45 protein-coding genes and 1 pseudogene (1 of these 46 running past the window's edge) are annotated in these 45,442 nt (G+C 59.9%); 25 read left to right on the forward strand and 21 right to left on the reverse strand.

The window, feature by feature from the left end; translation table 11 throughout:
* The 3 genes from BMZ42_RS13185 to BMZ42_RS13195 all read right to left on the reverse strand — a co-directional run.
* Positions 1-184 carry the beginning of a methyltetrahydrofolate cobalamin methyltransferase gene (locus BMZ42_RS13185; RefSeq protein WP_091523202.1) on the reverse strand. The gene continues 767 nt to the left of window position 1, outside the view, so the window shows 184 of its 951 coding nt (coding positions 1-184); the start codon lies at positions 182-184; the stop codon falls past the left edge of the window.
* A 28-nt stretch (positions 185-212) separates the two neighbouring features.
* Positions 213-518, reverse strand: a complete 306-nt coding sequence (locus BMZ42_RS13190) for a virulence factor (RefSeq protein WP_091523204.1) — start codon at positions 516-518, stop codon at positions 213-215.
* Between the two features lie 98 nt (positions 519-616).
* Positions 617-1,174 (reverse strand): DUF1638 domain-containing protein, encoded by a 558-nt coding sequence (locus BMZ42_RS13195; RefSeq protein WP_091523207.1) that lies wholly within the window; start codon positions 1,172-1,174, stop codon positions 617-619.
* A 97-nt stretch (positions 1,175-1,271) separates the two neighbouring features.
* On the opposite strand from BMZ42_RS13195, the gene BMZ42_RS13200 reads away from it, so the two are divergent.
* Positions 1,272-1,430: an entericidin domain-containing protein gene (locus BMZ42_RS13200; RefSeq protein ID WP_091523324.1), complete on the forward strand. Its 159-nt coding sequence runs from the start codon at positions 1,272-1,274 to the stop codon at positions 1,428-1,430.
* Between the two features lie 48 nt (positions 1,431-1,478).
* Here BMZ42_RS13200 and BMZ42_RS13205 read toward each other — a convergent pair whose 3' ends face one another.
* A complete protein-coding gene (locus tag BMZ42_RS13205; RefSeq protein ID WP_091523209.1) occupies positions 1,479-2,177 on the reverse strand; it encodes a corrinoid protein in 699 nt (232 codons plus the stop codon).
* 229 nt (positions 2,178-2,406) lie between these two features.
* On the opposite strand from BMZ42_RS13205, the gene BMZ42_RS13210 reads away from it, so the two are divergent.
* Together BMZ42_RS13210 and BMZ42_RS13215 are read left to right on the forward strand one after the other, a co-directional pair.
* Positions 2,407-3,966: a trimethylamine methyltransferase family protein gene (locus BMZ42_RS13210; protein ID WP_091523212.1), complete on the forward strand. Its 1,560-nt coding sequence runs from the start codon at positions 2,407-2,409 to the stop codon at positions 3,964-3,966.
* Between the two features lie 168 nt (positions 3,967-4,134).
* On the forward strand, positions 4,135-4,809 hold the full coding sequence (locus BMZ42_RS13215; protein ID WP_244523257.1) for a hypothetical protein: 675 nt from the start codon (positions 4,135-4,137) through the stop codon (positions 4,807-4,809).
* A gap of 39 nt (positions 4,810-4,848) precedes the next feature.
* Here BMZ42_RS13215 and BMZ42_RS13220 read toward each other — a convergent pair whose 3' ends face one another.
* The 6 genes from BMZ42_RS13220 to BMZ42_RS13245 form a co-directional block, all read right to left on the reverse strand.
* A complete protein-coding gene (locus tag BMZ42_RS13220) occupies positions 4,849-5,793 on the reverse strand; it encodes a lipid A biosynthesis lauroyl acyltransferase (RefSeq protein ID WP_091523217.1) in 945 nt (314 codons plus the stop codon).
* On the reverse strand, positions 5,793-6,821 hold the full coding sequence (locus BMZ42_RS13225) for a zinc-binding dehydrogenase (RefSeq protein WP_091523219.1): 1,029 nt from the start codon (positions 6,819-6,821) through the stop codon (positions 5,793-5,795). The genes BMZ42_RS13220 and BMZ42_RS13225 overlap by 1 nt, the downstream gene beginning before the upstream one ends.
* Before the next feature lie 126 nt (positions 6,822-6,947).
* The gene (locus BMZ42_RS13230; protein WP_091523222.1) at positions 6,948-8,222 is read right to left on the reverse strand and encodes a beta-ketoacyl-ACP synthase; all 1,275 of its coding nucleotides are present in this window, start codon (positions 8,220-8,222) and stop codon (positions 6,948-6,950) included.
* 16 nt (positions 8,223-8,238) lie between these two features.
* A complete protein-coding gene (locus BMZ42_RS13235) occupies positions 8,239-9,429 on the reverse strand; it encodes a beta-ketoacyl-ACP synthase (RefSeq protein ID WP_091523327.1) in 1,191 nt (396 codons plus the stop codon).
* Between the two features lie 33 nt (positions 9,430-9,462).
* Positions 9,463-9,744, reverse strand: a complete 282-nt coding sequence (locus BMZ42_RS13240) for an acyl carrier protein (RefSeq protein WP_091523225.1) — start codon at positions 9,742-9,744, stop codon at positions 9,463-9,465.
* A gap of 124 nt (positions 9,745-9,868) precedes the next feature.
* Positions 9,869-10,429, reverse strand: a complete 561-nt coding sequence (locus tag BMZ42_RS13245) for a histidine phosphatase family protein (RefSeq protein ID WP_091523229.1) — start codon at positions 10,427-10,429, stop codon at positions 9,869-9,871.
* Between the two features lie 189 nt (positions 10,430-10,618).
* Here BMZ42_RS13245 and BMZ42_RS13250 point away from each other — a divergent pair, with 189 nt between their 5' ends.
* Entirely contained in the window at positions 10,619-12,076 is a 1,458-nt protein-coding gene (locus BMZ42_RS13250) for an NAD-dependent succinate-semialdehyde dehydrogenase (protein WP_091523234.1), read from the forward strand.
* Positions 12,077-12,110: 34 nt separating this feature from the next.
* Positions 12,111-13,139, forward strand: coding sequence for an aldose epimerase family protein (locus tag BMZ42_RS13255; protein WP_342028953.1), 1,029 nt, complete (start codon positions 12,111-12,113; stop codon positions 13,137-13,139).
* A gap of 4 nt (positions 13,140-13,143) precedes the next feature.
* On the opposite strand, the gene BMZ42_RS13260 is transcribed toward BMZ42_RS13255, so the two are convergent.
* Positions 13,144-13,596 (reverse strand): Lrp/AsnC family transcriptional regulator, encoded by a 453-nt coding sequence (locus BMZ42_RS13260; protein ID WP_091523238.1) that lies wholly within the window; start codon positions 13,594-13,596, stop codon positions 13,144-13,146.
* 139 nt (positions 13,597-13,735) lie between these two features.
* Here BMZ42_RS13260 and putA point away from each other — a divergent pair, with 139 nt between their 5' ends.
* The 3 genes from putA to uvrB all read left to right on the forward strand — a co-directional run bounded on the left by putA (position 13,736) and on the right by uvrB (position 20,812).
* Complete coding sequence (gene putA, locus BMZ42_RS13265; protein WP_091523243.1) at positions 13,736-17,341, forward strand: bifunctional proline dehydrogenase/L-glutamate gamma-semialdehyde dehydrogenase PutA; 3,606 nt, start codon at positions 13,736-13,738, stop codon at positions 17,339-17,341.
* A gap of 197 nt (positions 17,342-17,538) precedes the next feature.
* Positions 17,539-17,955, forward strand: a complete 417-nt coding sequence (locus tag BMZ42_RS18500; protein WP_091523247.1) for an HNH endonuclease signature motif containing protein — start codon at positions 17,539-17,541, stop codon at positions 17,953-17,955.
* On the forward strand, positions 17,939-20,812 hold the full coding sequence (gene uvrB / locus BMZ42_RS13275) for an excinuclease ABC subunit UvrB (protein ID WP_091523250.1): 2,874 nt from the start codon (positions 17,939-17,941) through the stop codon (positions 20,810-20,812). The genes BMZ42_RS18500 and uvrB overlap by 17 nt, the downstream gene beginning before the upstream one ends.
* A 67-nt stretch (positions 20,813-20,879) precedes the next feature.
* Here uvrB and BMZ42_RS13280 read toward each other — a convergent pair whose 3' ends face one another.
* Positions 20,880-21,107 carry a hypothetical protein gene (locus tag BMZ42_RS13280; RefSeq protein WP_091523254.1) on the reverse strand — a complete coding sequence of 76 codons (228 nt, stop codon included), beginning with the start codon at positions 21,105-21,107 and terminating at the stop codon, positions 20,880-20,882.
* A 324-nt stretch (positions 21,108-21,431) separates the two neighbouring features.
* Between BMZ42_RS13280 and BMZ42_RS13285 the strand changes: the two genes are divergently transcribed.
* The 3 genes from BMZ42_RS13285 (at position 21,432) to BMZ42_RS13295 (ending at position 23,591) form a co-directional block, all read left to right on the forward strand.
* Positions 21,432-22,277 (forward strand): EamA family transporter, encoded by an 846-nt coding sequence (locus BMZ42_RS13285; protein ID WP_091523258.1) that lies wholly within the window; start codon positions 21,432-21,434, stop codon positions 22,275-22,277.
* A gap of 168 nt (positions 22,278-22,445) precedes the next feature.
* Complete coding sequence (locus BMZ42_RS13290; protein ID WP_091523261.1) at positions 22,446-22,838, forward strand: acyl-CoA thioesterase; 393 nt, start codon at positions 22,446-22,448, stop codon at positions 22,836-22,838.
* 177 nt (positions 22,839-23,015) lie between these two features.
* Entirely contained in the window at positions 23,016-23,591 is a 576-nt protein-coding gene (locus BMZ42_RS13295; protein ID WP_091523264.1) for an NADPH-dependent FMN reductase, read from the forward strand.
* 60 nt (positions 23,592-23,651) lie between these two features.
* Here the strand turns inward: BMZ42_RS13295 and BMZ42_RS13300 are convergent, their stop codons facing one another.
* From BMZ42_RS13300 to BMZ42_RS13315, 4 genes are all read right to left on the reverse strand, one after another.
* Complete coding sequence (locus BMZ42_RS13300) at positions 23,652-24,953, reverse strand: hemolysin family protein (RefSeq protein ID WP_091523267.1); 1,302 nt, start codon at positions 24,951-24,953, stop codon at positions 23,652-23,654.
* 66 nt (positions 24,954-25,019) lie between these two features.
* Positions 25,020-25,835 carry an extensin-like domain-containing protein gene (locus BMZ42_RS13305; protein ID WP_091523270.1) on the reverse strand — a complete coding sequence of 272 codons (816 nt, stop codon included), beginning with the start codon at positions 25,833-25,835 and terminating at the stop codon, positions 25,020-25,022.
* A gap of 86 nt (positions 25,836-25,921) precedes the next feature.
* Positions 25,922-26,626 carry an extensin-like domain-containing protein gene (locus BMZ42_RS13310; RefSeq protein ID WP_091523273.1) on the reverse strand — a complete coding sequence of 235 codons (705 nt, stop codon included), beginning with the start codon at positions 26,624-26,626 and terminating at the stop codon, positions 25,922-25,924.
* 42 nt (positions 26,627-26,668) lie between these two features.
* Positions 26,669-27,097 (reverse strand): DUF3775 domain-containing protein, encoded by a 429-nt coding sequence (locus BMZ42_RS13315; protein ID WP_091523332.1) that lies wholly within the window; start codon positions 27,095-27,097, stop codon positions 26,669-26,671.
* A gap of 101 nt (positions 27,098-27,198) precedes the next feature.
* Here BMZ42_RS13315 and BMZ42_RS13320 point away from each other — a divergent pair, with 101 nt between their 5' ends.
* The 4 genes from BMZ42_RS13320 to BMZ42_RS13335 all read left to right on the forward strand — a co-directional run bounded on the left by BMZ42_RS13320 (position 27,199) and on the right by BMZ42_RS13335 (position 30,116).
* Positions 27,199-27,546, forward strand: coding sequence for a DMT family protein (locus BMZ42_RS13320; protein ID WP_091523275.1), 348 nt, complete (start codon positions 27,199-27,201; stop codon positions 27,544-27,546).
* Positions 27,547-27,734: 188 nt separating this feature from the next.
* Complete coding sequence (gene greA / locus BMZ42_RS13325) at positions 27,735-28,208, forward strand: transcription elongation factor GreA (protein WP_091523335.1); 474 nt, start codon at positions 27,735-27,737, stop codon at positions 28,206-28,208.
* Between the two features lie 16 nt (positions 28,209-28,224).
* Positions 28,225-29,292 carry a glycosyltransferase family 4 protein gene (locus BMZ42_RS13330; RefSeq protein WP_091523277.1) on the forward strand — a complete coding sequence of 356 codons (1,068 nt, stop codon included), beginning with the start codon at positions 28,225-28,227 and terminating at the stop codon, positions 29,290-29,292.
* A 20-nt stretch (positions 29,293-29,312) separates the two neighbouring features.
* On the forward strand, positions 29,313-30,116 hold the full coding sequence (locus BMZ42_RS13335; protein WP_091523280.1) for a hypothetical protein: 804 nt from the start codon (positions 29,313-29,315) through the stop codon (positions 30,114-30,116).
* A gap of 6 nt (positions 30,117-30,122) precedes the next feature.
* Here BMZ42_RS13335 and BMZ42_RS13340 read toward each other — a convergent pair whose 3' ends face one another.
* Positions 30,123-30,599, reverse strand: a complete 477-nt coding sequence (locus BMZ42_RS13340; RefSeq protein ID WP_091523283.1) for an Lrp/AsnC family transcriptional regulator — start codon at positions 30,597-30,599, stop codon at positions 30,123-30,125.
* Positions 30,600-30,854: 255 nt separating this feature from the next.
* Here BMZ42_RS13340 and trxB point away from each other — a divergent pair, with 255 nt between their 5' ends.
* On the forward strand, positions 30,855-31,832 hold the full coding sequence (trxB, locus tag BMZ42_RS13345) for a thioredoxin-disulfide reductase (protein ID WP_091523285.1): 978 nt from the start codon (positions 30,855-30,857) through the stop codon (positions 31,830-31,832).
* A gap of 74 nt (positions 31,833-31,906) precedes the next feature.
* Positions 31,907-32,803 carry a LysR family transcriptional regulator gene (locus BMZ42_RS13350; RefSeq protein WP_091523287.1) on the forward strand — a complete coding sequence of 299 codons (897 nt, stop codon included), beginning with the start codon at positions 31,907-31,909 and terminating at the stop codon, positions 32,801-32,803.
* Positions 32,804-33,375: 572 nt separating this feature from the next.
* Here BMZ42_RS13350 and BMZ42_RS13355 read toward each other — a convergent pair.
* Positions 33,376-35,424 carry an elongation factor G gene (locus BMZ42_RS13355; RefSeq protein ID WP_091523290.1) on the reverse strand — a complete coding sequence of 683 codons (2,049 nt, stop codon included), beginning with the start codon at positions 35,422-35,424 and terminating at the stop codon, positions 33,376-33,378.
* A gap of 227 nt (positions 35,425-35,651) precedes the next feature.
* A complete protein-coding gene (locus tag BMZ42_RS13360) occupies positions 35,652-36,854 on the reverse strand; it encodes a pyridoxal phosphate-dependent aminotransferase (RefSeq protein ID WP_091523293.1) in 1,203 nt (400 codons plus the stop codon).
* A 183-nt stretch (positions 36,855-37,037) separates the two neighbouring features.
* On the opposite strand from BMZ42_RS13360, the gene BMZ42_RS13365 reads away from it, so the two are divergent.
* From BMZ42_RS13365 to BMZ42_RS13390, 6 genes are all read left to right on the forward strand, one after another.
* Positions 37,038-37,949 (forward strand): EAL domain-containing protein, encoded by a 912-nt coding sequence (locus BMZ42_RS13365; protein ID WP_091523294.1) that lies wholly within the window; start codon positions 37,038-37,040, stop codon positions 37,947-37,949.
* Positions 37,950-37,951: 2 nt separating this feature from the next.
* Entirely contained in the window at positions 37,952-38,797 is an 846-nt protein-coding gene (locus tag BMZ42_RS13370) for an EAL domain-containing protein (protein WP_175556718.1), read from the forward strand.
* 227 nt (positions 38,798-39,024) lie between these two features.
* A complete protein-coding gene (ugpB, locus tag BMZ42_RS13375; protein ID WP_091523299.1) occupies positions 39,025-40,335 on the forward strand; it encodes a sn-glycerol-3-phosphate ABC transporter substrate-binding protein UgpB in 1,311 nt (436 codons plus the stop codon).
* 114 nt (positions 40,336-40,449) lie between these two features.
* Complete coding sequence (ugpA, locus tag BMZ42_RS13380; RefSeq protein WP_091523302.1) at positions 40,450-41,334, forward strand: sn-glycerol-3-phosphate ABC transporter permease UgpA; 885 nt, start codon at positions 40,450-40,452, stop codon at positions 41,332-41,334.
* Between the two features lie 55 nt (positions 41,335-41,389).
* A complete protein-coding gene (gene ugpE, locus BMZ42_RS13385; protein WP_091523338.1) occupies positions 41,390-42,238 on the forward strand; it encodes a sn-glycerol-3-phosphate ABC transporter permease UgpE in 849 nt (282 codons plus the stop codon).
* 12 nt (positions 42,239-42,250) lie between these two features.
* Positions 42,251-43,339, forward strand: coding sequence for a sn-glycerol-3-phosphate import ATP-binding protein UgpC (locus tag BMZ42_RS13390; protein WP_091523304.1), 1,089 nt, complete (start codon positions 42,251-42,253; stop codon positions 43,337-43,339).
* 4 nt (positions 43,340-43,343) lie between these two features.
* On the opposite strand, the gene BMZ42_RS13395 is transcribed toward BMZ42_RS13390, so the two are convergent.
* Entirely contained in the window at positions 43,344-43,544 is a 201-nt protein-coding gene (locus BMZ42_RS13395) for a hypothetical protein (RefSeq protein WP_091523307.1), read from the reverse strand.
* Between the two features lie 319 nt (positions 43,545-43,863).
* Between BMZ42_RS13395 and BMZ42_RS13400 the strand changes: the two genes are divergently transcribed.
* Both BMZ42_RS13400 and BMZ42_RS13405 read left to right on the forward strand, forming a co-directional pair.
* A complete protein-coding gene (locus tag BMZ42_RS13400) occupies positions 43,864-44,604 on the forward strand; it encodes a lytic transglycosylase domain-containing protein (protein WP_244523258.1) in 741 nt (246 codons plus the stop codon).
* A gap of 152 nt (positions 44,605-44,756) precedes the next feature.
* Positions 44,757-45,170: pseudogene (locus tag BMZ42_RS13405) on the forward strand (F0F1 ATP synthase subunit A); the annotation flags it as partial.
* 7 nt (positions 45,171-45,177) lie between these two features.
* Here BMZ42_RS13405 and BMZ42_RS13410 read toward each other — a convergent pair.
* A partial coding sequence (locus BMZ42_RS13410) for an integrase core domain-containing protein (RefSeq protein ID WP_139207925.1) occupies positions 45,178-45,442 on the reverse strand: 265 nt, incomplete at its 5' end.

Here is a 45,442-nt window from a genome sequence, read left to right on the forward strand (position 1 = left end):
TCGTCGCGCCCGCCAGCACCTGTTCGAGCGCGTCCTTGCGCACAGTGTCGAAATTGCCGGCGATCATCTCGGCGGCGAGTTTCTTGCGCCCGGTCGGGTTGATGCGCTCGCCGATGACGCAAAATGGCTGGTCGAAGCCGATGACGATTTCCCGGGTCGCGGAGGCGACAATGGTGCGGGTCATGGAGATGTCCTCGTTGAAACGGTCGGGGTCAGGAATGGACGTGGTGGCCGCCGGCCTTGACCAGCGCCACAAGCGTGTCGCGGTCGAATTGCGCGTCGAGCGCGGCGGCGGCCTTGTCGGCTTCGGCTTCGAGATCGTCGGAGACGGGCACCGGCTCGGCCTTGCGCCATTCGGCCAGATAGGCGTCGGTGTCGCCCGCGCCGGTGCGCATCGCGCACATGTCGATGGCTTCGGTAAAGCGCAGCGGCAATTCGCGTTTGGCGTTCTGCCGGCCTTTCTTGACAATCACTTGCGCGGGAATATCCCGCCAGTAGACGACGATCAGATCTGCCATCTGTTTCCTTCCTCACTCAGAAGACAGGATTGCCGAAGGGCGGGCAGGCAAGCTGTTTGGCCCACGACGCGCGCACCCTCAATTGCGACGTGGGCGTCTCACTTCAACTTGCCGAGATCGCGCTGCAGATCGCCATAGCCGGTGAAACGCTTTTCATAGCCGAGCCCGAGCAGGACGGCGGCGTCCTTGGCGACCTGTTCCAGCGCCGGATCTTCGGTCTGGGCGAGATAGATGACCTTCTCATAATTGCCGAAGAAATCCGTGATCAGCTCCGGGTGGCGATCCAGTCCCAATGGCTTGATGAAGAAGGCATCGAATTGGCGGCACAGAAAGTCGGTCATGTAAAACGACATCATGTCGCCATCGGCGACTTTCGCAAACGCCGCTTCGCCCTGATAGAACGCGAAGCAATGCGGCCCGGCCATGCGCGCGACGCCGTGTTTTTCGCACACCACGTCGAGATGGCCGCCGGTGCCGCAATCGGCATAGCCGACAAAAATATGCTGATAGCCCTCGGCCTTAGCCTTTTCGATCGCCGCATCCATCGCCGGGGCGATCTTGTCGGGGCGGTAGTGAAATTCCGCCGGCAGGCAGGTCAGCTCCAGATGGTCGAAGCCGAGCCGCTCCTTCACCGCCAGTACCTCGCGTGCGATCATCCCACAGGCGATCACGAGAACTTTTTCCGCGTTCGTGCGTTGAGCGTTCGTCACCAGTTACGCGCCCCCTTGGCGCGTCATGATGCGGAGAGCCAAGATGACATCCAGTATGTTTACCAGAGTTGCAGCCATCGTTCTCGTCACTGCTTTTGCGGCGGGGTGCGCAAACACCATTCGCGGTGCCGGTCGCGATACTGCCAACGCCGTTCAGGCGACACAAGACGCTGGTCGAAGCGTGGAACGTGCCGCTAACTAACCACTCGCCGGCAAGCTCTTGCGTAACGCATGACGCGATGTCCGTGTCTCACGCCGAGGCGCGGACGTTGTGCCTGCGTTTCATGAAATCCTTCGCCGTCTCCACCGCAACGGCTGCATCGCGGCAGTAGGCGTCTGCGCCCACGGCCTTGCCGAATTCCTCGTTGAGCGGCGCACCGCCGACCATCACGACGAAATCGTCGCGAATGCCCTTTTCCTTCATCGTGTCGATCACGACCTTCATATAGGGCATCGTTGTCGTCAGCAGCGCTGACATGCCGACAATATCCGGCTTGTGTTCTTCAATTGCCGCGAGGTATTTTTCGACCGGATTGTTGATGCCGAGGTCGATCACGTCGAAGCCGGCGCCTTCCATCATCATGCCGACAAGGTTCTTGCCGATGTCGTGAATGTCGCCCTTGACGGTGCCGATCACCAGCTTGCCCTGCTTGGGCGCGCCGGTGGCGGCCAGCAGCGGGCGCAGGATGAACATGCCGGCCTTCATGGCATTGGCCGACAGCAACACTTCCGGCACGAACAGGATGCCGTCGCGAAAATCCTCGCCGACGATGCGCATGCCCTCAACCAGCGCCTCAGTGAGAACCTTGTATGGGAGCCAGCCGCGGTCGAGCAGGATCTGCGTGCCTTCCTCGATCTCCTCCTTCAACCCGTCATAGAGGTCGTCGTGCATCTGCTGGACGAGTTCGTCGTCGGAAAGCTCGGAAAGGATGATTTCATCGTCAGACATGTTTGGCTCCCGAAAGCAGCAGACATAGCCGCTGCCTTGTTGTTCTGTCGGAATCTTAGCTGTGACAAGAACGATTGCTTGGCTGATTTGCGACGTCCCGCGCCGGGAAAGCGACTGCGTTATCTGTCGATTTTGCGACAGGCTCTGACGCGGAGTGGCCGTTTTTATGGCGCGTCCGGCCTACGATCCTAGTCAACCAAACATGGGCCTGCGCAGACGGGGAACGGCTATGGAAGACCAGACAGACGGTGGTGGACGGCGAGGGCGCGGCGAACGTGGTGGTGCGGCGGCGCGACGTGCGGCGCGCACCGGCGGTGGTGCGGGGCTGCAACTGACCTATATCAAGCGCGAAGTTCCGGTCTACAACGTGCTCAACGAGGAAGGCTTGGCGCTGATCGAGGCCAATGCCGACACCGTGCTGGAGGAAACCGGCATCGAGTTTCGCGACGACGCCGAAGCGCTGGCGCTGTGGAAGGATGCCGGGGCCGATGTGCGCGGCGAGCGCGTCCATTTCCCCAAGGGGCTGCCGCGGTCGCTGCTGAAGACCGCGCCGTCCGTCTTCACCCAGCATGCGCGCAATCCGGCCCGCTCGGTGCAGATCGGCGGCGACGCCACCGTGTTTGCGCCGGTCTACGGCCCGCCCTTCGTGCGCGATCTCGACGGCAACCGCCGCTATGCCACCATCGAGGACTTTCGCAATTTCGTGAAGCTCGCCTATATGGCGCCGTCGATCCACCATTCGGGCGGCACCGTCTGCGAGCCGGTCGACGTGCCGGTCAACAAGCGCCATCTCGACATGGTGCTGGCCCACATCACGTTGTCCGACAAGCCGTTCATGGGCTCGGTCACCGCGCCCGAACGCGCCGAGGATTCGGTGGCGATGGCGAAAATCCTGTTTGGCGACGAGTTCGTCGACCAGAACACCGTGCTCATCAATCTCATCAACGCCAACTCGCCGATGGTGTTCGACGAAACCATGCTCGGCGCGGCCAAGGTCTATGCCCGCGCCAATCAGGCCACCATCATCACCCCGTTCATCCTTGCCGGCGCGATGAGCCCGGTGACGGTCGCTGGCACGCTGACGCAGGTGCTCGCTGAAGTCCTTGCAGGCGCGGCGTTTACCCAGCTGATCCGTCCCGGCGCGCCGGTGCTGTTTGGCACCTTCGCCTCGTCGATCTCGATGCAGTCGGGCGCGCCAACTTTCGGTACCCCGGAACCGTCGCTGGTGTCCTATGGGGCAGGGCAGCTCGCCCGCCGTCTCGGCCTGCCGTTCCGCACCGGAGGCTCCTTGTGCGCTTCAAAGATCCCGGATGCGCAGGCGGCTTATGAAAGCGCCAACACGCTGAATTCGACCATGCTCGCCGGCACCAATTTCGTCCTCCACGCCGCCGGCTGGCTCGAAGGCGGGCTGGCCTCCTGCTACGAAAAATTCATGATGGACATCGACCAACTCGGCATGGCGCAGCGCTTTGCCGCCGGTGTCGACCTATCGGAAAACGGTCAGGCGATGGACGCGATCCGGGAAGTTGGCCCCGGCAGCCATTTCCTCGGCTGCGCCCACACTCAGGCCAATTTCCAGTCGGCGTTCTACCGTTCGACGGTCGCAGACAACAATTCCTTCGAGCAATGGCAGGCAGAAGGCCAGCAGCGGGTCGAAACACGCGCTAACGCGTTGGCACGCAACTGGCTTGATTCCTACGAGGCCCCGCCGCTCGACCCCGGCATCCGCGATGGCCTCAATGATTTCGTCGCGCGCAAGAAGGAATCGATGCCCGACGCGTTCACCTGAAAAGAGCCCGATTCCGGCCGGGCTAAAGTGGCCAATATCATCTATGATCATGTCTGGCGTGGCCCTATGCGCGACAGCTAGAGACAGGCGCGTGTTCTTCGTTAACAGCGTGCCTGTCCCAGCGGTATCGCTTGCGCGAAATAATGTCACCCTCGGAGAAGAAATTCCGTGCCCAACCTGATCTCTCAAATCGACGACGCGTTAACGGCATGCGGCCTTATGGTCCGCGGTGCGGTTGCCTTGTCGTCCGAGGATCACGCGCCTAACGGGCCTTTGGGCATGCCGGCACGGTCGGTGGTTCTCGTCGGCCACGGTGGCGCGGATTACTGGCCGCATTTTGAGCGGTGGCGCTCCACCCAGACTCAGGATTTGGCTAATCCGCTCGACGCATGGTCGCGGTCGGTTCTGGAAGAGGTTGCGTCGCTGGTGGGTGCCCGTGCCCTTCTGCCAAACGACCGGCCGTATGCGCCGTTTCAGCAATGGGCAATCCGTGCCGAACGGCTACGTCCGTCTCCGATTGGATTGCTGATTCATCCGGTCTACGGTCTGTGGCATGCGTTCCGCGGCGCGTTGTTGTTCGATGCTGAGATCGAGATTCAACAAGCTGAACAATTGAATCATCCGTGCGCCGTATGTGTCGAAAAACCTTGCATGAATGCCTGCCCGGTAGATGCATTCAGCGCAGCTGGTTTCGCCTATGAGCGATGCCTGGCATATGTGCGCGGGCCGGAGGGACAGCATTGCACCGGGTGTCAGGCGAGGAACGCTTGTCCGATTGGTATAGAGTACCGATACCCCGCATCGGTGCAGACATTCCATCAGGCGGCGTTTGCAGGGTTGTGAGGAAATCCGCTGCCGAAGTGACAGACAGGCGAGTTTACCTCACTCCATCTTCCAGCGTTTGTGGAACCACATCCATTGGCCGGGATGTTCGCGCACCCAACCCTCGACGGTGTCGTTGAGCAATTGCGCGGTGGCGTTGACGTCGACGGTGCCCTTCTCGGTGCGCGGAAGGACCAGAGGATCCTGAATCTCCAGCCGGTAGCGGTTGCCGGGCAGGCGGATGCAGCGGGCGGGGTAGACGTCGCATTCGTATTGGCGCGCAAGCTTCGGCACCAGCGGGCTGGTGTTGCAGGCCTGCCCAAAGAAGGTGGTTTTCACGCCGCGTGTGAACTTCTGGTCGACGAGAACGCCAATATTGCCATTGCGCTCGAGAATGCGGGCGAGGCCGAAGGCGGCTCCGGCGCGCGAGGCGAGCAATTCGCCCATCGATTCCGCGCGCGTCGAAAAGATGTATTTGGCGATATAGGGGTTATTTGGCGCGCGAAACAAAGCCGTTACTTTGAGGTCGTAGCGGGCTGCGGCGACCGGAAGAAGCTCGAAATTCCCGCTGTGCGCGGTGAAGAAAATATGCGGACGACCGCTGTCGCGCAGGCGCAGGAAGGTTTCGGCACCGACAACTTCGACACGTCCCGGTTCCGCCGCGTTCGGGTCAAAGTCGAACAACTGGTCAAGAAAGACGTATTCGCCGGCCAGACGCGCCATGTTGCCCCACATGTCGGAGGCAATTTCGGCGATTTCCTGCTCGCTCTTTTCCGGGTAGGCCTGACGCAGATTGTCGAGTGCAACGCGGTGGCGGCCAACCAACGGGCCGAGACGACGCACCACCCTATCGGCCAAGTTGAGCGCAGCATCGGCCGGCAGGCGGCGCAGCAGCCACAACACGCCCAAAGCAAGGCGCGCAATGATCCAGTATTCCGCCTGCTTCAGCCCGCGCAGGGTGCGGGCAATCAGCGGCCGCAGAAACGGCGCGCGCGTCTCGCTCATCACCCGACCCGCAGGATGATCTTGCCGAACACGTCACGACCTTCCATGCGCTCCAGCGCTTTGCCGATGCCGTCGAAATCGACTTCGGTATCGATCACCGGATGGACGATGCCGGAGGCCATCTTCTGCATTGCATCGGCCATGTTTTCCATACGGCATCCGAATGAACCGAAGATCTTCAGTTGCTGCTGGAACAACTGCATCAGGTTCATGTTGGTGGAGACGCCTGAGGTCGAACCACAGGTGACGAGGCGCGCACCGCGCTTCATGCACAGCATCGACCCGGCCCATGTATCCGCACCGACGTGCTCGAACACGACGTCGACGCCCTTCTTCTTCGTCAGCTTGCGCACGACGCCTTCAAAGCGGTCTTCGCGGTAGTTGATGACGTGATCGGCTCCAAGCGCCTTGGCCTTCTCGATCTTGTCATCTGATCCGACGGTGGTGATGACGGTGCAGCCCATGCGCTTGGCAAGCTGAATTGCAGCTGAACCGATGCCTGAGCCGCCAGCGTGGACAAGAATGGTCTCGCCCGGCTGAAGCTTGGCGTTGTCGAACAGCATGTGCTCGACGGTTCCAAATGTCACCGGTGCTACGGCTGCGCCAACAGCGTCGACGCCGGGAGGCGCCGGGACCAGCAGACGAGCGGGCAGGTTGACCAGTTCCTGCGCGAACCCATCGAGATGGAAGCCGTGAACACCGCTGACATGCTCACACAGATTGTCGCGCTTCTCGCGGCAATGCTTGCAAAGGCCGCAGGTGCGCGCGCCGTAGATCGAAACGAGCTGGCCGAGTGCGAGGCCGGACACGCCTTCGCCAACAGCCTCAACCACGCCAGATGCCTCAGCTCCTACAACCAGCGGCATCTTGCGCTTGGCGAACGCCATGCCACGCCAGCCCCAGACGTCGATATGGTTGAGCGCGACTGCCTGGATACGAAGCGTCACTTCACCCAGCGCTGGAGCAGGCGGGGGCGGGAGATCGACAGCTTCAAGACGCCTGTCTTCGATGAGTTGCAATGCACGCATGGAAACCGCCTTTATCTCAAAGCGCGGCAGAGCCAGTCAGGCTGAGGCCGCGCTGATGTGTTATCTCTGGCTGTCGGATCCCGGCGCGACATGGCGCGGCCGGGAGACTGCACAATCGGAACGGACCTAGACCGGTTCCCGTGTCATGACAAGGCAGGCATTTTGTCCGCCAAAGCCAAACGAATTGGATAGCACGCTCGAAACGGACGCATCGCGCTTGACGTTAGGCACAACGTCGAGCTCGATTGCGGGGTCGGGAACGTCGTAATTGATCGTCGGCGGGATCACCCCGTGCTGCATGGTGAGCACGGAAACGACTGCCTCGACTGCACCTGCTGCTGAAAGCGTATGGCCGATCATCGACTTGTTCGACGAGATCGGCATCTGCTTGATGCGCTCGCCAAACACGGTTGACAGCGACAGATGTTCCATCTTGTCGTTTTCTGGCGTCGATGTGCCGTGAGCATTTACGTAGTCGATTTCGTCTTCGTGGAGCCCTGCGTCGGCAATCGCGGCTCGAACAGCGGCGATTGCAGGCGAGCCATCCGGCTTGGAGCGGGTGCGATGGAAATCGTCGGCTTTTTCGCCGCAACCTTTCAGAATGCCGAGAACCTTGGCGCCGCGTGCCTTGGCGCTTTCAAGCGATTCCAGGACAAGTGCTGCGCCGCCTTCGGCAAGCACAAAACCGTCGCGATCCTTTGAGAAGGGTTTCGAAGCTTTCTCGGGGTTCTCGTTCTGCGTCGACAATGCGGAGAGGAGCGAGAAGCGGATCAGCGCCTCCGCAGTTGCCGAGCCATCCGCGCCGATAGCCAGAGCACGGCTGGTCTCGCCGCGCTGGATTGCTTCCACGCCGAGCTGGATTGCGGTCGCGCCCGAAGCGCATGCCGTTGAGAGCGTGATCGGAAGGCCGCGGGCACCAAAGCGGTCTGACAGTCGATCCGCGATTGAGCCGAACTGCGACGCCTCGAAAGTGTCGCTGCGCATATGCTCGCGCGCGGCTGCAAGCAGACGCTCGTAGACAGGCTGTGTCAGGTCTGCTGTGTCATAGAGTGAAAGGCGCTCATGCCAGTCCAGTTCGATGGGAGGAGAGGCAAGAAAGAGTGGACCGGCAAAATCGTTGACGTTCAAGCTGGCTCCGGACACGGCCTCCCGAGCAGCAAGCTCGGCGAGTTCGTAGGTCAGCGCGCTTGCGCCCTTGTTGCTGGACGCAAGAAAGTCGACCGTCCCGGAGATGGTTGTCGACAGGTGATCTGTCGGAAAGCGGGTGATCGGGTGGATGCCCGAACGACCTGCGGTCAGGGCCGCCCAATTGTCCTTGATGCCCTGGCCGAGAGAGGTGACGAGACCAATACCAGTAATGGCGACAATGGGCCTGCCGAGGTGATCCGTGTTGCTGGACATGATGGCTGCCTCCGAATTACGCCTTGACGACGAGGGCAGCACCCTCGAACCGGCTGTAGCCGATAGCGGTTGCGAGTGCCGCGTCCACCGGGCCCCCATTGAGTTCCGACTCATTCTCAGCGTCGAATGGCGGGTAGGGCGCGTTGTTGTGGATCGCAAGCGCTGCAAGGGCAATCGCGAACGGGAACTGCGCTTCTTTCATGTGGCCGGTGAGCGACGAGAAACCGCGAACGGCAAACTTGCCTGCGCTGGCCAGTGCGCTGCGCTCGGCGCCGGTTGCCACATGTGCGCCCGATGCGCCGGAGATTGCCAGAAGCTGGTCTTCCGGAAGGTCCAACGCCCGCACCAGTCCGGAAATCGCATCGCTGAGATTTCCGTCGGCACGTTTCGAACGGCCCGAGGCGACGCGTTCGATAACTGCATAGATGCGCGCGCCGCGCGCTTCGGCATGTTCGCGTGTTTCCAGTACGAGAAATGCAGCTCCGGAACCGGTAATAACGCCGCCGCCGTCATTCGCGGCACGCTTCCAGATCGACTTCCAGCGTTTACGGTGGAGGAAGCCGCCAAGTTCGTAGGCAAGAAGCATGTCGGGGTGTTCAGTCTGGAAGGCACCGCCAACAAGCACATGACTCGACTGACCCGAGCGAATGCGGGCAACAGCGGTTTCGATTGCTGACACGCCCGCGCCTTCTTCGCCCATGAATGTCCGCGAAGAGCCTGTGACCTTGTGGACAATCGAGATATTTCCAGCCAGCAGGTTGGAAAGTTGAGCGAGGAACAGCGTTGGACGCAGTTCGGTTGTCAGCTTTTCATTGAGCAGAACGTCACGATCATTGCGGGACAGGGCGGCGTCGAGAATCGCCTGGTCGACGTTGACATCACGCTCGCCGCCGCCAGCGGCCACAATCATGTCCATTGTCGCCAACAGCTGTTCGTCATCCTTCGCGCCAGCGTCGCCCAAGGCTACGCCAGCGGTGTAGGTTCCAAGCCGTTGCCAGGTTTCCATCTGGCGCTGATCGCCCCGTTTGGCGATCTGCTGGCCCCACTCGATCTCCGGGAGGGGATGGATCGTATAGGGGTGGAAGATATCGGCGTCATAGACTGGTTTGGCACCGGGCGCCCTGAGGACTTCCCAATGGCGCTCCGCTCCCTCTCCGAGAGAGGAAACCAGACCAATGCCCGTGATGACGACGTCTCGTGCGCTCATATCCGACCCATATTCGGTGCGCGCCAAAGCGCGTCAGGCGTTCTTGGCGGCAACCAGCGCGTCAATTTTCGCGCAGAGATTTTCCATGACGAAATACTCCTCGGCGGGAGCTTTTCCGTCGTTAACTTCCTGGGTCCACTTTTCGAGCGGAACCTTGATGCCGAATTCCTTGTCGATGGCGAAGACGATGTCAAGAAAGTCCAGGCTGTCGATGCCGAGGTCATCAATCGTGTGGCTTTTCGGGGTGATGGTGTCGCGATCTATCTCGCTGGTCTCAGCGATGATGTCGGCCACTTTGTCGAATGTTGTTGTCACTGTGCTTCCCTCTGAGATTCAGGGCATGTCATTTGGGTATCGCGGCTCTCTAGTCGCTTTTTGTGGGCAGGAAAAGGGCGACGGGGTAAAAAGCTTGTTTTGCCGTCGCTCCAGGGCCCAAAGGTCAGTTGAAGACAATGCGTCCGATCTGCCGCAGGCCGTCGCCCTGCTGCTCCACGATGATCGCTGTGCCCTCTCGTGGCGTTGTGCCGACAAAAGCCGCGACGTTCTCAGGATGGGTTACGAGAACGAGCGTGCCAGATCCGTCATAATCCCGAATCAGCTCCATTACGGCAGCTGACGCGAGCTTGGCCGCGTCAGGGTCCTGCGGGAGCTGGTTGAGCGCATCTGTTGGCTCAACCAGCCTGTCTCCAAACGCCAGTCGTGCCGTATCCAGCGCGCGGCAATAACGGCTTGAGTAAACTTTCTCGACGGGCTCCGCACGGGCGGCGAAAAGCGCACCGATGCGTCTTGCCTGCTGGCGTCCACGCTCCGACAGGTTTCGCTGGGTGCGGCAATTGTCGATGTCGAAATGGGTCGGGTCTCCTATTCCCGGAGCATTTGCGTGAACAAGAAGAACGATCTGTCCACCTTGTCGAAGGAGAGCCCATCCGGCCTCTGTCGCGGCGGCTGGTGAGATGGTGAGGAAAAGAATGGCAGCAAGTGCCGAGACGTAGCGGAGCATTCGTGTTCCTTCGTTGCCTGTCTCATATAGGGGAGAAGGCGAGCAGACGAAAGCGGGTGACGCCAGCTGGAGATGTGATGTGTGAGCGGCGGCGGCCAAGTGGGATTGAACGCACGGATTGTTGCGCGCTATTATTTTGCACTGGACCGAATATCACGGTGAGGCGCGAATTGCGCGGGAAGGTAGCAGATGCTCGAGAAAACAAACCCCTATATGCGTCAGGCAAACCTCATTGGGGGGGAGTGGGTGCAGGCCGACAGCGGAGCTACGATCGATGTGATCAATCCTGCTTCTGGTCAAAAGCTGGGCACTGTGCCGAAATGCGGCAAGGCCGAAACCCGCCGCGCTATTGAAGCCGCCGACAAAGCATTCGCGACCTTCAGAAAGACCACGGCGCTGGAGCGCTCGAAGCTATTGCGCAATTTGCATGACGCGATCCTCGACAATCAGGATGCGCTCGCACAGCTTCTGACACTTGAGCAGGGCAAGTCGCTGGCCGAGGCGAAAGGTGAGATCGGGGCATCCGCCGCCTATGTCCTCTGGTTTGCCGAGGAAGCCCGGCGGACGTATGGCGACGTTGTGCCAAGCCCTTGGGCGGATCGGCGGATCATTGTCACGCGCGAGCCGGTCGGAGTGATCGCAGCTATCACGCCGTGGAACTTCCCGTCGTCGATGCTGGCGCGCAAGATCGGTCCGGCGATTGCTGCCGGTTGCACCAGCGTTGTGAAACCTGCTTCGCAGACACCTTATTCCGGGCTGGCCTGGGGCGCCTTGTGCGAGGAAGCGGGCATTCCCGCTGGCGTGGTGAACATCGTTACAGGGGCGGCAGGCGAAATCGGCGACGAGATTTGCGCGAATCCTATCGTGAAGAAGCTGACCTTCACCGGATCGACAGAAGTCGGCAAGGTGTTGATTGAGAAGTCGGCGGCTACCGTGAAGAAGGTGTCGATGGAACTGGGAGGCAATGCCCCATTCCTGATCTTCGATGATGCCGATATCGATCGTGCGGTCGAAGGGGCCATCATGGCAAAGTATCGTAACTCCGGTCAGACCTGCGTGTGCACCAACCGCTTTTTTGTTCAGGCCGGAGTCTATGACGAGTTCGTCGAGAAATTTGCGGCAGCGTCAGCGAAACTCAAGGTTGGCCCCGGCGTTGAAGACGGTGTCCAGCAGGGACCGTTGATTGATTTGAAGGCGGTCGAGAAGGTTGAAGAATTGATCGCGGACGCTTCTGCCAAGGGCGGAAAGATCGTGACGGGCGGAAAACGCCATGAGCTAGGCGGTTCATTTTTCCAGCCGACAGTGATTTCCGAGGCAAACCCGACAATGCGCTTCATGGAAGAGGAAATCTTTGGTCCGGTCGCGCCGGTCTTCCGGTTTGACGAGGAGGATGAAGCGGTGGCGCTGGCAAACAGCACTCAGTACGGCCTGGCTTGCTACTTCTACACCGGCGATCTGGGACGTGCCTTCCGGGTGATGGAAGGGCTGAAATATGGTATGGTCGGTGTAAACGAAGGCCTGATCACGACGCCTGAGGCGCCGTTTGGTGGTGTCAAGGAATCAGGATTGGGCCGCGAGGGTGGGCATCAGGGTATCGAGGACTACCTCGACACCAAATATGTCTGTATCGGGGGCCTCGGCCTCTGATCATGTCGATGGACGCGACTCGCTACGAGATGGCTTGGGGCTGGCGATGGGCAGGGAGCCATTCGGGAAGACGCCAAAGGGTGAGCCAGTCCACCGGATAGCCATTTCCAATGGAAATCTCAGTGCGTGGATTCTGACATATGGCGCTGCCGTCCAGGATCTTCGCCTTGAGGAGCATCCATTCCCGTTGGTGCTGGGGTTCCCGGAGCTTGAAAGCTACCTCCAACACTCGCTTTATTTCGGCGCGATTGTGGGTCGCTACGCCAACCGGATTGCAGGTGGCAAGTTTGTCATCGAGGGCGAGCGATTCCAGGCCGACACCAATGACAATGGCAACACGTTGCATGGCGGGCGTGATGGCCTTGATCGGCAGGTCTGGGCCGTTCGCTTGTGTGGCGAGGACTTCGTCACACTATCTGTGGAGAATATTTCCGGGACGATGGGTTTCTCTGGGACATTGAGTGTCACTTGCACCTACCGCATCACATCATCGTCCGCGCTGCGAGTGGAGATCGAGGCAACTACCGATAGAACGACCCTCTGCAACATCGCGTCACATTGTTATTTCAATCTCGAAAATGGAGGGGCCGGGGATATCCTTGATCACCGGCTGCAAATTGCCGCGCAGGCCTATACGCCTGTAAACACGTTCAACATTCCCACCGGCGCGGTACTGCCCGTCAAAGATACGCGGTTTGATTTCTTTCTGCCGCGGACAATTCGGGACGCCAGCGGAAATGGCAGCTATGATCACAATTTCTGTCTTGTAGCCGCGCGCGGGACATTCAGGCAGGCTGCGTGGGTGCAAAGCGAGCGCTCCGGAATTGAAATGGAAGTGTGGACCACGGAGCCGGGCGTACAGCTCTTTACCGGGGACGCCGAGCCGCCCTCGGCCGCAGGCCTTGATGGCGTGCGATATCAAAGGTTCTCAGGGTTTTGTCTTGAGCCTCAGGTCTGGCCCGATTCGCCTAACCACCCCTATTTCCCACAAGCGATTTTGCGTCCGGAAGAGCGCTATCACCAACACAGTGAATACCGGTTTCACCTCCCGCGGGATGGGTGAGCTTCTATTTGTCCTTCACCGTTTCCATCGCGACGTAGGTCGAGGTCTGGGCGACATGCGGTAGCGCCGAAATCCGCTCGCCAAGCACGCGGCGGTAAGCTGCAATGTCACGCGTGCGCACTTTCAGCAGGTAATCGAAGCTGGCCGCGATCATGTGGCACTGTTCGATCTCTGCCACAGCCAGAATCGCCTTGTTGAACGCGTCCAGAGCCGCCGACCGGGTGTCGGATAGTTTCACCTGCACGAAAGCGACATGACCTTCGCCCATGCGCTCGCGATCGATGATGGCAACATAGCCTCGGATAAAGCCATTTTGCTCCAAACGCCGCACGCGCGCCTGGACCGGTGTTTTGGAGAGGCCGACGCGCGACCCAAGTTCTGCCATCGAAAGTCGTCCGTCTTTGGCCAGCGTTGCCAGGATATTGCGGTCGATGCGGTCCAGTTGATCTTCTGACATGGAAATTTCAGCCTGATTGCTCCGTAATTTGTCGTCATGATAGGTTTTTTGGTCTAGCGCGTCGACCTCTTTGGGCGGAGTTCAGTGAGGCGTCATGCTAGGATGGGCTTTGATCTTCCCTCCAGCTTGACGGATCGACATGCCCACGCACCAGCTCGATGCGCTTCGCGCAACCCTTCGCCACAACACCATCGTCGACGAGAGTGACGCGCTGCAACGACTGGTCGGCGTCGCCGCACTGGATGTCGGCACGCGTGGGGCCATTTCTTCGCGGGCCGCAGACCTCGTTCGTTCGGTGCGTCAGGCATCGAACCCGCAACTGATGGAAGTCTTTCTGTCGGAGTATGGATTGTCGACGAGCGAAGGCGTGGCGCTGATGTGTCTTGCCGAGGCGCTGTTGCGTGTTCCCGACTCAGAGACGATGGATGATCTGATCCGAGACAAGATCGCGCCACACGACTGGTCTTCCCACTCCGGAGAGTCTTCTTCCATCTTCGTCAATGCGTCTACCTGGGCGCTGATGCTGACGGGCCGCGTGCTGGAAGAAGGCGAAGGCGGTATCGAGCGCACCCTGCGTGCGATGGTTCGCAGACTTGGCGAGCCGGTTATCCGCAAGGCTGTATCTGCGGCAATGCGGGAGATGGGCGAGCAATTCGTTCTCGGACGTACGATCAAGGAAGCGATCAAGCGCGGTCGCGGGTACAGTGACAAGGGCTACACCTATTCCTTCGACATGCTCGGCGAGGCTGCGCGGACCGAAGCTGATGCGCTGCGCTATCACAGGGCCTATGCCGACGCGATCACGGCTTTGAAGCCGGGGGCAACTCATGGCGATATCGTGAAAAATCACGGAATATCGGTAAAATTGTCGGCCATTCATCCAAGATATGAGGTCGCCAAGAAGGAAACCATGCTGCCAGTGCTTTCGGCGCGCCTGCTGGAGCTGGCGCTTGCCGCGCGCGAGGCGGATATGGGGCTGAACATCGACGCAGAGGAGCAGGATCGTCTCGATCTCTCACTGGATGTCATCGAGGCCGTTCTTTCTGACCCACGTCTGGCGGGCTGGAGCGGATTTGGCGTAGTCGTTCAGGCCTATGGGCCGCGCGCGCCCTTTGTGCTCGACTGGCTTTATGCGCTGGCACACAAACTCGACCGTCGCATCATGGTTCGTCTTGTGAAGGGCGCCTATTGGGATACAGAAATCAAGCGCGCGCAGGTCATGGGCCTTGAAGGCTATCCGGTTTTCACCCGAAAGCAGAACACTGACGTTTCCTACATCGCGTGTGCACGGAAACTGCTCGGAATGACCGACAGGATCTATCCGCAGTTTGCAACGCATAACGCGCACACTGCGGCGGCCATTTTGGCGATGGCAAGTGACAAGAAGGCCTTTGAGTTCCAGCGTCTGCATGGCATGGGCGAGTCGCTGCACGAAGAGATCCGCAAGGCAGACGGAACGCGCTGTCGGATTTATGCTCCAGTCGGCGCGCACTCTGACCTCCTAGCCTACCTTGTCCGACGGTTGTTGGAAAATGGCGCCAATTCGTCATTCGTGCATCAGATCGTCAACAAGGCGGTCAGCGCTGAAGAAGTGGCGCATGATCCGTTTGCGACGGTTGAGCAGGAGACACAATCGGCCAACCCAGCATTGCCAAGGCCACTTGATATTTTTGGCACCCAACGGCGCAATTCTCGCGGGTGGGATCTTACGGATGCAATGACCCTGGAGCAGCTGGAAAAAGCGCGCGGGGCATTTGCGTCACCCTACCGGTGGCATGCGGGCACCAACGATCGGGCAGGGCGTGACGTCGTAAATCCGGCACGTCCGCAGGAAGTGGTCGGAACAGTGGTCGAGGCTGCAGCAGCTGATGTAGCGCGCTCTGTTGGCGAGGCCGTTGCATCACAGGAAGCGTGGGCGGCGATGCCTGTTGCAAAACGTGCTGCTGCACTTCTGAAGGCCGCTGATCTCTATGAAGAAAATGCCGCCGAGCTGTTTGCACTTTGCGGGCGCGAGGCCGGCAAGACTCTCGGCGATGCGATCGCCGAGTTGCGAGAGGCTGTGGATTTTCTCCGGTACTATGCCGGACAGGCGGCAAGTGCTGACAAGACCGGGGTCGCGCGCGGCGTCATCGCCTGTATCTCGCCATGGAATTTCCCACTGGCGATCTTCACTGGGCAAGTCGCAGCGGCACTGGTGACAGGCAACGCCGTGATTGCCAAGCCTGCAGAGCAAACACCGCTGATTGCGCAGCGTGCGGTGGACCTTCTGCACGAGGCAGGCATTCCGCAGGATGTACTGCATCTTCTGCCCGGCGATGGCCCTTCTGTCGGAGCACCCCTGACCGCTGATCCGAGGATCGCCGGCGTGTGTTTCACCGGCTCTACCGAGGTGGCGCGGATTATTGAGCGGCAATTGGCCAAAACCGCTTCTCCCGATGCGATGTTGATTGCAGAGACCGGCGGTCTCAACGCGATGATCGTCGACTCGACTGCTTTGCCAGAGCAGGCAGTGCGTGACGTGGTGTCGTCCGCGTTTCAGAGCGCAGGGCAGCGTTGCTCAGCCTTGCGCGTTCTCTACATCCAGAAGGATGTCGAGACGAAAATGATGGAAATGCTTCAGGGTGCGATGCACGCCCTGGAGCTTGGCGACCCGTGGCAGCTTTCCACTGACGTTGGACCGGTCATTGACGATGAAGCACGCCAGGCGCTGCTGTCCTATTGCAAGGATATGGAGGCAAAAGGGAAGGTCGTTGACCAGCTGGATAGTCCGGAAGAAGGGCGGTTCGTTGCACCACACATCATCCGCGTCGCTGGCATCGGCGAGATGAACCGCGAGATGTTCGGTCCGGTGCTCCATGTAGCAACGTTTGCGGCCGATGAGCTGGATAAGGTCATTTCCGACGTTAATGCCAAGGGATATGGTCTGACTTTCGGCCTGCATACCCGGATCGACGCCCGTGTTCAGCATATCGTCGACAATATTCGCGTCGGCAATATCTACATCAATCGCAATCAGATCGGAGCTGTTGTCGGCTCCCAGCCGTTCGGTGGCGAGGGTCTTTCGGGCACAGGACCAAAGGCTGGTGGGCCTCTTTATCTGGCTCGTTTCCGGAAAGGGAGCGGCTCGGGGGAGATGCTGAAGGAGGGGCAGCCAGTCTCGTTGACCGCTCTTGCGGATCATGTGCCAGATGCGCTGCATGGCGGCTGGGCGACCAGACATGATCGGGTTGCGATCCTGCGCAAGCATTTGCGTGGCAAGGCGACGGACGCAATCGCTGCCTCTGCCGTTGCGGAGCTCGGTGCGGTCGATCTGCCTGGGCCGACGGGCGAGTCGAATACGCTGGTTTTGACGCCGCGTGGACGCGTGCTCTGCATGGGGCCGGGTGAGGACACGCTGTTGTCGCAGTCAGTTCAGGCGCTGGCGGCAGGAAATTCTGTGCTTGCCGTGATGCCCGGCGCGCGGGCTGCGCTGGCTCCTCTGCTCGGCAAGGGTCTTCCGGTGGAAGTCCTTGAAGGCACGGTTTCGCCGGAGCACCTGACTGGATTGGGGCTGGACCTTGTCGCGTTCGCAGCCTCCGATGAGCAGTTGCGCCCGGTGCGGCAAGCTTTGGCGAACCGGGAAGGGCCGATTATTCCGCTGGTTACAGGCAAGATTGAGCCGGCTGCCTATGCTCATGAGCGCGCGATCTGTGTCGACACTACCGCCGCTGGCGGAAACGCCAGCCTTTTGGCGGCTGCAGAATAAAAAATGGGGCCAGCTGGCCCCATCGGGCCGCTGACAAACCCCGTCATTTTTGGCGGGGTTTGTCTTGGCTTGGGTCATTTTGGAAGGCGCGGACGCAGCAGGAAGTCTGGTGGCGACCGGCTACGAGCATTACCGTTCAGAAGTGAATGAGTGAGAGCGCTACTGAGACAAATCGCGATCGCGCGCTATGATGGCAGATGCATTTCTATTTCACCACGTCAGTCGCTGGGAGGGGAAGGTTTTTAGCGGATGCCGCCCATATCTTTCCGCTTGGCCGCGGTGGACCCGATTGCATCGAAAACACTGCGTTGATGTGTACCGCCATTCACCGGTTGTACGACCATGGCCTGATTGCCCTGAGTGGCAACTATCGGATTCTCACCAAAGACAGTCTCTCGGATGATTACCGGAGAACGCTGAATCGCGACGCGCGCGCAACGCTTCCGCAAGATAAACGTCTGTGGCCCAGTATCGAAATGGTACGTGCGCATCGGCGCGAGATTTTTGGCGCATCCTCCTGTCAGCACCGGGCACCGAGGGGCCGTGGCGCGGCGGTCGGGCCTTCCCATTCGTGCAGACTCTGCCCATATTCCCGCCATGGCCAAAGCTTCTGACAAAAACAACACTTCGCGCGCGAAGGATGCCGAGTTCGGCGCGCGGTCGCGCAAAAGCCCGCTGACGGATTTTCTTGACGCCTCGGAGACGCTGGATCATGGCGGCCTTGCCGAGGCGCCTCAGGCCGAATTCTCGGGCACACCGCTGACAGGCTCGATTGCCGACTGGGCAGAGCAGATCGAGCGCGAGGCGGAAGCGCAGCCGGCCCCAAAGCCCAAGAAGAAGATCCCGGAACGTTCTTCAAGCGCGACACGATCGTCGCGCGGGACTTCGATGGGCGGGGCTGCGTCGCCGAAGGAGCGCGCGGCTGCGGGCCTCAATCCGGTGGCTGGGTTGGATATCTCGCTGGAGGATGTCGGGCAGTTATCGTCGTCGGGCGTTACGGCAACCGTGGCGGCGCTGTCGCGCCTGATCGAAGGCGGCGACCCGAATTTGCGCCAGGAAGCATGGGTGCCGCATCGCCCCGTGCGTCCGGAAAAATCCGAAGGCGGTATCGAATTTCGGATGGAGACCGAGTTCACTCCGTCCGGCGATCAGCCGACGGCGATCAAGGATCTTGTCGGTGGCGTTGCGGAGCAGGACCGCACGCAGGTTCTGTTGGGCGTGACCGGCTCGGGCAAGACCTTCACCATGGCCAAGGTAATCGAGGAAACACAGCGCCCTGCGCTGATCCTCGCACCCAACAAGACATTGGCGGCGCAATTGTACGGGGAGTTCAAAAGCTTCTTCCCCAACAATGCGGTGGAATATTTCGTTTCCTACTACGATTACTACCAGCCGGAAGCCTATGTGCCCCGGACGGATACATTCATCGAAAAGGAATCGTCGATCAACGAGCAGATCGACCGGATGCGCCACTCCGCGACGCGTTCGCTGCTGGAGCGCGACGATGTGATCATCGTGGCGTCCGTGTCGTGCATCTACGGTATCGGCTCGGTCGAAACCTACACCGCGATGACGTTCCAGATGGAGATTGGCGACAAGCTCGACCAGCGGCAGCTGCTCGCCGACCTCGTGGCGCAGCAATACAAGCGGCAGGACATCAACTTCACGCGCGGCTCATTCCGGGTGCGTGGTGATACGATCGAACTGTTCCCGGCTCACTTGGAAGACCGCGCGTGGCGCATCTCCATGTGGGGCGACGAGATCGAATCGATCACCGAATTCGACCCGTTGACCGGGCAGAAAACCGGCGACCTGAAAAGCGTGAAGATCTATGCGAATTCGCACTATGTGACGCCGCGACCGACGCTGACCCAGGCGACCAAGTCGATCAAAGAAGAGCTGAAGTGGCGGCTGGAAGAACTGGAGCGGGCAGGGCGCCTGCTGGAGGCGCAGCGGCTTGAACAGCGCACGAGGTTCGACATCGAAATGCTGGAGGCAACGGGCTCGTGCACGGGCATCGAGAATTATTCGCGCTATCTGACGGGGCGACGTCCCGGCGATCCACCGCCAACGCTGTTCGAATATGTGCCCGACAACGCCATCGTCTTCATCGACGAAAGCCACGTGACGGTGCCGCAGATCGGCGCAATGTATCGCGGCGACTTCCGACGTAAGGCGACGCTGGCCGAATATGGTTTCCGTCTGCCGTCATGCATGGACAACCGGCCGCTGCGCTTCGAGGAGTGGGACGCCATGCGCCCGCTAACCGTGGCTGTGTCCGCAACGCCGGGCGGCTGGGAGATGGAGGAGGCTGGCGGCGTGTTTGCCGAGCAGGTGATCCGCCCCACCGGCCTGATCGACCCGCCCGTCGAAGTGCGTCCGGCAAAGAGCCAGGTTGACGATGTCCTTGGCGAGATTCGCGAGACGACAGCAAAGGGTTATCGCACGCTTTGCACGGTGCTGACCAAGCGGATGGCGGAAGACCTGACCGAATATCTGCACGAGCAAGGCGTGCGCGTGCGCTACATGCACTCCGATATCGACACGCTCGAGCGGATCGAGATCCTGCGCGATCTGCGGCTGGGCACGTTCGATGTGCTGATCGGGATCAACCTGCTGCGCGAGGGACTCGACATTCCCGAATGCGGGTTCGTGGCGATCCTCGATGCCGATAAGGAAGGGTTTCTGCGTTCGGAGACGTCGCTGATCCAGACCATCGGCCGTGCGGCGCGTAACGTCGACGGCAAGGTCGTGCTTTACGCGGATAACATCACCGGCTCGATGGAACGGGCGATGGCCGAAACCAACCGCCGCCGCGAGAAGCAGGTGGCGTACAACGAGGCACACGGCATCACGCCGGAGAGCGTCAAGAAGAACATCGGCGACATTCTCGACTCGGTCTACGAGCGCGATCATGTGCGACCGGACATTTCTGATGTCACCAAGGACGGCCAGCTCGTCGGTGCGAACCTCAAGGTTCATCTCGAACATCTCGAAAAAGAAATGCGCAACGCGGCTGCCGACCTCGACTTTGAGCGCGCGGCGCGGTTGCGCGACGAACTCAAGCGGCTGCGGGAAGCGGAGCTGGCGATCTCCGATGACCCGCTGGCGCGGGAGGTTGAGATGGAAAGCCCGGATTCGGGACGGCGCAAGGGCCAGCACAACAAGGGCAAGGCGCGCCACCGGGCCGTCGAAGATGCCGGACTTTTCAAGAAACCAGATCTCGACGAGATGGGAACGTCAGGCGATCACGCCACACCAGCTGGTCCGGGCATGTTCAGGCGCAATTCGCTCGACGAGATGACGGTAGGCCGTACCGAGAAACCGGTTATGGGCAGATTGCCGGACAAGCCGCAGAACGAGGCGAAGGGCATCAAGCGCGAGCGCATCGGTATCGGCAGCTATGAAGATCCGGCAGATATACGCAAGGAAAGCCGGCGCTCACGGAAGACCGGGCGACCGGGCAAGTGATGAAGCATAGCCCTTGAACTCTGGCACGTGTCGCGACCGTCCATGGCCACCCCGAGGACGAGGTTGGCTAGACTCGCTCTGCCAACCCGGCGCTGACCATGTTCAGCGGCAGACGGTTGCCGCGCGCATAGGCCGAAAGCACGCGATCCGCCAGCGCCTCGCGGCGAGCGTGGTCGTGCGGCGGGATGCCCAGCTCGTGGCTGACGGCTTCGATGACGGACTGCATGTGAGCAAGGTCATGCGGTGCAAACACCCGAATGGTGTCGAGCGTGACCGGAGGCGGGGTGGCAGGCATACACGTACTCCTCATTGCCAGGCGCGCGAGCGCAATTTCCCCAGTTGGACCCTCCTCCAGCATGATTGTGTGAAATCGAACACTCGGCAAGCGGAGATTTGCAAAAATGTCGTCAAATGACGACGATGAAACAAATCTTGATCGCTGGCGAGGCGGATGTGATTTGCGCATATTTGGTCGGAATACGTGTTTTGACTTAGTCGGCTTTGCTCATTGGAGACCGTGCATGCTATGGCTTGTCACGATGTTCTGCAGCTCTGGTCCTGACGCAATGCTGGCATGCCTCCTCGGTTACTGTTCTGAGATGGTCACGGTGGAGACGCCGTGAGCATAGGTGTATTCCTTGCAGTGCTGGCAGCGGCGTTGATGCATGCGTCATGGAATGCGCTGCTGAAGGTGCGGCTCGACCGCTTTGCCTCGATCTCCCTGATGAGCTTCGGCACGGGTTTGGTGGCTGCGCCGCTGTTGCCGTTCGTGTCGATGCCGAATGGCGTCACCTGGGGCTGGATCTGCCTGTCGCTGTGTTTTCACACCGGCTACAAATATTATCTGACCCGGGCTTATGAACTGGGCGATCTGACGCTGGCATATCCGCTGGCAAGGGGCACTGCACCTCTGCTGACGACGATCGGCGGCGCGATACTGCTGGGCGAAGCACCGGGGCCAATCACGCTCGGTGGGATCGTCCTGTTGTGTGGTGGCGTGTTCCTGATGTCCTATCGCGGCAACGAAAAGGCAGATGCCTTTCGCGGGCGGGCCGTGTTCTATGCGCTGCTCACCTCGGTATTCATCGCCGGTTATACGATCAGCGACGGCTCCGGTGCGCGCTCTTCAGTTGATGCGACCAGTTATGCCGTCTGGCTGTTTGTGCTTGAGGGCATCTGGTCGATGTTCTTCTGCATCATGTTGCGCGGCCCCAAGGTCGTTCGCATCATGCTGCCGGAATGGAAGATCGGATTGCTGGGCGGGTTTCTCAGCGGCATTGCCTACTGGATTGCGATGTGGGCGATGACAAAAGCGCCTATTGCGGCAGTTGCCGCCTTGCGCGAAACGTCGATCCTGTTCGCCATGCTGATCTCGGTGGTGATGCTTGGTGAGGCAATGTCACGGTGGCGCGTGTTGGCAGCGCTGCTGATTGTCTCAGGGGTCGTTGCTCTCCGCCTCGCGTGAGAGCCGTATTGGCAGGTTGAGAAACTGATTCAACTTCTGATCAAGGTGAGTCAGGAACGTGTGTTAAGCACATGAAAACGTTTGCTCCAGCGTGTCCTTGTTGATGTTCCACTTGTACCGGACGGACGGCACGGCTAGGTCTGTTTTGGACGTTGCCATGAGGGGACCATGAATAGAACAGATGTGATGCCGGTTGGCGAACTGACGCTGCGCACGCTGGCCATGCCTGCTGATGCGAATGCGGCAGGTGACATTTTCGGCGGCTGGGTGATGGCACAGATGGACCTTGCCTGTGGTATCCGTGCTGCCGAGCGCGCCAAGGGGCGCGTGGTGACAGCCGCAGTCAAGGAAATGGCCTTCGCCAAGCCGATGAAGATCGGCGACACGCTGTGCGTCTATATCGACATCACCAAGGTCGGCCGAACCTCGATGACATTGCGCGTCGAGGCATGGGCGCAGCGCTATCTGTCGGATCTGATGGAGCGCGTCACGCACGCGGACTTCGTGATGGTCGCGCTCGATGGCGAGGGCAAGCCTACGAAGGTGCCCGACGAAGGCTGAGTTCTGCATAGCGGACATCGGGCGGCAAGAGATGCCCCGGTTTCGCCGGGGTGACTCAGTGTCAACAAAGTGCCGCCTTGTGTGCTGCAATAGCGCTCTCTTATATGCGCCTGGTATCGAAAGGAGACCATTTCGGTGTCCGTCGGATAACCAGATCGCAGAAAGAGGACATGCCCCATGGCAAAACCAAAAATCGGAATCATTGTCGGTTCGACCCGTGAGGGACGCTTTGCTGACAAGCCTGCACAATGGATTGCAGAGCGCGCAAAGGCGATTGGCGAATTCGACGTTGAGATCGTTGACCTGCGCGATTTCCCGCTGCCTTTCTTTGACGAGCAGAGCTCGCCTGCCTACGTTCCGTCGCAGGCCGAAGGCGCGAAAGCCTGGCAGGACAAGATCGCCAGCCTCGATGGCTACATCATTACGGCTGCTGAGTATAACCGCAGCCCGACCGGCGTTCTGAAGAACGCGCTCGACTACGCCTATAACGAGTGGAACAACAAGCCGGTCGGCTTTGTCGGTTATGGCGGCGTGGGCGGTGCACGTGCCATCGAGCAGCTGCGTCTGATCGCAGTGGAGTTGCAGATGGCACCGGTGCGCAATGCCGTTCACATCACCTGGGGCGACTACATGCAGGTTGCGCAGGGCGAAAAACAGCTTGGCGACATCGAGCACCTCAATCAGGCTGCCGATGGCCTCCTGTCGCAGTTCAGCTGGTGGGTGAAGGCGCTGACGACCGCACGCGCCGCATGAAATACTGACGCACTGCCGCTATAGTGAAAACGCCGCTCCAGCGAAGGAGCGGGGTTTTGTTTATGCGAGCCTATGTATCGCGGCCTGGCGGGTGGCGAGGATCTTGTCGATCCGGCGCCCGTCGAGGTCGACCACCTCCAGACGCCAACCGGCAGTTTCGATATATTCGCCAGTCTCGGGCAAATGGTGCAGATGCGACAGGATGAAACCGGCGACGGTTTCGTAGTCGCGGTCTTCGGGCAGGACGATGCCCAGAAGATCGGAAAGCTCATCGATTGGCAGATAGCCGGCAAGCAGCCAAGAACCATCCTCCCGCTGAAATGCAGCGGGTTCATCCTCGTCGGCATCCGACTTGAACACGCCGACAATGGTTTCGAGGATGTCAGCTGGAGTGACGACACCTTCGAAGTCGCCATATTCGTCATGCACGAGCGCCATCGGCATGTCGGCTTCCTTCAAGGTCGCAAGCACGTCGAGCGCATCGGCATTGTCGTGGACAATGGGTGCGGTGTGGATGTGGTTCTCAATTGCGAATGGCTGACGGCTGAGAAGGGCTGCAAGAACTTCGCGTGTTCGCACGACGCCAACAACCTGGTGCACACTACCATTGGCCGCAGGAAGCAGCGCATGCGCCGTTTCCACAAGGTGCTTGCGGATGTTCGTTCTTGTGTCGGTGATGTCGAGCCAGTCGACTTCGGTGCGCGGGGACATGATGGCGCGGACGCTGCGGTCGGCAAGGCGCATCACGCCGGCGATCATCTTGCGTTCGTCGCTTTCCACGACGCCGTGGCTTTCCGCCTCGGCAATCAGGCTGGCAATCTCCTCGTCAGTCACCTTGGTGCCGGAATCGCCGGTCTGGCCCAAAATGCGCAGAACGGTGCGACCGGAAAAATCCAGAAGCAGCACGAGCGGTGCAGCAATGATTGACAGACCACGCATCATCGGCGCAATGCGCGAGGCGACGCCCTCCGGATTGCGCAGGGCAATCTGCTTGGGCACCAGTTCGCCGATGATCAGCGATGCATAGGTGATGATGGCAACGACGGTGCCGACGCCCAGTGTGCTGGCGGCGGACGCCGGAACGCCCACGGTGATCAGCCACTGCGACAGTCGCAGGCCCAGCGTTGCACCGGAAAAGGCACCGGACAGGACACCGACCAGAGTGATGCCGATCTGCACCGTGGAGAGGAAGCGTCCAGGGTTTTCCGCAAGCTTCATCGCAGTCGCGGCGCCGTTCGCCCCCTTGTCTGCCATGGCCTTGAGGCGGGAGGGGCGTGAGGATACGACCGCCAGTTCCGACATGGCGAGCAAGCCGTTCACGCAGATGAGGACGACGACGACAGCAATTTCGATTGTAAGCATGAACTCTGCAATAACATTGCTCAGGCCATCATGCGATGAATATTTCGCATGTGGCAGATATTCGGGTTAACGGCAGGCGACGCGGCCGTTGCGACGGTTCTTGATGTCAAAGTGAAAATGATCGGCGTGGGCCGCGTCATAACCTGGGCCAAGGACAGTGGTGAAATACTCACAGCCGCCAGCGCGAACATTATTCAGCAGTCCTTTCTCGCGAAAGCTGAACCAGCCTGGCTTACGCACGTCGATGTCCTTTCCGTTACGCAGTTCGATACGCATTACATCGAGCGCATTGCCCTTTGAATGTTCGGACGCGACAGAAGTTCCCGCAATCCGGCGACAGGAATAGCTGGAGCCTTGGTGAATGGTCTTCACGCCTGAAAGGTAGCGCCAGCGCGCCGAGGGGTTCAGTTCGTGGCGGGTCCAACTGGCGAAGGCGAGAGCCATGTCGCAGGTGAGGGTGGCCGCGGGCTGCATGGTGATGTTGCCGGCAAGGCTGGATACCTGAACCGGATGATCAATGCGGCACGCGCCTCCCTGATCGATGGGCGCTAGGTCGCGGAATGTGGCGCCGAGCTTGCGCAATTGCTGGCGGCAGGCGACCTCGTTGGCCGGCAGCACGTTGCCGGGCTCCATCATCGGCGGCGAGAATCGTGGATAGGCTGCGGTCATCGCAGATGGCGGCGCGAGGCGTGCCAGGCCACGAGGGTGGGAGATCGAGGCTGTCGTCGCGCCGACATCGACGCTCGGGATGAGGACGTCAGAGACGCTGCAGGACGTGAAGGCAGCCGCAGCCACGATCGCTGCCACACCGAGTGCAACCGGCCGAAAGCGAAACAGTCGCTCACGAAGTTCGATGGTCGTCCTACGCATTACACCTGACATACCGTCGTCCTGAACGAGACAGGTAAAATTTTAGGAAAAAAGGGTAAACAAAACCTCAGTCGCTGTTTGGGGAGACATGGCGCTGTTCAACGGCACCACGTGCCGCCGTTGCGCCTTTGCGCGAGATCGAAGTGGAAGTGATCGGTGTGGTCGGCATCGCTGCCGGGGCCGAGTACCGTCTTGAACGGACCGCAGGCAGCATTGCGCAGAGCCTGCATCAGCTTGGCGTGGGCGGAGTCGCGCTTGTAGCCAAGGACAGCTACGAGCGATCCGTTGGCGAGTTCGACCGCACCCCAATCGAGCGCGCTGCCCAACGCGTGCTCGGACAGCTTCGCGGCGTCGCTGGTGCGCGGACGACAGACATAAGCGGAAACCTGATCGATGGCGGTAATGCGCGAGCTGGCCAGTTTTTGTGCAATGGGTTGCGCATGTTCGCTCAGAAAGTTCGCCGTCGCTTCAGCCATCGCGCAGGTCATCGTCGCCTCAGGGCGCAGTGAGACGTTTCCGGGAAGCGTCGTCACGGTGATCGGCCATGGAGCGGAACAGCCGCTCGGGTCCGAGAGTGGCGGTTGTGGAGTGAATTTGACGCCGGCTGCTTCCAGCCGCTGTCTGCACGCCAGTTCTTCGGCGGGCAGGCCGTTGGCTGGCATACCCAGTTCCGGAGACTCGAATGGGGTGGGGCGCATCGTTGGCGGCGCCATCGTCGCTGGGAGATCGACAGTCGGAGCGGGTTCTGCGGATGCGGCGGAGCCGATGGCAAGAAATGCTATCACAAGGATCGGATTTTTCACTCAGCTTCAAATGGAGCAGCGAAGCTGTTCGACAAGAGGTAGTTATGCTCCGATGGCTTCAAGGCCAGCTTCGAGCCAACCACCGAGCATTGGCATTCCCATAAGATAGCGGGCGGCGCGGCGGCCGCGGCCGCGCTCGCGCGCTTCGACGACGGCATTGCTCCATTCGGCGACGTCGTAGTCTCCGCGCCCCACCCACATGAGCGCGATCAACTCCGCCGCCTCGTCAACGTTCAGGTCGCTGATGAGGGCGCGCAGTTCACGTTCGGTCAGGTCTTCTGATTCTTCCTCAGCAAGGCCGTCGTGGTGGTGATTGTCGCGGGATTGATCGTCCACCTCGATTTCGTGTTCACCGCCAGAATCATAGTCATGGTTCAGCGCAGCGCTCAGCGCTTTCGCTTTGAGGATGAACAGGCGAACGGTGTCCGGATCTATGGTGAGATCCCATTCTTTCTCCACGGCCTTGCGCATCGGTGGCTCCTTGAGATGCAAGGCATCATAGCTGAATTCTGATGCTTTTGGAGTTTCAGTCATGCAAATGAATCTGAATTCCAAATTCAGGAGTGATTCCGATGTGGCTGATGTCGCCCAAAGTTCTGCCCGTTCTCCTGTTGCTCGCCTCCAACGTCTTCATGACCTTCGCCTGGTACGGCCATCTCAAATACAAGAGCGCGCCGCTTTATGCTGTCGTGATGTTCAGCTGGATGATCGCATTTGCCGAATACTGGCTGGCAGTGCCGGCTAATCGGATCGGACACGCGGTCTATTCTGCGGCAGAGCTGAAGACGATTCAGGAAGTAATCACCCTCAGCGTGTTTGTGGTGTTTTCAGTATTTTACCTGAAGGAAGGCGTAACCTGGAACCACGTCGCAGGTTTTGCGCTGATTGCCGGGGGTGCCGCGCTTATTTTTCGCGCTTAGGCTGCAAAAGGCTTATTTGACGCTGGATACGCTTCCTGGCGGCAAGATTGTTCGTGAAAAACAAAGTGGAATTGCTATATTGAGCCAGAGAAGCAATGAGCGGTACGCAGCCGGGGCTGCGGGGCCGTTTTCTTTTTGTCTTCCGCGTCGCTGCGGAAGCCCTGAAAAGGACGGAAGGGTCGACTGACATGAATAAAGTCCCGATGACGGTCGGTGGATATGAGGCTCTCAAGGAAGAGCTGCGCTGGCGTCAGCAGGAAGAGCGCCACCGGATCATTGAGGCTATTTCGGAAGCGCGGGCACACGGCGATCTCTCAGAAAACGCGGAGTATCACGCCGCCAAGGAGTCCCAGGCGCTCAACGAAGGTCGCATCAACGAGCTGGAAGACCTCGTCGCGCGGGCCGAAGTGATCGATGTGGCGAAGCTTTCCGGCGACAAGATCAAGTTCGGCGCCACGGTTGTTCTCATCGATGACGAGACCGAGGAAAAGAAGACCTATCAGATCGTCGGCGACCAGGAAGCCGATGTGAAGGCGGGACGCATTTCCATTTCGTCGCCGATCGCGCGTGCGCTGATCGGCAAGGAAGTCGGTGACGAGATCGAGGTCAATGCACCCGGCGGGGCTCGCGGTTACGAGATTCTCGAACTGCGTTGGGTTTAAAGCGGGGCGCGACCACATGCCAGATGGCGTCGACATGACGCGGGTGCGGCTGGTCGTTCCCAACTTCAAGCGCCGGCTTTCCGGCGTCACCAGTACAATCATTCAGCTTGTGCCGTTTCAGACCGGTCTTGACGTCGCGACGTTGGGGCCGGGCTTGCCCGACACATTGCCGAAGATCCGCTGGTGGCAGGTGCGGGCCTTGCTGCGCCAGCCTCATGGAGGCGGGCGACGCGTGTGGCACGCGCGCAGAAACCCCGAGATGCTTGGCGGCGTCGTGCTCAGACATGTTCTGCGCGCGCCGCTGGCGCTGGTGTTCACATCGGCCTCGCAGCGCAAGCATACCGGGTGGACCAAGTTCCTGATCCGAAGGATGGACGCGGTGATTGCGACCAGTCGCAAGACTGCGGCCTATCTCGAGGTGCCCAATACGGTTGTGATGCATGGCATCGACACCGCACGCTTTGTGCCGCCCACAGACAAGGGCGAGGCGGCGGCGGCCGTCGGGCTCAATCCGGCGCAACGCTACGTCGGCTGCTTTGGACGCATCCGGCACCAGAAGGGTACAGACCTGTTCGTCGACACGATGATCGCGCTGCTGCCGAAACATCCCGGCTGGACGGCGCTGATTGCAGGTCGAACGACCGCCGAACACGTCGGCTTCGAAAAGGAACTGCGAGAGCGGATCGCGAGGGCGGGACTGACTGACCGGATCAGGTTTGTCGGGGAGCATCGTGATATCGAGAACTGGTATCGCGCGCTGTCACTCTACATCGCTCCGCAGCGCTGGGAAGGCTTTGGTCTGACACCGCTGGAAGCAATGGCCAGTGGCGCTCCGGTGGTGGCCGCAGATGTCGGTGCGTTCTCCGAACTTGTGGTTCCCGGTGTGACCGGCGAGATCGTCCCTGCCGGCGACCTTGCAGCAATGACGGTGCAGGCCGAACGCTATCTAGGTGACCCCGCGCTGGTGGCTTCACAGGCCGAGGCTGCGGTGGATCACGTGGCGCGTCATTTTCCGCTGGAGCGGGAAGCGCGCCAGTTGGCAGAGATTTATGCCCGCTTTGGGGTTGCCGAGCGCAGCGCCTGAAGCCTGAAGGACCGACATATATGAGTGACGCAACGAAGCGTTCCGACAAGATCGCGACCCTGTGGATCGAGGGCGCGATGCGCGAGGTCGACCAGGTCTGCATCCGCTCCATGGTGCGCGCGGGGCTGGACGTGACCGTCTACCGTTACGGCGAAGTCGACAATATTCCCGATGGCGTGAAGATCGCCGACGGACGCGAAGTGCTCGACCTGTCGTTGATGGATCGCCTCAAGATGGTGAAGCGGCAGGATCGCCTCTGGCAAGTGCCCGCCAATTTCAGCGATTTCTTCCGCATATTCATGCAGAAATACGAGCTCGGCCTGTGGCTCGATTCGGACGTTTATGTGTTCCGGCACTTCGACTATGCGACCGACCGGCCGTACTTCTTCAAGGAGGACGGCACCCGGATCGGCTCGCCGGTATTCTACTTGCCATCGGACAGTCCGATCATCGGCGAATATGAACGCCTGATGGAGCAGGACGAACTGATGCCGAACTGGCTCGGTCCGTGGCGCGGGATTGTGCGTCCGACATGGTGGCGGCTGACGGGGCAGGCGTTCTCACCGCCCGATCTTGGCATCACCATCTACGGCAATGATGCGTTCACGCGGCTCGCGCGCCGACATGGTGTCTATGGCGAGGCGGGGTCGAAGAAGGCGTTTTATCACTGGGGCGCGCGCGAGAACGAGAAGCTGTTCGACGCTACCGATTTCCGGTTCTTCCTGGATGATCCCGAATATCTCGGCATCCACATCCATCGCAAGCATCTCGCGCTGCAGCCCCCGGTTCCTGGCAGTTTCTGGGCATGGGCGCGCGAGCAGTAAGAGTATCTACTCGTCGATGGAGACGAGGCCCTCGTCCTTGACCTGACGGATGGTCAGCGCGGTGCGGACCGTGTCGACGTTGGGTGAGGAAGTGAGATCCTCGATGACGAAGGTCTGAAACGCGGACAGGTCGGTGGCGACGCAGTGGAGGATGAAGTCGGACTCGCCCGACACCATCCAGGAGCGGCGTACGATCGGCCATTTGCGGGTACGTTCGGCAAAAGCCTTCAGTTCCGCGTCCGACTGGTGGTTGAGTCCGATCAGGCAGAACGCAACGACGCCCAGACCGAGTTCGCGGGTGTTGAGCAGCGCGCGATAACCGCGGATGATGCCGGTTTCCTCAAGACGTTTCACCCGCCGCAGGCATGGCGGAGCAGAGATGCCGACACGGCGCGACAATTCGACATTGGTCATGCGACCATCGGCCTGAAGCTCTTTCAGGATTTTCCAGTCAATAGCGTCGAGGTCAGCCTTCAATGTCATGTAGCCTGTCCGAAAGTGGGGAGAATCTGTTGTAGTATGGGATATACGCTAGCGGATAATCCCTGCCGCGCCAAAGCTTTTGAGGGTTTCAGCAGAGTGGGTGGTCAGGATGTCGTAAAAACGGCGACCCTATCCCCAGCCTTTGTGTTGCATGACGATACGTCGCCTTGCAAGTGCCATGGCTCAACACCTAGATTGGCGTTATCAAGATTTTCCGTCAGGGCGCGCGCGCCATGACCGCGAGAAGGCCAGAACATGACCAACGCTACACACGTGCCCGTTCTCATCATCGGATCGGGGCCGGCAGGCTATACCGCTGCCATCTACGCGGCCCGCGCCATGCTTGAGCCGGTGTTGATTTCCGGCATGCAGCAGGGTGGCCAGCTGACGATCACCACGGACGTCGAGAACTATCCCGGCTTTGCAGACCCGATCCAGGGGCCGTGGCTGATGGAACAGATGCGCATGCAGGCTGAAAATGTCGGCGCGCGCTTCGTGACGGATCTGGTGACCAAGGTGGACTTCGATGTTCGCCCTTTCCGTATCTCGACGGATTCCGGGACCGAATACACGGCGGATTCGGTGATCATTGCGACCGGTGCGCAGGCCAAGTGGCTGGGAATTCCCAGTGAGCAGACCTTCATGGGCTTCGGCGTGTCGGCCTGCGCGACCTGTGACGGGTTCTTCTATCGCGGCAAGGATGTCGTGGTGGTTGGCGGCGGCAACACGGCTGTCGAAGAGGCGCTTTACCTTGCCAATCTCGCCAAGACGGTGACGGTGGTACATCGCCGCGACGAGTTCCGTGCTGAGCGCATTCTGCAAGAGCGCCTGTTCAAGAAGGACAATGTGAAGATCCTTTGGGATCATGCCGTCGAAGAGATCGTCGGAGAGCCGGGTAAAGCCCCGATGCCGCCCTCGGTCACCGGGTTGCGGTTGCGCAACACGCGCACTGACGAGATCACCGAACTGTCGACACACGGACTGTTCGTCGCCATCGGCCATGCACCTGCTGTCGATCTGTTTGCCGGCACGCTCAAGCAGAAGTCAAACGGCTATCTGTGGACTGCACCGGATTCGACAGCGACTAGCATCCCCGGCGTTTTTGCTGCCGGAGATGTGACGGATGACATTTATCGCCAGGCAGTGACCGCTGCCGGAATGGGCTGCATGGCAGCTCTTGAGGCGGAAAAATATGTGTCCGAAGCCGCGCTCCAGCGCGACGCGGCCGAGTAAACGCAGTTTTGAGTTGAATATCTGAAGGTGCAGGATAGGGCGGACCGCCGCGCACCGAGTGAGGAACAGGACCGATGGCGCTCGATTGGGACAAGCTGCGCGTATTTCATGCTGCTGCAGAGGCGGGATCGTTTACGCACGCAGCCGAGGCACTGCGTCTGTCGCAGTCGGCGATCTCGCGGCAGGTCAGCGCGCTGGAGCAGGATGTCGGAGTGCCGCTGTTCCATCGCCACGCGCGTGGTCTCGTGCTCACCGAGCAGGGCGAGATGCTGTACCAGACTGCGCACGAAGTCCTGATGAAACTGGAAAATGTGCGCGAGCGTCTGAGCGAAGCAAAGGACAGGCCTTCCGGACCCCTACGCGTGACGACGACTGTGGGGCTGGGTTCTGGCTGGCTCACCGAGCGCGTGCAGGAGTTTCTCGATCTCTACCCGGAGATCCAGTTGCAATTGCTGCTGGCAAATGAAGAGCTTGACCTGACAATGCGGCAAGCCGACTGCGCCATTCGCCTGCGCCAGCCCCAGCAGCCGGATCTGATTCAGCGCAAGCTGTTTACGGTGCATTTCCATCTTTACGCATCGCCAGCCTATGTGGCCAAGCATGGCAAGCCGCGCTCCATCGCCGAACTCGACCAGCATCGGATCGTGACTTTCGGTGAGCCCGTTCCCTATCATCTTGCAGATATGAACTGGCTGGAAACGGCGGGCAGGCCTGAAGGCTCGAAGCGTCCGGCATCGCTGCAGATCAACAACATCATGTCGATCAAGGCGGCAGTGCAGCGCGGGGCCGGCGTGGCGATGCTGCCGGACTATATGATGGACAAGGATTCAGATCTGGTTCCGCTGCTGCCGGAGACGGAAGTTCCCTCGTTCGACACATATTTCTGCTACCCGGATGCGATGAAGAACCAGGTCAAGCTGCATGTGTTCCGCGACTTCCTGATTGCCAAGGCGAGAAGCTGGGCTTACTGAATCCAGCAGTCGCTGCCCGTTGATTGCGCAAGCTCTGCGCATCAAGCGTGCATTGCGAGCAAGCTATGCGCACCTCGCATAGGTGCAATGCAAATAGCCTGCTTGTAAAACGAGCAGCCAGAGCCCATATCTTAATCATCTCCCGGGCGCGTTCCTCCTCCCATTAGCGCTCGCGAGTGTTCCCCTCTGGAGTTTTGCCTTTGAGGCACTCCAACGACTCAGCCGGATCTTCCTAGATCCGGCTTTTTTCGTTCAGATGCATCAAAACTCACCTTCGCCATCGCGCTATTTTGCCATGTAACAGTAACATCGCGCTGCCGTAACGTGCGCTGTCGCGCGGTTCTCTCCATTCCTGTCGTCAGGACGCGGTTGAACGTGTCAGCCGGCAGCCGGGGGTGGGGCATCTCCAGCGAAGGCTAACATTCTCAGGCAACACCGCGTCCTGCTCGCTCTTTCACCCGGCCCCTCCACCGGGTAGCCTGCGGCGGACCTGACGCGCCGATGAAAATCGAGCGCGGTCTGCAAGGCCAACGGCGCCGGCCCCAAGCCCGGCGCCGTTTGTTTTTGCAGCCTCATGCCGCGGCTCTAGCGCGAACGCTCATTACCTCTTCAGCAAGCCTGCCTGTGAGTTCCGCCATGTGGTCGAACCGCGAAACATAAGACGCGACACCAGCCGTGGCAGAACGCAGGTCGATGATCAGATTGTCGATCTCGGCTTGCGGTATCAGTGCCTCAACGACATCCCATCCCGTCCATCCTTCCCGCGCGTCGTAGCCGAGGATCTGGCCACGCCGTTGCGGCACAATGGCGGTGACCTTTGCAGTCGTGTCGGAGGGCGCAAAGATCTCAACCTTTAGGATCGGCTCGAGCAGAACGGGCGCGCAGTCAGCCATGCCTTCTTTCATTCCGAGACGGGCTGCCTGTTGGAACGCCATGTCGGACGAATCCACTGCATGATAGGAGCCGTCGGCAAGGTTCACCGCTACATCCACGACGGGAAATCCGAGCGGACCAGCTTTCAGATAGTCGCGAATCCCTGCTTCGACAGAGGGGATGTATTGTTTGGGGACGACGCCGCCCGTGATGGTGTCGGTAAAGACGAAGCCCGAACCCCTTGGCAGTGGCTTGATGTCGAGCACGACATCGCCGAACTGGCCATGACCACCGGATTGTTTGCGATGCCTGCCGCGCTGCGTGACCGATCCACGGATCGTTTCGCGATAGGGGATCTGGGGTTGGGTTGCCGCCGTGGCGATCTGGTACTTGCCCTCGAGCCGCTCGACCGTGACGCGCAAATGCATCTCGCCATGGCCGGAGACGATGGTTTCGCCGGTGTCCTGGTTCTGCTCAAGGGTGAGGGACTGGTCTTCCTGGCTGAGTTTTTGAAGGGCGGCACTCAATCGAACATCGTCCTTGCGTTCTTTCGGGCGCAGCGCCGTGACGAAAACTGGCTGGGGTGGGGTGAGGGCGGCCAGAGGCTTTACGCCCGAAGTCGTCGCCAGCGTCTCGCCGGTGGCGAAGGTGTCCAGTTTGCCCAGCGCGACCGTCTCGCCTTCTTCGGCTGAGGCGATTTTTCGCTGGTCTTTGCCGAAAAGGCGATAGATGCCGGAAACCTTTCCGCTGCCGCCGCTGGAAGAAAATAGTTCACTGCCGTCGGCGATGCGGCCTGCCAGAATGCGAACGATCGACAGTTTGCCGCCATGGGGTGTGTGAATCGTTTTCATGACCTGTGCCAAGGTCTTTCCGTCTGGCACGCCGAGCCGCTTTCGTGTCTCGGACACGTCGGGCGCATCATGGCGGATCGCCTTGAGCAGCCGCAGCGCGCCGTTGCCATTTTCTGCCGCGCCGATAAACACCGGCGTAACCGAGCCGCTGCGCAGATCAGCTGCCAGATCATCGAAGACGGTATCGCGCTGCGGCTCGATGTTTTCGAGCAACTGCTCCATCAGTTCGTCGTCGTGGTCGGCAAGGGTTTCCAGCATCACAAAGCGTGCGTCGAGTTCGCGGGCTTTGTCGTCGTCTGGAGTTTCGGCAATCGTGCTTTCAGCGTGCGGGCGATAGATGTAGGCGCGCTCCAGCGCCAGATCGATGCTGCCCACGACAACGTCGTCATTTCTTAGCGGGATCTGACGCAGCAACAGCGGTGTCCGACTGGCGGGCTGCAAGAGCTTGAGCGTGTCCCGCACGCCGGCAGCGGCCTTGTCGATCTTGTTGAGGAAGATCATGCGCGGGATCCCGATCTCGTCCAGCTGGCGCATGATCAGCTGAAGGGCCGGAAACTTTTTCTCATCCGGCTCGACGACGACGACGGCCAGATCGCAGGCGGCGAGGATCGGTTGCGATTCATAGGCAAACTCGATCGAACCGGGACAATCGATGAAGGTGATACTTTCGCCCATGAATTCGGTTGTGGCGATGGTCGCCTCGACGCTCATCAGATGCGCGCGTGCCTCGGCAGACTGATCGCCGACGGTGTTGCCGGCAGCGACGGGATTTTGCCGCGGTATCGCACCGGATCGCGCCAGCAATGCTTCAAGAAGGGTGGTTTTTCCGCTCGAAAAGGGACCGACGATGGCTATGCATTTCGGTCCCTTGCGTCGTTCTCCGGCTCTGATGCCCATGATGACCTGACCTCCATCTCACGCGTTTCCTCATGAGCGGCAGCCGGCCTGCGACCGTCGCACAGCCGCGACGGCGCATGGGCCGTCAAGGGCCATGACGTATGGTCACATGGCTTCGTAATCGGAGCAAGCAGAAAGCATGCGTCCGTTGCAAGGGGATAGGCCGGGCAAAAAGAAGCCGGGGCGACATGCGCCCCGGCTTTCAGATGTACAAATGGTCTGAAGTGTCAGACGAGCGATGCCGTGAAGCGCTGGATACGGGTGCAGGCTTCTTCCAGCATCTCTTCCGAAGCAGCGTAGGAAATGCGGAAATTCGGGCCAAGGCCAAAGGCCGAGCCGTGGACCACGGCGACACCCTCTGCTTCCAGCAGTTCGGAGACGAAATCCTCGTCAGTTTCGATGACCTTGCCCGCCGGCGTCTTCTTGCCAATCAGATCGGCGCAGGACGGGTAGACGTAGAATGCGCCTTCCGGTGTCGGGCAGTTGATGCCGCGTGCCTGGTTAAGCATCGACACGACCAGATCACGGCGACCCTGGAAGACCGCCTTGTTCTTCTGGATGAAGTCCTGCGGTCCGTTGAGCGCCTCGACAGCCGCCCACTGGGCGATCGAGCATGCGCCCGACGTCTGCTGGCCCTGGATCATGTCCATCGCTTTGATCAGCTGCAGCGGGCCGGCCGCGTAGCCGATACGCCAGCCGGTCATTGCGTAGGCCTTCGAGACGCCGTTCATCGTCAGCGTGCGGTCATAGAGCTTCGGCTCGACCTCTGCGATGGTGTAATATTTGAAGTCGCCATATGTCAGGTGCTCGTACATGTCGTCGGTCAGCACCCATACATGCGGATGCTTGAGCAGGACGTCGGCGATTTCGCGCAGTTCTGCTTCAGTGTACGCAGCGCCCGACGGGTTCGAGGGCGAGTTCAGAACCAGCCACTTCGTCTTCGGCGTAATGACTTTTTCCAGCTCAGCGCCGGTGAGCTTGAAACCTTGCTCGATTGAGGTCTCTGCGAACACCGGCGTGCCGCCGCACAGCGACACCATCTCAGGGTAGCTGACCCAGTAGGGGCGCATGATGATGACTTCGTCGCCCTGGTTCATCGTTGCCATGAATGCGTTGAACAGGATCTGTTTGCCGCCGGTGCCGACGATGGTCTGCTCCGGCGTGTAGTCGAGATTGTTCTCGCGCTTGAACTTTGCGGCAATTGCCTCGCGCAGCTGGGGGATGCCGGCGACGGGGGTGTACTTTGTCTCACCGCGATTGATGGCGTCAACGGCGGCATTCTTGATGTTGTCCGGGGTGTCGAAATCTGGTTCGCCGGCACCCAGAGAGATGACGTCGCGACCTTTCGCTTTCAGGTCGCGCGCTTTCTGCGTAACCGCGATGGTCGCGGAGGGCTTAACGCGTGAAAGTGCATCGGCGAGAAAGGCCATGATGATATCTCCATCGGGGAAAAGACCGCTCTTTGCGGACGCGCGTTTAATGTCGCATTGGCGCAGGAATCGCAAGCTCCGAACGCAGCGCGGATCCAGCTTAGGGATATATTTGTCGCTTTAACGGCGATTAAACCTATTCGGTGCAATCTGGAGGATGGACGACAGCGTCGAGGAAAGCATATGGCGCACGGCTTCCAGGCCTACAACATGGTGCAACTAGACGACGGCTCCCAGGCAGCCCAGTGGCGAGCCATCACGCTGAAGTCGGCCTTCCAGCCAATTTATCGCTTTAAGGATGGCAAGCTCGTCATTGACGGATTTGAAGCGCTTGTGCGGCCGTTTCAGGGTGATGAGGCGATCTCACCGCCCGAATTCTTCAACTCGGTGCCCGTGGGCGAGCGCATGCAGGTCGAGGTGCTAACCCGCGCACTGCATATCATGAATGCCGGGGAATTTCTCGATCCGCGAGCCCGACTGTTCATGAATTTCAACCCGTCGGTCTACGCGGAACGCTCACGTATCCGGCTTGCCTTGCGGGCGATGTGCGACACGCTGATGGAAGCCAAGGTGGCGACGAGCCGCATCGTATGTGAGGTGACGGAGCAGAAATCGGCCTCTCCGCAGGCGTTGCACGGCTTCATCGCCCTGATGCGGGAACTGGGGTTCAAGATTGCGGTCGATGATTACGGCGCCGAGGATTCCGACATGGATCGCGTGGTGGCGCTGGCGCCCGACATCGTGAAGTTCGACGCAGGTTGGGTCTCGCGTCTGATGCAGACGCGTCCCGGAGTGGCGCTGCTGGCGATGATGGTGTCGACCTTTACCAAACAAGGATGCGAAGTCGTTTTCGAAGGGCTTGAAGAGGACTGGCAGCTCGAGGTCGCTGAAGAAGTCGGGGCGCACATGGTGCAGGGTTTTGTGCTCGGGCGACCGGAGCTTGCTCCAACAAGTTTTGCACTTCCCGCCGCTTTGCGCCGATCAAGCCGCGCGGCGGCCGAGCCGCAGGAACAATTACCGGGCCCTGCAGCCGGATCGACAGCCGCAATGCCATCGCGCATTCCCCCCGCAAGACCATTTGGACGGCGAAACTGAACGTGGATGTTGATCAAAGAGTTCAGAGCGCCATTTCAGGCGACGAGATTGGTTTGTGGTCGGCGCGCATTGGCGAGATCGTGCTGCGGAGCGCCTATCAGCTGATCTTCCGGCGACATGGTGACGATCTTGAAGCCGTCGCCGCCGAAGGCTTCTTGCGCCCGACACGTGAGGGTGCTGCCGTCAGTCCCAGCGCCTATTTGAATTCATTGCGCGCAGACGAGCGCAGCTTTGTCAGCCGCGTTGGCGCGGCACTTCATCTTGCCAATCAGTTTCATATCGGTATCGACGACCTCAATCTCGTTCTTGCGCTTCGGCGCGAAGACAGCACCCTGCGTGGACAGGACTTCTTTGATCTGGTCGGTCGTACCGATCTCGATCCGGCGGCGCTGCTGTTTCATTTTCGGGAGGCCGATTGCATCCCAGCCGAAGTGCTGGCCGCGCAAAGCCGGGAACTTGCCGATTTGGGCGCCAGTATCGCGATCGGCCACTTCACCCGTCCATTTCCTCCTGCCCTCCGCCTGGTCAAGCCAAACCTCGCTGCGATCCGCGGCGAGTGGTTCAGGCGCGTCTGCCAGCACGAGGCGGCAAAGCGTCTTTTTGTCGAGTTGGCGCGGTGTCTCAAACGTGAAGGCATGGCCGTTTGGGTGGAGGGAATCGAAAATTGCGAGCAACTCGACCTTGCATGTCACGCAGGGGCAGACCTGCTCAGCGGGTATCTGCTTTGTCGCCCGCAGCTTGCAGGTACCGACATGGAGGCGTCGCTGAATATGCGCAATCTCCTGAGCAGAAGGCCGTTCCCGGCCGATCCCTCTATCTATGCCGGAAGCAATCAGCGGAAGAATTGACAGCATTTCCACCCAAATAGGGCGTTGCTTTCGTTATTGTTTCGATTTCGCGCGAGATTTATTCACATTTTTCGTTACGAAATTTCACGAATGGGAAACAAAACTGTTGTCGAACTGTCATATACGGCCGATACTCCGGTCTGCGTAGCCGGGTAGCAGGCACGCGGGGAGGATTTCCGCGCTGCCGTTCTCCGGTAAATCGCCAACGAAATATCGGGAGCGCATCAATGAAGACCAAGACTTTTGCGGCGGGACTTGCCGCGACGATCACCATGCTTTCTTCTTCGGCTGCATTCGCTGTCACTGAAATTCAGTGGTGGCATGCTATGACGGGTGCGAATAACGAGGTTGTTGAGACGCTGTCGAAGGAGTTCAACGAAAGCCAGGGCGACTACAAGGTCGTGCCGGTTTTCAAGGGAACCTACCCGGAAACGCTGAACGCCGGTATCGCCGCTTTCCGCGCGCGCCAGGCACCTCACATTATTCAGGTTTTTGACGTCGGCACAGGCGTGATGATGGCCGCCGAAGGCGCGACCAGGGCTGTGGCAGACGTATTGCCGCTGGCCGGCAAAGAGTTCAACAAGGACGAATACCTGCCGGGCATCGTTGCCTATTACTCCAAGCCGGACGGCACGATGCTGTCCTTCCCGTACAATTCCTCGTCGCCGATCCTCTATTACAACAAGGATCACTTCGAGAAGGCTGGCCTCGACGCCTCCAACCCGCCAAAGACCTGGCCAGAAGTGTTTGAGGCTGCCAAGAAGATCAAGGCATCGGGCGCAGCAGCCTGCGGTCTTACCTCGACGTGGCTGACCTGGATTGGTCTTGAGAACTTTGCTGCCTGGAACAACCTGCAGTACGGCACCAACGAGAACGGCCTTGCCGGCGTCGATGTCGAGCTGAAAGTCAACGAAGGTCTGTTCGTCAAGCATTTCCAGAATCTTGCCGATCTGGCCAAGGATGACACGTTCCGCTACGGCGGCCGTACGTCGGAAGCCAAGCAGCTCTTCCTTTCGGGTGAGTGCTCGATCTTGACGGAATCCTCCGGCGGTCTGGGTGACGTTCTGAAGTCGGGTCTGAATTACGGTCTCGGCCAGCTGCCTTACTACACCGAAGCAGAAGGCGCACCGCAGAACACAATCCCCGGCGGCGCTTCACTCTGGATTTTCGATGGCCATACGGACGAAGAGTACAAGGGCGTTGCAGCGTTCTTCAGCTTCCTCTCGCAGACCGAGATTCAGGAACGTCTGCATCAGGTTTCGGGCTATCTGCCAGTGACCATGGCCGCTTATGAAGCAACCAAGTCCTCGGGCTTCTATGACAAGAACCCTGGTCGTGAAATTCCGATCCAGCAGATGATGGGCAAGGCCCCGACTGCCAACTCCAAGGGCGTTCGTCTCGTCAACCTGCCGCAGGTCCGCGACATCCAGAACGAAGAGTTCGAAAAGATGCTGGCTGGCGAGCAGACTGCACAGGAAGCTCTCGACAAGGCTGTGGAGCGTTCCAACGCCGCCATCAAGCAGGCGATCGGCAACTAATAGCCGCAGCCAGTGCCTGCGCCGGGTAAAGCGCGCGGCACATGTTCCAAAAATGCGCTCCTGCTACCCGCGTGTCGATCGCGCGGGTAGCACACTATCGGTCGAGGAGGCCACTTGTCCGCGCGTGTAACCTTCCCCAACAAGATCCTTCCCTATGCACTGATCCTGCCGCAGCTGGTCATTGTGGGGATCTTCTTTTACTGGCCGGCGAGCCAGGCACTCTATCAGTCGGTTTTGCGTGAAGACCCGTTCGGGCTGCGCACCACCTTCGTCGGTCTGGCCAATTTCCGGCATGTGCTGACGCAGCCGAGCTACATCAATTCGCTTCAGACGACGGCCGTGTTTTCAATCGCGGTGGCGTTCATCGCCATGTCCGTAGCGTTGCTGCTTGCGGTGATGGCGGACAAGGTGATCAAGGGTAAAGGCTTCTATCGGACGATGATGATCTGGCCCTACGCGGTGGCACCTGCCATCGCGGGTATGGTGTGGCTGTTCATGTTCAATCCGACCATGGGCACCTTTGCCTACATGTTGCGTTCTGCCGGCTATGCCTGGGACCCGCTCCTGAAGGGCGACCAGGCGATGATCCTGATCATTGCAGCCGCCGCCTGGAAGCAGATTTCCTACAACTTCCTGTTTTTCGTCGCAGGCCTGCAGGCGATCCCCAAGACGCTGATCGAGGCCGCCGCCATTGATGGCGCGGGTGAGACCAAACGGTTCTGGACGATCGTCTTTCCGCTGCTTGCGCCAACGACGTTCTTCCTGCTGGTCATCAACACGACCTATGCGTTCTTCGACACGTTCGGCATCATCCATGCCGTGACCGGGGGCGGTCCGGGCAAGGCGACGGAAACGCTGGTCTACAAGGTTTACCACGACGGCTTCGTGAACCTGATCCTCGGGGATTCCGCAGCGCAGTCGGTGATCCTGATGGTGATGGTGATCGCGCTGACGGCGATCCAGTTCCGCTATGTTGAGAAGAAGGTGCACTATGGCTGATGCAGCTTCTACAAAGACGCGCGCCGAAGTGTTCGGCAGGCGCGAGCAGGGCGGCATGCTGGGGATCAGCAAGAGCTCACGCTATGTCGCCCATGCGATCCTGATCCTCGGCGTGCTGATCGTCGCGTTTCCGATCTACTACACCTTCACCGCGTCGACCCATTCGTTGCAGACGATCCTGCGGCCGCCGTTGCCGCTGACGCCGGGTGATCATTTCTTCAAGAACTACTACGACGCCATCTTCGGTGGTGTCGGGCGCATCGGGGGTGTCAGTGTCGACCTCCTGTTGTTCAACACCACGGTGATGGCGCTGGGCATTGCGGTTGGCAAGATCCTCATCTCGATCCTGTCGGCATTTGCGATCGTGTTCTTCCGGTTCCCCGGTCGGATGCTATTCTTCTGGCTGATCTTCATCACCCTGATGCTGCCGGTCGAAGTGCGTATCCTGCCGACCTACAAAGTGATGGTCGATCTCAACCTGATCGACACCTATGCGGGCCTGGTCCTGCCGCTGATTGCGTCAGCGACAGCGACGCTGCTGTTTCGCCAGTTCTTCATGACCATTCCGGGCGAACTGCTGGAGGCTGCACGTGTTGATGGCGCCGGGCCGTGGCGCTTCTTCAAGGACATCCTGATGCCCCTGTCGAAGACCAACATCGCGGCGCTGTTCGTCATCATGTTCATCTATGGGTGGACGCAATATCTTTGGCCGTTGCTGGTGACCAATCGCAACGACATGAACACGATCGTCATCGCACTGCGAAAGATGATTTCCTTCGCTGACGCCGACACCCAATGGCATCTGGTGATGGTGACGTCGATCCTTGCGATACTGCCCCCCGTACTGGTTGTCGTGTTCATGCAGCGCTGGTTCGTCAAGGGCCTCGTTGAAACCGAGAAGTGAGAATTCAGGCTTATGGCGACAGTCGAGCTGAAAGACGTCCGCAAGGTTTACGGCGGCAAGGTCGAGGCGGTTAAGGGTGTTTCGATCGATATTCCCGATGGCCAGATGTGCGTGCTGGTCGGACCCTCCGGCTGCGGCAAGTCCACGCTTTTGCGCATGATTGCGGGGCTGGAGGAAATCACCGATGGCACCGTGTCCATCGGTGGGCAGGTGGTGAACACGTTCGGGCCCGCCGAGCGCGACATTGCGATGGTGTTCCAGAACTATGCGCTCTACCCGCACATGAAGGTCTACGACAATATGGCGTATGGCCTGCGCAATCGTGGAACGCCCAAGGACGAGATCGACCGGCGCGTGCGAGAGGCGGCAGGGATCCTCGGCCTTGAAGACTTCCTCGAGCGCAAGCCGCGCGAATTGTCGGGCGGCCAGCGACAGCGCGTCGCCATGGGCCGCGCCATCGTGCGCAAGCCGAAGGCCTTTCTGTTCGACGAGCCGCTGTCGAACCTTGACGCCAAGCTGCGCGGACAGATGCGCATCGAGATCAAGAGCCTGCAACGCTCACTTGGCGTGACCAGCGTCTACGTGACCCACGATCAGGTAGAGGCGATGACGCTTGCCGACACTTTGGTGGTGATGAACTCCGGCGTTGCCGAGCAGATCGACACGCCGCTGGCGATTTACGAAAAGCCGGCAAGTGTCTTCGTGGCCGGGTTCATAGGTTCCCCCGCCATGAACCTTCTGGCTGGCGAGATTGCGGAAAACGGCAGAGGCGTGAAGCTTGTTGGCGGGGCTTACCTGAAGCCACGCGACACGGTGTTGCCGGAAGTAGGCCGCTCGGTGCTGCTTGGCGTGCGCCCGGAGCACCTGACGTTGGTTTCCGACGCAAACAACGCCGACTTCCAGTTGAAGGTCACCACGGTTGAAACGCTGGGCGCTGACACATTGGCGCATGGACATCCCGTTGATGGCGATCCGAAGTCGAGCGAACTGATCGTGCGCCTTTCAGGCGATGTTCAGGTGCGCCACGGTGACGTCCTGCCGCTGGCGATCGACGCCGGCAAGGCGCATATGTTCGACGCCGGCACAGGCAAACGGATCTGACGTATCAGTTTTCTTTCCGGGGTACCGCTGTCAGATCTTCAATGACGTCGTTCAACTCGTCGATGTCGATGTGGTAGCGACGGCACAGATGCATGCCGATTTCGTCCTGCTCGATACCATGTTCGAGCAGGAAGCGTGCCGCGATAGTGAGTTCGGCGCGCTCTGTGAGTTTTCCCATGATGCGGTGCGCTTGCGGAGATGACATGTCGCAAATCCTCTTCTGCTGCACGCTTGCGTGCAGTTGGTTCGGGAGGAAAAAAGACGCTGACACTACAGACTCAACCGGAGTATCCGCAGAAGATAAGTCCAATGGTACTTTGGCGCAACATGCTGCCCGACAGAACTTGGCATGCAGGACGATCTACTTGAAAATGCTGCTCTCTGAACCTTCCGTGAGATGTTGGGTGGGCAATATCGGCACTCTGTTTGAAATGTGGCTACCTTGCAGGTTGCGGCGCTGGCGATGCTGTTGTAATGGTGCGGCTGGATGGAGGGGATTATGACCGCCATAGAGAGAGCACCGTTTGCCTCGTTTGCGTCCTGACCTTGCGCTTTGCGCACTGCTGGCCACCGGCCTCATGTCTGCCTGTTCGACAACAGGTGGCGGCCTTGACCAGATCGCTCCGACCTCCATCGTGGAGGCCGACGACCCCGAGTTGCCGGATGAGGTTGCCTCCGTTCCGACGCCTTCCGGCCTGACTGCCATTGCGGAAGTCGCCAGTGCCGCTACCGACGCGCAAGCGGGCGAGGGCGCCGATCCCGTGGTCGCCTCGCTGTCGCCGTCGCAGACGCTGGTGCCGACCGCAGCGCTCGCCGCATCTGCCTATGCCGGTCCTACACCCGGCGCGTCGCCTGCCGCCGCCATCCTTTCGTCCGGCACAAAGGTTGCCGCGCGCAGCCCCGAGCTTGATGCGCTGATTGCGCAATATGCAAATCATCACCAGATTCCCGAAGAGCTCCTGCGCCGCGTGGTCAAGCGCGAGAGCACGTTCAATCCGGCTGCGCGCAACGGACCTTACTGGGGCCTCATGCAGATCCTGCCCGCCACCGCGCGCTCTATGGGCTACAAGGGCTCGCCCGAAGGACTGCTCGACGCCGAGACCAACCTGAAATATGCCGGCAAGTATCTACGCGGCGCCTATCTGGTGGCCGATGGCGACCACGACCAGGCCGTCCGCTTCTATGCGCGCGGTTATTATTACGACGCCAAGCGCAAGGGCCTGCTGGACGAAACCGGTCTCGGCAGGGACCGCCGCCGGATGTAGTGCGGAAGCTGTTAGCGGGACGGGCTGCGACGCTCACGTCTGGGCGCGATAGGTTGACGAATGCGACCACAAAAGCTAGTAACGCGCTAACTGGGACGACCCAGTTCATCTGATTTTTTCCGGGACGACCCGGCTTCCAAGAGGAGCTGGAGATGGCCGGACCTATCGAACAATTCGAGATCAAGCCGATCATCCCTATTGAGATTGGCGGCTTGGACCTGAGCTTTACCAACTCATCCGTATATATGGTGCTGACCATCGTCATGGCGGCTGGGTTTCTGATTGTTGCGACATCACGGCAGGGCCTTGTGCCGAGCCGCATACAATCCTCAGCCGAACTCCTCTACGAGTTTGTTGGCAAGACCCTGCGTGAAAACGCGGGTGAGGAAGGAATGCGCTTTTTCCCGCTTGTGTTCTCGCTGTTCATGTTCGTGCTGGTGGCAAACCTTGTTGGCATGTTCCCCTACGCGTTCACCGTCACCAGCCATATCATCGTGACATTCGCACTTGCGATGCTCGTTTTTCTTACAGTCATGAACCGCGCCGGGTTTGCCGGAGGCCGTTTGGTTTAAGTTATGCGGCCATGTCTGGGGCGTCCAGCATGGCGTAGTAGCGTTGTTCGGCCTCCGCTGGCGGAATGTTTCCGATGGTCTCCAGAAGCCGCCTGTTGTTGAACCAGTCCACCCATTCCAGGGTGGCGAATTCCACGGCTTCGAAGCCGCGCCATGGTCCTCTTCGATGGATGACCTCGGCCTTGTAGAGACCGTTGATCGTTTCGGCGAGCGCGTTGTCGTAACTGTCGCCCACGCTTCCTACGGAAGGCTCGATGCCTGCTTCC

The sequence above is a fragment of the Aquamicrobium aerolatum DSM 21857 genome, from assembly GCF_900113935.1.
GTDB classification, from domain to species: Bacteria; Pseudomonadota; Alphaproteobacteria; order Rhizobiales; family Rhizobiaceae; genus Aerobium; species Aerobium aerolatum.

Bases quoted from the DNA above. Each gene is read 5' to 3' on its own strand.
- BMZ42_RS13205 (WP_091523209.1), bottom strand. From the start codon at position 2,177: ATGTCTGACGATGAAATCATCCTTTCCGAGCTTTCCGACGACGAACTC.
- trxB (WP_091523285.1), top strand. From the start codon at position 30,855: ATGACCAACGCTACACACGTGCCCGTTCTCATCATCGGATCGGGGCCG.
- BMZ42_RS13190 (WP_091523204.1), bottom strand. From the start codon at position 518: ATGGCAGATCTGATCGTCGTCTACTGGCGGGATATTCCCGCGCAAGTG.
- BMZ42_RS13350 (WP_091523287.1), top strand. From the start codon at position 31,907: ATGGCGCTCGATTGGGACAAGCTGCGCGTATTTCATGCTGCTGCAGAG.
- BMZ42_RS13245 (WP_091523229.1), bottom strand. From the start codon at position 10,429: ATGCTCCGCTACGTCTCGGCACTTGCTGCCATTCTTTTCCTCACCATC.
- BMZ42_RS13300 (WP_091523267.1), bottom strand. From the start codon at position 24,953: ATGCTTACAATCGAAATTGCTGTCGTCGTCGTCCTCATCTGCGTGAAC.
- BMZ42_RS13390 (WP_091523304.1), top strand. From the start codon at position 42,251: ATGGCGACAGTCGAGCTGAAAGACGTCCGCAAGGTTTACGGCGGCAAG.
- ugpE (WP_091523338.1), top strand. From the start codon at position 41,390: ATGCTGGGGATCAGCAAGAGCTCACGCTATGTCGCCCATGCGATCCTG.
- BMZ42_RS13360 (WP_091523293.1), bottom strand. From the start codon at position 36,854: ATGGCCTTTCTCGCCGATGCACTTTCACGCGTTAAGCCCTCCGCGACC.
- BMZ42_RS18500 (WP_091523247.1), top strand. From the start codon at position 17,539: ATGCATTTCTATTTCACCACGTCAGTCGCTGGGAGGGGAAGGTTTTTA.
- BMZ42_RS13365 (WP_091523294.1), top strand. From the start codon at position 37,038: ATGGCGCACGGCTTCCAGGCCTACAACATGGTGCAACTAGACGACGGC.
- BMZ42_RS13355 (WP_091523290.1), bottom strand. From the start codon at position 35,424: ATGGGCATCAGAGCCGGAGAACGACGCAAGGGACCGAAATGCATAGCC.
- BMZ42_RS13225 (WP_091523219.1), bottom strand. From the start codon at position 6,821: ATGCGTGCATTGCAACTCATCGAAGACAGGCGTCTTGAAGCTGTCGAT.
- BMZ42_RS13330 (WP_091523277.1), top strand. From the start codon at position 28,225: ATGCCAGATGGCGTCGACATGACGCGGGTGCGGCTGGTCGTTCCCAAC.
- BMZ42_RS13210 (WP_091523212.1), top strand. From the start codon at position 2,407: ATGGAAGACCAGACAGACGGTGGTGGACGGCGAGGGCGCGGCGAACGT.
- BMZ42_RS13290 (WP_091523261.1), top strand. From the start codon at position 22,446: ATGAATAGAACAGATGTGATGCCGGTTGGCGAACTGACGCTGCGCACG.
- putA (WP_091523243.1), top strand. From the start codon at position 13,736: ATGCCCACGCACCAGCTCGATGCGCTTCGCGCAACCCTTCGCCACAAC.
- BMZ42_RS13280 (WP_091523254.1), bottom strand. From the start codon at position 21,107: ATGCCTGCCACCCCGCCTCCGGTCACGCTCGACACCATTCGGGTGTTT.
- BMZ42_RS13235 (WP_091523327.1), bottom strand. From the start codon at position 9,429: ATGAGCGCACGAGACGTCGTCATCACGGGCATTGGTCTGGTTTCCTCT.
- BMZ42_RS13230 (WP_091523222.1), bottom strand. From the start codon at position 8,222: ATGTCCAGCAACACGGATCACCTCGGCAGGCCCATTGTCGCCATTACT.
- greA (WP_091523335.1), top strand. From the start codon at position 27,735: ATGAATAAAGTCCCGATGACGGTCGGTGGATATGAGGCTCTCAAGGAA.
- BMZ42_RS13340 (WP_091523283.1), bottom strand. From the start codon at position 30,599: ATGACATTGAAGGCTGACCTCGACGCTATTGACTGGAAAATCCTGAAA.
- BMZ42_RS13220 (WP_091523217.1), bottom strand. From the start codon at position 5,793: ATGAGCGAGACGCGCGCGCCGTTTCTGCGGCCGCTGATTGCCCGCACC.
- BMZ42_RS13250 (WP_091523234.1), top strand. From the start codon at position 10,619: ATGCTCGAGAAAACAAACCCCTATATGCGTCAGGCAAACCTCATTGGG.
- BMZ42_RS13260 (WP_091523238.1), bottom strand. From the start codon at position 13,596: ATGTCAGAAGATCAACTGGACCGCATCGACCGCAATATCCTGGCAACG.
- ugpB (WP_091523299.1), top strand. From the start codon at position 39,025: ATGAAGACCAAGACTTTTGCGGCGGGACTTGCCGCGACGATCACCATG.
- BMZ42_RS13305 (WP_091523270.1), bottom strand. From the start codon at position 25,835: ATGTCAGGTGTAATGCGTAGGACGACCATCGAACTTCGTGAGCGACTG.
- BMZ42_RS13320 (WP_091523275.1), top strand. From the start codon at position 27,199: ATGTGGCTGATGTCGCCCAAAGTTCTGCCCGTTCTCCTGTTGCTCGCC.
- BMZ42_RS13315 (WP_091523332.1), bottom strand. From the start codon at position 27,097: ATGCGCAAGGCCGTGGAGAAAGAATGGGATCTCACCATAGATCCGGAC.
- uvrB (WP_091523250.1), top strand. From the start codon at position 17,939: ATGGCCAAAGCTTCTGACAAAAACAACACTTCGCGCGCGAAGGATGCC.
- BMZ42_RS13295 (WP_091523264.1), top strand. From the start codon at position 23,016: ATGGCAAAACCAAAAATCGGAATCATTGTCGGTTCGACCCGTGAGGGA.
- BMZ42_RS13395 (WP_091523307.1), bottom strand. From the start codon at position 43,544: ATGTCATCTCCGCAAGCGCACCGCATCATGGGAAAACTCACAGAGCGC.
- BMZ42_RS13195 (WP_091523207.1), bottom strand. From the start codon at position 1,174: ATGATCGCACGCGAGGTACTGGCGGTGAAGGAGCGGCTCGGCTTCGAC.
- BMZ42_RS13335 (WP_091523280.1), top strand. From the start codon at position 29,313: ATGAGTGACGCAACGAAGCGTTCCGACAAGATCGCGACCCTGTGGATC.
- BMZ42_RS13200 (WP_091523324.1), top strand. From the start codon at position 1,272: ATGACATCCAGTATGTTTACCAGAGTTGCAGCCATCGTTCTCGTCACT.